The 55,420-nt window shown below is 70.4% G+C and carries 52 protein-coding genes and 1 pseudogene (2 of these 53 cut by a window edge); 27 read left to right on the forward strand and 26 right to left on the reverse strand.

Going from position 1 to position 55,420, the window contains the following annotated elements:
* The 3 genes from D451_RS0113395 to D451_RS0113405 all read left to right on the forward strand — a co-directional run.
* Positions 1-136, forward strand: partial view of a ring-cleaving dioxygenase gene (locus tag D451_RS0113395; protein ID WP_014909071.1) — the final stretch only. 815 nt of this gene lie to the left of the window's left edge; only the last 136 of its 951 coding nucleotides appear in the window; its start codon lies off the left edge, out of view; it ends in the stop codon at positions 134-136.
* Positions 133-765 (forward strand): alpha/beta hydrolase, encoded by a 633-nt coding sequence (locus tag D451_RS0113400; RefSeq protein WP_017534795.1) that lies wholly within the window; start codon positions 133-135, stop codon positions 763-765. The genes D451_RS0113395 and D451_RS0113400 overlap by 4 nt, the downstream gene beginning before the upstream one ends.
* Positions 766-984: 219 nt before the next feature.
* Positions 985-1,752: a TSUP family transporter gene (locus tag D451_RS0113405; protein ID WP_017534796.1), complete on the forward strand. Its 768-nt coding sequence runs from the start codon at positions 985-987 to the stop codon at positions 1,750-1,752.
* 18 nt (positions 1,753-1,770) lie between these two features.
* On the opposite strand, the gene D451_RS0113410 is transcribed toward D451_RS0113405, so the two are convergent.
* Positions 1,771-2,805 (reverse strand): ABC transporter substrate-binding protein, encoded by a 1,035-nt coding sequence (locus D451_RS0113410; protein ID WP_017534797.1) that lies wholly within the window; start codon positions 2,803-2,805, stop codon positions 1,771-1,773.
* Positions 2,806-2,921: 116 nt separating this feature from the next.
* Here D451_RS0113410 and D451_RS0113415 point away from each other — a divergent pair, with 116 nt between their 5' ends.
* The 3 genes from D451_RS0113415 to D451_RS0113425 are packed head-to-tail and all read left to right on the forward strand — an operon-like array spanning position 2,922 to position 5,903.
* Positions 2,922-3,956: a FecCD family ABC transporter permease gene (locus D451_RS0113415; protein ID WP_026125044.1), complete on the forward strand. Its 1,035-nt coding sequence runs from the start codon at positions 2,922-2,924 to the stop codon at positions 3,954-3,956.
* On the forward strand, positions 3,953-5,044 hold the full coding sequence (locus D451_RS0113420; protein ID WP_014912532.1) for a FecCD family ABC transporter permease: 1,092 nt from the start codon (positions 3,953-3,955) through the stop codon (positions 5,042-5,044). The genes D451_RS0113415 and D451_RS0113420 overlap by 4 nt, the downstream gene beginning before the upstream one ends.
* A 46-nt stretch (positions 5,045-5,090) precedes the next feature.
* Entirely contained in the window at positions 5,091-5,903 is an 813-nt protein-coding gene (locus D451_RS0113425) for an ABC transporter ATP-binding protein (RefSeq protein WP_017534798.1), read from the forward strand.
* Between the two features lie 19 nt (positions 5,904-5,922).
* Here D451_RS0113425 and D451_RS0113430 read toward each other — a convergent pair whose 3' ends face one another.
* Positions 5,923-6,801: an alpha/beta fold hydrolase gene (locus D451_RS0113430; RefSeq protein ID WP_017534799.1), complete on the reverse strand. Its 879-nt coding sequence runs from the start codon at positions 6,799-6,801 to the stop codon at positions 5,923-5,925.
* A 121-nt stretch (positions 6,802-6,922) separates the two neighbouring features.
* Between D451_RS0113430 and D451_RS0113435 the strand changes: the two genes are divergently transcribed.
* Positions 6,923-8,908 (forward strand): AfsR/SARP family transcriptional regulator, encoded by a 1,986-nt coding sequence (locus D451_RS0113435; RefSeq protein ID WP_017534800.1) that lies wholly within the window; start codon positions 6,923-6,925, stop codon positions 8,906-8,908.
* Here the strand turns inward: D451_RS0113435 and D451_RS0113440 are convergent.
* The 4 genes from D451_RS0113440 to D451_RS0113455 are packed head-to-tail and all read right to left on the reverse strand — an operon-like array spanning position 8,882 to position 12,585.
* Positions 8,882-9,484 carry a GTP-binding protein gene (locus tag D451_RS0113440; protein WP_014911430.1) on the reverse strand — a complete coding sequence of 201 codons (603 nt, stop codon included), beginning with the start codon at positions 9,482-9,484 and terminating at the stop codon, positions 8,882-8,884. The two genes, D451_RS0113435 and D451_RS0113440, sit on opposite strands and share 27 nt — an antisense overlap.
* Before the next feature lie 10 nt (positions 9,485-9,494).
* Positions 9,495-9,860, reverse strand: a complete 366-nt coding sequence (locus D451_RS26500) for a DUF742 domain-containing protein (RefSeq protein WP_014910541.1) — start codon at positions 9,858-9,860, stop codon at positions 9,495-9,497.
* Positions 9,861-9,862: 2 nt separating this feature from the next.
* Positions 9,863-10,300, reverse strand: coding sequence for a roadblock/LC7 domain-containing protein (locus D451_RS0113450; protein WP_014908907.1), 438 nt, complete (start codon positions 10,298-10,300; stop codon positions 9,863-9,865).
* 5 nt (positions 10,301-10,305) lie between these two features.
* A complete protein-coding gene (locus tag D451_RS0113455; RefSeq protein ID WP_026125047.1) occupies positions 10,306-12,585 on the reverse strand; it encodes a sensor histidine kinase in 2,280 nt (759 codons plus the stop codon).
* 370 nt (positions 12,586-12,955) lie between these two features.
* Between D451_RS0113455 and D451_RS0113460 the strand changes: the two genes are divergently transcribed.
* The 3 genes from D451_RS0113460 (at position 12,956) to D451_RS0113470 (ending at position 14,830) form a co-directional block, all read left to right on the forward strand.
* Positions 12,956-13,261, forward strand: coding sequence for a 4a-hydroxytetrahydrobiopterin dehydratase (locus tag D451_RS0113460; RefSeq protein WP_014911960.1), 306 nt, complete (start codon positions 12,956-12,958; stop codon positions 13,259-13,261).
* Between the two features lie 84 nt (positions 13,262-13,345).
* On the forward strand, positions 13,346-13,999 hold the full coding sequence (locus D451_RS0113465; RefSeq protein ID WP_017534803.1) for a class I SAM-dependent DNA methyltransferase: 654 nt from the start codon (positions 13,346-13,348) through the stop codon (positions 13,997-13,999).
* 87 nt (positions 14,000-14,086) lie between these two features.
* Complete coding sequence (locus D451_RS0113470) at positions 14,087-14,830, forward strand: DUF1963 domain-containing protein (protein WP_081616080.1); 744 nt, start codon at positions 14,087-14,089, stop codon at positions 14,828-14,830.
* 81 nt (positions 14,831-14,911) lie between these two features.
* Here D451_RS0113470 and D451_RS0113475 read toward each other — a convergent pair whose 3' ends face one another.
* Complete coding sequence (locus D451_RS0113475; protein ID WP_026125049.1) at positions 14,912-16,534, reverse strand: AMP-binding protein; 1,623 nt, start codon at positions 16,532-16,534, stop codon at positions 14,912-14,914.
* A 133-nt stretch (positions 16,535-16,667) separates the two neighbouring features.
* Here D451_RS0113475 and D451_RS0113480 point away from each other — a divergent pair, with 133 nt between their 5' ends.
* Entirely contained in the window at positions 16,668-17,672 is a 1,005-nt protein-coding gene (locus D451_RS0113480; protein ID WP_026125050.1) for an acyltransferase domain-containing protein, read from the forward strand.
* 86 nt (positions 17,673-17,758) lie between these two features.
* Positions 17,759-18,325, forward strand: a complete 567-nt coding sequence (locus D451_RS28815) for a hypothetical protein (RefSeq protein WP_161628223.1) — start codon at positions 17,759-17,761, stop codon at positions 18,323-18,325.
* 1,508 nt (positions 18,326-19,833) lie between these two features.
* Here the strand turns inward: D451_RS28815 and D451_RS0113490 are convergent.
* Entirely contained in the window at positions 19,834-20,574 is a 741-nt protein-coding gene (locus tag D451_RS0113490) for a phosphotransferase (RefSeq protein ID WP_017534808.1), read from the reverse strand.
* A 133-nt stretch (positions 20,575-20,707) separates the two neighbouring features.
* Between D451_RS0113490 and D451_RS0113500 the strand changes: the two genes are divergently transcribed.
* The 5 genes from D451_RS0113500 to D451_RS0113520 all read left to right on the forward strand — a co-directional run bounded on the left by D451_RS0113500 (position 20,708) and on the right by D451_RS0113520 (position 26,887).
* Entirely contained in the window at positions 20,708-23,059 is a 2,352-nt protein-coding gene (locus D451_RS0113500) for a phosphoketolase family protein (protein ID WP_017534810.1), read from the forward strand.
* A complete protein-coding gene (locus D451_RS0113505) occupies positions 23,059-24,138 on the forward strand; it encodes an acetate/propionate family kinase (protein ID WP_026125052.1) in 1,080 nt (359 codons plus the stop codon). The genes D451_RS0113500 and D451_RS0113505 overlap by 1 nt, the downstream gene beginning before the upstream one ends.
* A gap of 104 nt (positions 24,139-24,242) precedes the next feature.
* Entirely contained in the window at positions 24,243-25,241 is a 999-nt protein-coding gene (locus D451_RS0113510) for a tyrosine-type recombinase/integrase (RefSeq protein ID WP_017534812.1), read from the forward strand.
* Positions 25,242-25,271: 30 nt separating this feature from the next.
* Complete coding sequence (locus D451_RS0113515) at positions 25,272-26,093, forward strand: exodeoxyribonuclease III (RefSeq protein ID WP_017534813.1); 822 nt, start codon at positions 25,272-25,274, stop codon at positions 26,091-26,093.
* A gap of 11 nt (positions 26,094-26,104) precedes the next feature.
* Positions 26,105-26,887, forward strand: coding sequence for an alpha/beta fold hydrolase (locus D451_RS0113520; protein ID WP_014911848.1), 783 nt, complete (start codon positions 26,105-26,107; stop codon positions 26,885-26,887).
* 75 nt (positions 26,888-26,962) lie between these two features.
* Here the strand turns inward: D451_RS0113520 and D451_RS0113525 are convergent, their stop codons facing one another.
* From D451_RS0113525 to D451_RS28820, 3 genes are all read right to left on the reverse strand, one after another.
* Entirely contained in the window at positions 26,963-27,748 is a 786-nt protein-coding gene (locus D451_RS0113525; protein WP_017534814.1) for a class I SAM-dependent methyltransferase, read from the reverse strand.
* Positions 27,749-27,842: 94 nt separating this feature from the next.
* Complete coding sequence (locus tag D451_RS0113530) at positions 27,843-28,502, reverse strand: response regulator (RefSeq protein ID WP_017534815.1); 660 nt, start codon at positions 28,500-28,502, stop codon at positions 27,843-27,845.
* Complete coding sequence (locus D451_RS28820; protein ID WP_017534816.1) at positions 28,499-29,722, reverse strand: sensor histidine kinase; 1,224 nt, start codon at positions 29,720-29,722, stop codon at positions 28,499-28,501. Before D451_RS28820 ends, D451_RS0113530 begins: the two co-directional genes overlap by 4 nt.
* Positions 29,723-29,972: 250 nt before the next feature.
* Between D451_RS28820 and D451_RS0113540 the strand changes: the two genes are divergently transcribed.
* On the forward strand, positions 29,973-31,376 hold the full coding sequence (locus tag D451_RS0113540; protein ID WP_014913119.1) for an amino acid permease: 1,404 nt from the start codon (positions 29,973-29,975) through the stop codon (positions 31,374-31,376).
* Between the two features lie 171 nt (positions 31,377-31,547).
* Complete coding sequence (locus tag D451_RS0113545) at positions 31,548-32,075, forward strand: hypothetical protein (RefSeq protein WP_014910567.1); 528 nt, start codon at positions 31,548-31,550, stop codon at positions 32,073-32,075.
* 70 nt (positions 32,076-32,145) lie between these two features.
* On the opposite strand, the gene D451_RS0113550 is transcribed toward D451_RS0113545, so the two are convergent.
* The 7 genes from D451_RS0113550 to D451_RS0113580 all read right to left on the reverse strand — a co-directional run bounded on the left by D451_RS0113550 (position 32,146) and on the right by D451_RS0113580 (position 41,776).
* The gene (locus D451_RS0113550) at positions 32,146-33,423 is read right to left on the reverse strand and encodes a hypothetical protein (RefSeq protein ID WP_017534817.1); all 1,278 of its coding nucleotides are present in this window, start codon (positions 33,421-33,423) and stop codon (positions 32,146-32,148) included.
* Between the two features lie 135 nt (positions 33,424-33,558).
* Positions 33,559-34,776 (reverse strand): site-specific integrase, encoded by a 1,218-nt coding sequence (locus D451_RS0113555; RefSeq protein ID WP_017534818.1) that lies wholly within the window; start codon positions 34,774-34,776, stop codon positions 33,559-33,561.
* Positions 34,777-34,829: 53 nt separating this feature from the next.
* Positions 34,830-35,363: a hypothetical protein gene (locus tag D451_RS0113560; RefSeq protein WP_017534819.1), complete on the reverse strand. Its 534-nt coding sequence runs from the start codon at positions 35,361-35,363 to the stop codon at positions 34,830-34,832.
* Between the two features lie 10 nt (positions 35,364-35,373).
* Positions 35,374-35,697 carry a hypothetical protein gene (locus D451_RS0113565; protein WP_014911955.1) on the reverse strand — a complete coding sequence of 108 codons (324 nt, stop codon included), beginning with the start codon at positions 35,695-35,697 and terminating at the stop codon, positions 35,374-35,376.
* Positions 35,698-35,883: 186 nt separating this feature from the next.
* Positions 35,884-39,453 carry a TM0106 family RecB-like putative nuclease gene (locus tag D451_RS0113570; RefSeq protein ID WP_017534820.1) on the reverse strand — a complete coding sequence of 1,190 codons (3,570 nt, stop codon included), beginning with the start codon at positions 39,451-39,453 and terminating at the stop codon, positions 35,884-35,886.
* Between the two features lie 223 nt (positions 39,454-39,676).
* Positions 39,677-40,438 carry a septal ring lytic transglycosylase RlpA family protein gene (locus D451_RS0113575; RefSeq protein ID WP_017534821.1) on the reverse strand — a complete coding sequence of 254 codons (762 nt, stop codon included), beginning with the start codon at positions 40,436-40,438 and terminating at the stop codon, positions 39,677-39,679.
* 228 nt (positions 40,439-40,666) lie between these two features.
* Positions 40,667-41,776: a protein-tyrosine phosphatase family protein gene (locus tag D451_RS0113580; RefSeq protein ID WP_017534822.1), complete on the reverse strand. Its 1,110-nt coding sequence runs from the start codon at positions 41,774-41,776 to the stop codon at positions 40,667-40,669.
* Positions 41,777-41,924: 148 nt separating this feature from the next.
* On the opposite strand from D451_RS0113580, the gene D451_RS0113585 reads away from it, so the two are divergent.
* Positions 41,925-42,836 carry an ADP-ribosylglycohydrolase family protein gene (locus tag D451_RS0113585; RefSeq protein ID WP_017534823.1) on the forward strand — a complete coding sequence of 304 codons (912 nt, stop codon included), beginning with the start codon at positions 41,925-41,927 and terminating at the stop codon, positions 42,834-42,836.
* Positions 42,837-42,864: 28 nt separating this feature from the next.
* Here D451_RS0113585 and D451_RS0113590 read toward each other — a convergent pair whose 3' ends face one another.
* Positions 42,865-43,257, reverse strand: coding sequence for a MerR family transcriptional regulator (locus tag D451_RS0113590; protein ID WP_017534824.1), 393 nt, complete (start codon positions 43,255-43,257; stop codon positions 42,865-42,867).
* A 136-nt stretch (positions 43,258-43,393) separates the two neighbouring features.
* On the opposite strand from D451_RS0113590, the gene D451_RS26510 reads away from it, so the two are divergent.
* The 3 genes from D451_RS26510 (at position 43,394) to D451_RS0113605 (ending at position 46,227) form a co-directional block, all read left to right on the forward strand.
* On the forward strand, positions 43,394-44,332 hold the full coding sequence (locus tag D451_RS26510; protein ID WP_017534825.1) for an NADP-dependent oxidoreductase: 939 nt from the start codon (positions 43,394-43,396) through the stop codon (positions 44,330-44,332).
* A 156-nt stretch (positions 44,333-44,488) separates the two neighbouring features.
* Entirely contained in the window at positions 44,489-44,956 is a 468-nt protein-coding gene (locus tag D451_RS0113600) for a DUF6194 family protein (protein WP_014911193.1), read from the forward strand.
* Positions 44,957-45,096: 140 nt separating this feature from the next.
* The gene (locus D451_RS0113605; RefSeq protein ID WP_017534827.1) at positions 45,097-46,227 is read left to right on the forward strand and encodes a hypothetical protein; all 1,131 of its coding nucleotides are present in this window, start codon (positions 45,097-45,099) and stop codon (positions 46,225-46,227) included.
* Between the two features lie 85 nt (positions 46,228-46,312).
* Here the strand turns inward: D451_RS0113605 and D451_RS0113610 are convergent, their stop codons facing one another.
* Positions 46,313-47,914 carry an OmpA family protein gene (locus D451_RS0113610; protein WP_017534828.1) on the reverse strand — a complete coding sequence of 534 codons (1,602 nt, stop codon included), beginning with the start codon at positions 47,912-47,914 and terminating at the stop codon, positions 46,313-46,315.
* Positions 47,915-48,177: 263 nt separating this feature from the next.
* Here D451_RS0113610 and D451_RS0113615 point away from each other — a divergent pair, with 263 nt between their 5' ends.
* Positions 48,178-49,167 (forward strand): GNAT family N-acetyltransferase, encoded by a 990-nt coding sequence (locus D451_RS0113615; RefSeq protein ID WP_026125053.1) that lies wholly within the window; start codon positions 48,178-48,180, stop codon positions 49,165-49,167.
* 55 nt (positions 49,168-49,222) lie between these two features.
* Here the strand turns inward: D451_RS0113615 and D451_RS0113620 are convergent, their stop codons facing one another.
* Positions 49,223-49,744, reverse strand: a complete 522-nt coding sequence (locus tag D451_RS0113620) for a GNAT family N-acetyltransferase (protein WP_014910710.1) — start codon at positions 49,742-49,744, stop codon at positions 49,223-49,225.
* A 275-nt stretch (positions 49,745-50,019) separates the two neighbouring features.
* Here D451_RS0113620 and D451_RS0113625 point away from each other — a divergent pair, with 275 nt between their 5' ends.
* The gene (locus D451_RS0113625) at positions 50,020-50,445 is read left to right on the forward strand and encodes a hypothetical protein (RefSeq protein ID WP_014910580.1); all 426 of its coding nucleotides are present in this window, start codon (positions 50,020-50,022) and stop codon (positions 50,443-50,445) included.
* Positions 50,446-50,503: 58 nt separating this feature from the next.
* The gene (locus tag D451_RS0113630) at positions 50,504-51,313 is read left to right on the forward strand and encodes a thioesterase family protein (protein WP_017534830.1); all 810 of its coding nucleotides are present in this window, start codon (positions 50,504-50,506) and stop codon (positions 51,311-51,313) included.
* A 67-nt stretch (positions 51,314-51,380) separates the two neighbouring features.
* Here D451_RS0113630 and D451_RS0113635 read toward each other — a convergent pair whose 3' ends face one another.
* From D451_RS0113635 to D451_RS0113645, 3 genes and pseudogenes are all read right to left on the reverse strand, one after another.
* Positions 51,381-52,127, reverse strand: coding sequence for an SAM-dependent methyltransferase (locus D451_RS0113635; protein ID WP_017534831.1), 747 nt, complete (start codon positions 52,125-52,127; stop codon positions 51,381-51,383).
* Positions 52,128-52,194: 67 nt separating this feature from the next.
* Positions 52,195-52,940: pseudogene (locus D451_RS26515) on the reverse strand (metallophosphoesterase).
* A gap of 105 nt (positions 52,941-53,045) precedes the next feature.
* Positions 53,046-53,996, reverse strand: coding sequence for an NAD(P)-dependent alcohol dehydrogenase (locus D451_RS0113645; protein WP_026125054.1), 951 nt, complete (start codon positions 53,994-53,996; stop codon positions 53,046-53,048).
* A 114-nt stretch (positions 53,997-54,110) separates the two neighbouring features.
* On the opposite strand from D451_RS0113645, the gene D451_RS0113650 reads away from it, so the two are divergent.
* Positions 54,111-54,719 (forward strand): TetR/AcrR family transcriptional regulator, encoded by a 609-nt coding sequence (locus D451_RS0113650; protein ID WP_241463329.1) that lies wholly within the window; start codon positions 54,111-54,113, stop codon positions 54,717-54,719.
* Positions 54,720-54,772: 53 nt separating this feature from the next.
* Here D451_RS0113650 and D451_RS0113655 read toward each other — a convergent pair whose 3' ends face one another.
* The gene (locus D451_RS0113655) at positions 54,773-55,201 is read right to left on the reverse strand and encodes a hypothetical protein (RefSeq protein ID WP_017534834.1); all 429 of its coding nucleotides are present in this window, start codon (positions 55,199-55,201) and stop codon (positions 54,773-54,775) included.
* A gap of 123 nt (positions 55,202-55,324) precedes the next feature.
* A protein-coding gene (locus tag D451_RS0113660; protein WP_026125055.1) for a metal ABC transporter permease crosses the window boundary here: on the reverse strand, positions 55,325-55,420 show its 3' portion. It continues 783 nt past the right edge of the window; 96 of the gene's 879 nt are visible here — the last part of the coding sequence; the start codon falls outside the window, past its right edge — the gene reads right to left on this strand; it ends in the stop codon at positions 55,325-55,327.

Here is a 55,420-nt window from a genome sequence, read left to right on the forward strand (position 1 = left end):
CGCCACCGACGGCCCCGGGTTCGACTACGACGAGCCGCTGCTGGAGCTGGGGCGTTCGCTCAAGCTGCCGCCGTGGCTGGAGCCCGACCACGAGCGGATCGCCGCGAACCTGCCGAACGTGCGGGTGGGCGGATGAGCGCGGTGGAGGACTTCGTCCACGTCTTCGAACCGGCGACCCGTCCGGACGCGCCGACTCTGCTGCTGCTCCACGGCACGGGCGCCGACGAGTACGACCTGTTGCCCTTGGGGCGGGCTCTGGCGCCCGGCGCGGCCCTGCTCTCGCCGCGCGGCAGGGTCGACGAGAACGGGATGAACCGTTGGTTCCGTCGGCTGCGTGAGGGCGTCTTCGACGTCGAGGACCTGATCGCGCGCACCGCCGAGCTGGCCGGGTTCGTCGAGGCCGCCGTCAGGGCCTATGACCTGGACCCGAAGCGGATCGTGGTGAGCGGTTTCTCCAACGGGGCCAACACGGGCGCGGGGCTGCTCCTGCTCCACCCGGGGCTGGTCGCGGGGGCGGTGCTGCTCGCGGCCGGGGCCCCGTTGCAGGGTCGTGAGCCCGACCCGGTCGATCTGTCGGGGACCCGGGTGTTCCTGGGCAATGGGACGGCCGATCCGATCACCACGGTGGACCAGGGGAGGCTGCTGGCCGAGCAGTTGCGGGGCAGAGGGGCCTCGGTGCGTCGGGAGGAGCATCCCGGGGGACACCAGGTGCCGGCCCCGGTTCTGGACCGGGCGAGGGAGTGGTTCGCGGGCTCGGACTTCTGAGCCCCTTCGAGACCGCGGTGGTGTCCCGTGCCCCCGGGCGCCACCGCCTTCTTTCGAATCGGTACGAATCTACAATATCAAGGTGAAGCTCTTGTAAGGGGATCAAAGTACCGGTCCCCTGACAAAACGGGCATTCGATGGTCGATACGTTGGCTCGCGTCCCTTTCCCCACCTCGGAGAAGAGCCCATGATCCCCTCTATCGATGGACCGTTCCGGTAATGGCCCCCGAGATCCTCGGCCTGCTGCTGACGGCCGCCGTCGCCGCCGGTTGGGTCGACGCCGTCGTCGGGGGAGGGGGCCTGCTCCTGCTGCCCGCCCTGATGGTCGCCGCCCCCACGACCCCCCTGGCCACCCTGCTGGGCACCAACAAGCTCGGCGCCGTCTTCGGCACCGCCTCCGCCGCCATCGCCTACGCGCGCAAGGTGCGCGTGGACCGGAGCGTGGTCCTTCCCACGGCCGGACTGGCGTTGCTCGGCTCCGGCCTGGGCGCCGCCCTGGCCACCGCCCTCACCGCCGACGTGCTCAAACCCATCATCATGGTCGTCCTGGCCGGGGTGGCCCTGATGGTGGTCCTGCGCCCCTCCATGGGGGCCTCTCCCGATCCGCGTCCCCGTAGTCGCAACCGTCTCCTGGCGACGCTGGCGCTGGCCGGGGTGGCGATCTCCTTCTACGACGGCGTGGTGGGGCCCGGAACCGGGGTGTTCCTCATCATCGCCTTCACCGCGGTGCTGGGCATGGACTTCCTCCAGGCCTCGGCCTCGGCCAAGATCGTGAACGTGTGCACCAACCTCGGGGCGCTGACGGTCTTCGCGTTCGGCGGTCATGTCGATTGGCTGTTGGGTCTGGGGCTGGCGGTGTGCACCACGCTGGGGGCGCAGATCGGCGCCCGCATGGCCCTGCGGCGGGGCGCGGGGTTCATCCGCGCCGTGCTGTTGGTGGTGGTGCTGGCGCTGCTGGTCCGGATGGGCTGGGACGTCTTCGCCTGAGGTCCGCGCCGTGGCCGCTCATACGGCCGGTTCGGTCCGGCCGGTCAGGGCGTCGGTGACGTCCTGGATCACACGGAGCGCGGCGTGGTGATTGGCCGCGCCCCACACGTCCTGGTCGACCCGGTACAGGTTCCGCTCTCGGACCGCCTCCAGGTGGGACCAGACCCCGTCGGAGAAGGTGTCGGGGGCGTCCGGGAAGCCGGAGCCGACCAGGACGAACACCGCGTCGCCGTCGCCTCGTTCGAGGTGTTCGTAGCCCAGGGGGACGAAGTCGGTGTCGCCCTCGCCCTCCAGTTGTGCGTCGGGGCGGGCGAAGCCGAGGTCGTCGACGACCTGTCCGGCGAAGGAGTCGGGGGTCTCCAGGCGGATCTCGGTCTCGCTCTGGAGGCGGATCAGGGAGAGTTCGGTCTCCTCGGGGACCACCCCGGCCTCCCGGAGTTCGGCGCGGGCCCGCTCGAGGGCGGTGTCGTAGGCCTCGACGGTCTCCTCGGCGGCGTCGGCGGCGTTCAGGATCTCGGCGACCTCCTCCAGGTGTCGGCGCCAGGAGCCGGTGCCCTCCCATTCCAGGAGGACGGTGGGGGCGATGACCTCCAGGGGGTCGAGGAGGGCGGTCTGGGCGCCGACCGGGGTGCTCACGCCGATGATCAGGTCCGGGTCGCTCGTGGCGAGCGCCTCGATGTCGACGTCGTCCTCGGCGGGGGAGGAGGTGACGGGTCGTAGGTCGGCGCCGTCGATGTGGTCGGGTAGGAAGGGGGTCAGGCCCTGGTCGGGGGAGCCGGGTGAGGCCATGGTGGCGACGGGTTCGTGGCCCAGCGCGGTGGCGGCGGCCAGGGTGGGGCGCCATAGGACGGCGACGCGTTCGGGCGCGGTGGGGATGGTCACGGTGCCGTTGGCGGCCTGGACGGTGCGGGTCGGGCCTTCGGGGGCGGCGGTGGGTGTTCCGTCGGTGGCGCAGCCGGTCAGGGTGAGTGCTCCCGCCAGGGTGAACACGGTGGCGGCCCGGAGCGGGCCGAGGGGGTGGGGCATCGTGTCGGGACCCTTCCGTGCGAACATGATGTAGGTAAGGCTAACCTGGCTCGGTGGTGTTCGTCGGGTAGATGGCCGAAAAGCATGATCCGTCCCCCATCGTCACCACCCATAACCGTCCTCGCACAACGAACGGGAAAGCCGTGGTCCTGCGCGCTCCCACACCGACACGCCCCACACGAACCAGACGTGCCCTACGCCCCGTGGGCCTGCTCCTCGCCCTGGGGGCCCTGCTCGTCTGCGCTCTGCTGAGCATCACCGTGGGAGCCAAACCGATCCCCGTGGCCGAGGTCTGGGCCGCCCTGACCGCCCACGACGGCGGCTACGACCACAACGTCATCCTCACCCTGCGCGTCCCCCGCACCATCATCGGGATCTTCGTCGGTGCCGCCCTGGGGCTGGCCGGCGCCCTCATGCAGGCGCTCACCCGCAACCCGCTGGCCGAACCCGGCATCCTGGGCGTCAACTCCGGGGCGGCCGCCGCCGTGGTCATCGCGGTGTTCCTCTTCGGCATGGGCGGGGCCGGTCTGGTCTGGCCCGCGTTCATCGGCGCGGCGGTGGCGGCCGTGGCCGTCTACGCGTTGGGTTCGCGCGGCCGCTCCGCCGCCACCCCGGTCCGTCTGGCCCTGGCCGGAACGGCGATGGCCGCGGTCCTGCAAGGGCTCGTCCACGGCGTGATCGTCCTCAACGACTTCGTCTTCGACCGCATCCGCTTCTGGCAGGTGGGCTCGTTGACCGGACGCGACCTGGACGTGTTCTGGCAGGTGATGCCCTTCCTGGTCCTGGGCATCGTCCTCACCCTGGCCCTGGGCCCCTCGCTCAACACGATCGCCCTGGGCGACGACCTGGCGGCCACCCTGGGCGCCCGCATCCCCTTGATCAGGACCGCCACCGCCGTGGCCGTCATCCTGCTGTGCGGGGCGGCAACCGCCGCGGCCGGGCCGATCTGGTTCGTGGGGCTGATCATCCCGCACGTGGCCCGGATCATCACCGGCCCCGACCAACGCTGGCTGCTGCCCTACTCCGCCGTCCTGGGGGCCGTCCTGCTCACCGCCGCCGACACGGTCGGACGCGTGGTCCTGCCGGGCGCGGAGTTGGAGGTCGGCATCATCACCGCTCTGGTCGGGGCGCCGCTGTTCATCGCCCTGGTCCGCACGAAGAGGATGGCCCAGCTGTGAACGAGACCCTGACCTCCGCACGTCCCGACACGGCCGCGCCGTTCCGGCCTCGTGACACCCTGGCCTGGCGCAGCCCCAAGGGGCGGCTGTCGTTCCTGATGCGGCCGCGCACCCTCGTGGTCTGTCTGGCCCTGGTCGCGGTCACCTTCGTCACCCTGGTGGTGTCGGTGTCGGTGGGCGACTACGAGATCCCCCTGCCGGTGGTGCCCGGCGCCCTGATCGGTCAGGGTGAACGTCTGGACGTGTTCTTCGTCCAAGGGGTGCGCCTGCCCCGCGCGTTGACCGCGATCGGTGTGGGCGCGGCCCTGGGCATCGCCGGAGCCGTCTTCCAGAGCCTGTCGCGTAACGCCCTGGGCAGCCCCGACATCATCGGGTTCACCTCGGGGGCGGCGACCGGGGCGGTCTTCGCCATCCTGGTGGTGGGCGCGAGCCGGGTGGTGGTCTCTCTGGGGGCGATCGCCGGGGGGTTGGTGACCGCCGCGGTCGTCTATCTGTTGGCGATGCGCAACGGGGTCCAGGGCTACCGGTTGGTGCTGGTCGGTATCGGTGTCTCGGCGATGTTGGCGTCGGTGCGCGACTACATGATGACCCGCGCCGATCTGACCGACGCCCTGGGCGCTCAGATCTGGATGATCGGCAGCCTCAACAACCGGGGTTGGGGCGAGGCGGCCGCGGTGTGGATCGGTGTGGCGTTGTTGGCGCCGGTCCTGTTGGCGTTGGGTCGGCGGATGCGGTTCATGGAGTTGGGCGAGGACACCGCCCGCGGGTTGGGCGTGCCCACCCGTTCCACGCAGGTGATCGCGCTGGCCGTGGCCAGCGCCCTGACGGGGGCCGCCATCGCCGTGGCCGGTCCGATCGGTTTCGTGGCCCTGGCCGCGCCCCAGTTGGCGCGTCGTCTTACCCGTACCGGCGGTACCACTCTGGTGGGTTCGGCGCTGATGGGCGCCACTCTGCTGGTGGTGGCCGATCTGGTGGCGTTGCGCGCTCTGGCGCCCACGCAGTTGCCGGTGGGTGTGGTGACCGCCGTGATCGGCGGCGGCTACCTCATCTGGTTGTTGTACACCGAGTGGCGTGGTGGACGCGCCTGAGACGTCCGGTGTTCCCGCCCCTTCGATCCGCATCCGAAAGAGAACGATGACCCAAGACGCCCGTCTCAGCGGCCGTGACCTGACACTCGCCTACGACCAGCGTGTGATCTCCCGGGATCTGGCCGTCACCATCCCCGACAACTCCTTCACCGTGATCGTGGGCCCCAACGCCTGCGGTAAGTCGACGCTGTTGCGCGCCCTGTCGCGCACCCTCAAACCGGCCGAGGGCAGTGTGCTGTTGGACGGTCAGGTCATCGGTTCCTATCCGGCCAAGGAGGTGGCGCGCCGGTTGGGGTTGTTGCCGCAGACCTCCATCGCCCCGGACGGGATCGGTGTGGCCGATCTGGTGGCGCGCGGTCGTTTCCCGCATCAGAGTTTCCTGCGCCAGTGGTCGGCCCAGGACGAGGCGGTGGTGGCCGAGGCGATGGAGTCGACGGGGGTGTCGGCGTTGGCCGACCGGTCGGTGGACGAGTTGTCGGGCGGTCAACGTCAGCGGGTGTGGTTGGCGATGGTGTTGGCCCAGCAGACGCCGTTGCTGTTGTTGGACGAGCCCACCACCTATCTGGACATCGCCCACCAGATGGACATGCTCGATCTGTGCGCCGATCTGCACGCCGAGCGCGGTCACACCCTGGTGGCGGTGTTGCACGATCTCAACCACGCCTGCCGTTACGCCACCCATCTGATCGTGATGAAGGACGGGACGATCGTGGCCGAGGGCGAGCCGGCCACGATCGTCACCGCCGATCTGGTGGAGAAGGTGTTCGGGTTGCCGGTGCGGGTCATCGAGGACCCGGAGACGGCCACCCCGATGATCGTGCCGGTGGACCGGCGCGGGGTGCGCCGGGTCCACGACTGACCGTCGGGGCGGGCGGGGTTCAGCGGCGCAGCAGGTCCCGGAGTTCCTTCACGATCAGGGCCGGGTCCTCCTCGGCCATGAAGTGGCCGCTGTCGACGGTGGCGTGCCGCAGGTCTCGGGCCCAGGGCCGCCACAGGGCGGTGGCGTCGTAGCCCAGGGCGGCGCCCCAGTCCTGTTGGAGGACGGTCACCGGCATCGACAGTCGGTGTCCGGCCTCCTGGTCGGCCAGGTCGTGTTCGAGGTCGATGCCGGCCGAGGCCCGGTAGTCGGCGACGATGGAGGGCACGTTGCGGCGGCAGGCGTCCAGGTAGGCCCGGCGTACGGGGGCCGGGATCGCCTCGGGGTCGCGGCCCCACAGGTCCAGGAAGTGGCCGAAGAAGGTGTCGGGCGCGGCCTGGATCATGCGTTCGGGCAGGTCCGGTTCCTGGGCCATCAGGTACAGGTGGAAGCCGACCGCGCCTTGGACGCCGCGCAGCGCCTCCCACATCTGGGGGACGGGCAGCACGTCCAGGATCCCCAGGTGGGTGATGGTCTCGGGGTGGTCGAGGCCGGCGCGGATCGCCACCAGCGCGCCCCGGTCGTGTCCGACCAGGGCGAAGCGCTCGTGGCCCAGGGCGTGGGCCAGAGCCACGACGTCTGTGGCCATGGTGCGCTTGGAGTAGGTGTGGGGTCCGGTGGCCTCGGGGGCGTCGCTGTCCCCGTAGCCGCGCAGGTCGGGGCAGATCACGGTGTGGTCCGCGGTCAGGTCGGCGGCCACGTGACGCCACATCAGGTGGGTCTGGGGGAAGCCGTGCAGCAGGACGAGGGCGGGTCCGTGGCCGCCGACGGCCACGTTCAGCTCCACGCCCTCGGCGACGCTCACGCGTCGTGTGGTGGTGCCGGGGATGACGGTGTCCATGATGGAACCCCTCTGGTCGTTCGAATGGGTGTGCGATCAGTGTGTCGAGCGTCGATGAGCGTTCGATGAGCAAGCGGTACGGTGACCGTGTCCGCCACCGGGGGAGGGAGAGGGGGAGCCCGTGACGGTGCGCTTCGGTGTCCTGGGGCCGCTACGGGCCTGGGACGAGCGGGGGCGGAGCCTGCCGTTGAAGGGGCCGCGCCACCGCGCGGTCCTGGCCCGTCTTCTGGTGGCCCACGGTCGTCTGGTCCCCTTGGACACGCTCATCGAGGACCTGTGGGAGGAGGAGGGCTCTCCGGCGGGGGCGGCGAGCGCGGTACGCACCTTCGTGGCGGCCCTGCGCCGTGCCCTGGAGCCCGAACGGGCGCCTCGTGCCCCCGCGCGTCTGCTCGTGACCGAGGGCCCCGGCTACGCCCTGCGCGCCGATCCGGAGGCGGTCGACGCCCTGGTGTTCGAACGCACCGTCACCGGTGTCCAGGGCCCGCCCGACGAGGGCGCCCTGGAGCGGGCCCTGGACGCCTGGCGTGGCCCCGCCTACGCCGACGTCGCCCACACCGGTTGGGCCCGCGCCGAACGGGCCCGGCTGGAGGAGTCGCGTTCGGGTGCGGTGGAGGAGTTGGCCCGGCTGCGTCTGGCCCGGGGCGCCACCGGCCGGGTGATCGCCGACCTGGACGCCCACGTCACCGATCACCCCTGGCGGGAGGAGGCCTGGCACCTGTTGGCCTCGGCCCTGTACCGCGCCGACCGTCAGGCCGAGGCTCTGGCCGTCCTACGACGTGCCCGTACCCTGCTCGCCGACCGGCTGGGCCTGGATCCGGGACGGGCGTTGGGCCGGTTGGAGCAGGACATCCTCCAACAGAGCGAACACCACGACCCCCGTCTCTCCTCCACCGGGACGGCGCCGGTCGAGGACGAACGCGTCGACCGGCTCTGGCACAGCACGGCCCGCGCCTATGAGAAGGGGCCCGGTACGCGGGCACGTCTGGAATCGACGGTGGGGCTGCTGCGCTCCCTGGCGTTGACCGGCGCCGACGGGCTGCGCGCCGCCCGCGATCGACGCTCCCAGACCATCGACGCCGCCCTGGCCTCCGGTGACGTCGACCTGACCGCGCGGATCATCGGCGCCTACGACGTGCCCGCCGTCTGGACCGGTTCGGACGATCCCGAGCAGGCCGCCCGGGTGGTCCGCGCAGCCGAACACGCCCTGGCCGAGGCGGGCTCGGCCGTCCACCCCACCGTGCGGGCGCGTCTGCTGGCCACCGTGGCCCTGGAGTCCCGGGGAAGCCGTGGTGAACGTCCGGCGCGGGCCGCCGCCGAGGCCGAACGGATCGCCCGCGACCTCGCCGACCCGGCGCTGACGGTCTTCGCGCTCAACGCCCGCTGGATGCAGACCTTCTCCCGTCCGGGGCTGTCGCGGCGGCGCGGCCGGATCGGGACGGAACTGGTGGAGCTGTCCGAACGCCACGGCCTGGACTCCTTCGAGATCCTGGGCCACCTGATCGGCGTCCAGACCCACGCCGCCCACGCCGACGTCGAAGGGGCCGACCATCACGCCCACCGGGCCGATGCGCTGGCCCGACGCCACGAACGCCCGCTGGTGGGGGTCTTCACCGACTGGTATCGGGCCCTGCGGCTGGATCTGACCGGCCAGGACCCCGAACGTGTCGCCCGCGCCTACCGGGCCGCCGCCGAACGCACCAAGGGGGCGGGCATGCCCGGCCTGGAACGCGGCCTGGCCCCCTTGGCCCTGCTGTGTCTACGTGTGCGCCATGGTCTGCCCTGGCGGCGAGAGGCGGGGAGGGTCGACGACTGGGGGCCGCACCTGCCCTGGGTCCATCCGCTCCTGCTCACCTCCGAACAGCCGGAACGGGCCTCCTCGGTTCTGGACCGGACCCCCGACCCCGCCCCGGGGCTGCTCATGGAGGCCCACTGGGGACTGCTCGCCCACGCCGCCCTGACCCTGGGGGAACGGCCGACACTGCTGCGTGCCCGCACGGCGCTGGAGGCGGCCCGCGGCGAACACGCCGGGGCCGCCTCGGGCCTGTTCACCCTCGGACCCGTCGACGACCTGCTCGACCGCCTACAGCGGGCCCTGGGCGCCGGCTAGCTCCAGCCGCAGCACCAACTCCACCAGTTCCACCAGCACGCCCTTGACCGACTCCCGGTCCCGGGCGTCGCACAACGACAATGGCACCTCCTCGGCCAGGTCCAACGCCACACGCACGTCCTCGGCGCGATGGGTGCGCTGACCGTCGAAACAGTTCACCGCCACCACGAACGGCAACCGACGCGACTCGAAGAAGTCGATGGAATCGAAGGAGTCCGCCAACCGTCGGGTGTCGGCGATCACGATCGCGCCCAGAGCGCCCTGGGAGAGCTCCTCCCACATGTAGGAGAACCTGCGCTGCCCCGGGGTCCCGAACAGGTACACCACGGTCGAGGCGTCCAACGTGATCCGCCCGAAGTCCAGGGCCACGGTCGTGGTGGTCTTGTCCTCCACCCCGGCCAGATCGTCCACGCCCACACTCCGCGAGGTCATGATCTCCTCGGTGTGCAACGACTCGACCTCGCTCAACGTCGAGACCAGGGTGGTCTTGCCCGCCCCGAACCCGCCGGCGACCACGATCTTCAAGGTGTCGGGAACCGGCGGGTCCCCCTCCACCACCGTCCAGGGACCTGCCATCGTCCACCCCTCACAGTCGTCGGATTCCATCGAGTACCGAACGCAGGGTGTCCGCGTCCGGTCGCCGGTGCTCCCAGGGCGAGGTGTGCGCCACCACCCGCCCCTGGTCCAGCAGGTCCGACAGCAGGACCCGCAACACCCCCAGAGGGAGCCCGGCACGCGAGGCCACCTCGGCCACCGACACCGGACGCGCGCACACCGACAGGATCAGCTCCAGCTCGGGGTCCAGATCCGCCGAACCCATCGAGGGGACCGCCACCACCTGGGAGGTCACCGTCAGATCGCCGCGCGAGGGGCGGGTACGCCCACCGGTGAGCGAATAGGGGCGGATCAGGTTCGATTCCACCGACCGGTCGTCCTCCTCGTAGGCGGACACGTTCACGCCTCGCCCACGCGGCCGCGTGGCAGCGCCGACAGATGCGGCCCCACCTGACGCACCAGACGGTTCACCTCGAACGCCGCCTGTCCCATGTCGCAGTCGGCGTCGGTGATCAACGCCAACTGTGTGCCCTGACCGGCGGAGAGCACGAAGAAGAACGCGCTGTCCATCTCCACCACGCTCTGGCGGACCTCCTCGGCCCCCAGCTCCGAGCGCGCGCCTCGCGCCAGGCTGGCGAACCCGGCCGCGATGGCGGCCAGGCGTTCGGCGCCGTCCCGGTCCAGTTCGGGGGAGCGGGACAGTACCAGGCCGTCCGCGGACGACAACAGGGCGTTGCGGGCACCGGCGACCCGGGCCACCAGGTCGCCCATCAGCCAGTCCAGTCTCCGGATCGCCGAACCCGCGTCCGGGTTCTGCGCGGCGGTGTTCACCGACATCGAGATCACCTCTCCGTGTTCTGCTCGTGTTGATCGTGTGTCTGTTCGACGGGGTCGGCGCCTTCGCGGTCCGATAGGGCGCGGGCCCGTTCGGTACCGGTCTGGAAGGCGCCCATCATCGTGCGGATCTGGTCCAGGGATCGGCGGGGGACGGTAGCGGTGTCGGAGGCGGGCGGGGGGTCGGCGACGACGCGGCGGCGTCGTCGGGGCAGACCCATGTGGGTGTCGGGCCCCTCCTCCAAGGGGGGTAGGGCCTGTGGTTCGGGGACCTCGTCCTCGACCCGGACGGGGGCCGGGGCGGGGGCGACGTCGCGGTCGGAGGGCGGAGCGGGCGCGGCCCCCAGGTGGCCCACCCGCATCGGCCCGGTGGTGTGGGCGGGTTCGACCACCGTGTCGGCGGGGATCTCCACCATGGCCACGGTGCCCCTTCCGGGGGTGGAGTCCACACGCACCCGGAAGCCGTGGCGGGCGGCGATCACGGCCACCACGTACAACCCCAGTTGGGAGTCGTCCCGCACCCGGGCCAGATCGAACCGGGGCGGGTCGGCCAGCAGCGTGTTGGCCGCCTCCGCGCGCTCCCCGGTCATGCCCAGCCCCTGGTCGCGGACCAGGATCCGGTACCTTCCACGCTCGTCGACGTCGCCCTCCACGATCACCGGGGTGTCGGGAGGGGAGAAGGAGGTCGCGTTCTCCAACAGTTCGGCCAACAGCCGCACCAGATCGGCGCCGGCGCCGCCGCGCAGGGCCACCGGGGGCAGGGCGCGCGCCTGGACACGCGTGTAGTCCTCGATCTCACCGGCCGAGGCCCGCACCGCCTCGTGCAGGCCCACGGGGGCGGCGCCGTGCCGGGTGGGCCGGTCGCCGCTCAGCAGCATCAGGTTCTCGGCGTTACGCCGCATCTGGGTGCTCAGGTGGTCGATGCGGAACAGCGCCTCCAATACCTGGGGGTCGGTCTCCTCGCGTTCGACCCGGTCCAGGAGGGAGAGCTGGCGGTGCACCAACGACTGGGTGCGTCGGGCGAGGTTGCGGAACATGTACCGCACCCCGGCGCGTACCCGGGCCTCCTCCACCGCCGCGGTCACGGCGGCGCGGCGGGCGTCGTCGAAGGCCGACGCGACCTGGCCGATCTCGTCGTGGTGGGTCGCGTTCAACGGGGGGACCTCGGCGTCCACGTCGACCTCCTGGCCGGCGCGGAGTCGGGCGGTGACCCGGGGGAGACGGTCGCGGGCGTGTTCCAGGGTCCGGGTGCGCAGTTCCTGAAGGCGCGCTCCCAGGCGTTGGGTGCCGACCACCGCCACACCGACGGAGGCCAGGGCCACCAGCAGGGTCGGCACGGTGATGATCAGGGCACGGTCGCGCAGGTCGGCGGCGTGTCGGTGCCCCAACGCGACCACGTGGTCGCGGCGTTCCCGTTCGACCTCGCTCATGCGCCGGTCCAGGGCCTCGGCCGCGCCCTGCCAGGTCTGGGCGTTGACGGGCACTCCGGAGCCGTGTTCTCGGCCGGGGGTGGCGATGACGGTGTCCTGGAGGAGTTCGACGGTCTCCATCTGGGCGGAGCCGTCCAGGCGTACGAAGTCGCGTCCGGCCTCTTCTCCGGCTTCGGCGTCGACCCGGGACCAGGTGTGGCGTTGGGCGCCCACGGCCGCGGCGAATTCGGCGTGGGCCTGGGCGGTGAACTCGTTGGTGGCCACGGCGTGGGCCAGGATCGTGTCCTGCCGGTTGAGGAGTTCGCGGGTGCGGGTGAGGGAGGTCAGGGAGCGCAGGTGGGGGGAGAGGGTGGCGTCGGCGCGTTCGACCAGGGTGCCCCATACGCGTAGGCCGGTTTCGATGAGTTCGGTGTAGGGGCCGGCTGCCAGGGTGAGGGTGTCGGCGTCGTGGGGGAGGGCGTCGACCTCGGCTCGGTGGTTCTCCAGCGAGGTCAGGTGGTTCTGGAAGGCGGTGGCCTGACGGGGCAGGGTGGCGCCTTCCTGGGCGTTCAGGGAGCGGTCCAGGGTGAGGACGGCCTGGTCGGTGGCGGCGCGGGCCTCGTCGAGTCGGCCGTGGGTGCTGCTGGTGGGGGAGTTGAGGGCGGCCAGGGTGGCGCGGCGTTCGCTTTGGAGCCGGTCGATGACGTCGGTGGTGGGGGAGCCGACCTCCTCGATGAGGGTCGCGGTGGTGCGCAGGTCGCCGATGTCGCCGGCGAGGGTGGTGGTGAGCAGTGCCCACAGGGCCAGCAGGGCGGTGCTGGGGATGAGCACCAGGGTGATCATGCGGGCGCGAAGCGATCGGCGCTTCTCGTGGGGCATGGGCTCGCTCTTCGAGGGGAGGCGGGGGGTCCGCCGAGGGGGTGGGGCGGGGGTGGGACCGAGCTAACCGCCGTGGTGGGGGTTTTGGCAAGACCGAGTGGGGGCCGGGGTGCGGGGTGGGACGGAGGTTCCAGGCATCCCGAAAGCTCCTAAAATAGGACATGTATAGAATCTACGTCGTACAGGCGGCGGTGCTTTTATTCCAAAAGCGCACCTCAAAACATAAGGAGCGGCTCCGCCGCACCGACCACACCAGGGTCCGCTCGGGGGAGCGGCCGGGTGAGGGACGGCCTCCGACCGGGTAGGTATCGGCCGGAACCGGCCAATCGCGGATTGGCACCACAAGCGGCACCGACAAGGGGGCGGAAACATGCTCCGGCTCAGCGAAGAGCAGATCCGGGACGGTCTGGAACGGCTCACCGACTGGGAATGGGACCCCGACGCGGTCCTGATCCACCGCACCGTACGCCTGGCCGACTTCCCGACCGCCATCTCCTTGGTCCAAGAGGTGGCCCAGGCGGCCGAACAGGCCGACCACCACCCCGACATCGACATCCGCTACGACACGGTCCGGCTCACCCTGAGCACGCACTCCGAAGGCGCCGTGACCGACCAGGACATGGCCCTGGCCGCGCGAGTGGACGAACTGGTCGAGGTCGTCACCGGCCAGGGCTGAACACGACAGGGGCCACGGCGGATCCGACGGCTCTCACCGGGGGCGATCACGGACCCGGCGCGGGCGGGTCTAGGGTCGTGGTCCATGGCGGTACACGAGACGGGCGCGGCCCGTTCCTATGGCATGATCTCCGAGCTCTACGCGGACTTCGCGGCGGGGGCCTTCGAGTCCGACCCGTTGGGGCGGTCGATGATCGACGTTCTGGCGAAGTCGGTGGCGGCCTCCGGGGGTGGGCCGGTGTTGGACGCCGGTTGCGGTCCGGGTCATGTGACGGCGTATCTGCGCGGTTCGGGCGTGGAGGCCTTCGGGGTGGATCTGTCGGAGGGGCTGGTGGAGCTGGCCCGGACTCGGCATGGGGGGATTCGCTTCGAGGTGGGCGATATCGGGGCCCTGGAGGTCGAGGGGGGCTCGTTGGCGGGGGTGGTGTCGAACTATTCGATCATCCATTCTCCGCCGGAGCGGTTGGCGGTGATCATGGCGGAGTTCGCGCGGGTGTTGGCTCCGGAGGGGTATCTGATGGTGGCCTTCCAGAGTCATGAGGATCCGGGTGCGGGGGTGGAGACCTTCGATCATCAGGTGGCGATGGCGTATCGGTACGGGGTGGATCACGTGCTGGCCGAGGCCGCCGCTGTGGGGTTGGTGGAGCAGGCGCGTCTGGTGATGGCTCCGGGGTTGGATGCTCGGCGTGGGTTCTCGCAGGCGCATCTGTTGTTGCGGAAGGCCGGGGCGGGCCTCTAGAGGGCTGTTCTGGGGCGGGTCCGGTGTGTGCCGGGCCCGCTCTTCGTGTGCGGGCGGGTGTCGTGGGGATACGACAGCATGTCCGGCATGGATGATTTCGAGGCTTATCGTGCGGCGGCTCGTGCGGGTGGTGTTCCCGATGAGGCGGTGGAGCTGGCTCTGGAGTTGGCGCGTCCCCAGGTGGAGTTGAGTTCCTCGCCGGGGCCGGACGCGGTCCTGGCCGGACGTTATGGCGGGTGGCCGTCTCTTCCGGCGGAGGTGGAGTGGGAGGGCTATCCGGACTTCGTGGCGTCGGTGGACTGCGCCGCTCTGCCGCGGGTGTTCGATTTCCCGTTTCCGGCGGAGGGGAGTCTGTTGTTCTTCGCCGATCGGCGTGACACGGAGGGGCCCGAGTCGGAGCGGGGCTCGGGGTTCGTGGTGTACGTGGGCGCGGACGCGGTGGTGGAGGAGCGGGTGCCCGAGGACGGGGAGGCGGTGTACGGCGAGCCGGTGTCTTTGTTCGCCCGGTCGTTGTGGAGTCTGCCGATGGCGTGTGATGACGTGGTGGCGGCGGACGAGCGTGTGCGCGGGGTCTATGGGCGGTATCGGTTGGATCAGTGGGATGAGAGGAGGGGTGTGGCGCAGGTGGAGCTTCTGTTGGGGGGTTACGCGTATTCGCCGCAGGATCCTCCTTCGACGGAGGGCGGGGAGTGGGTGTTGTTGGCGCAGGGCCAGTACGGGTTCCGGGATGAGCCGGATTTCGTGGGGTGTCCGTTCTGGTCGGTGCGGCGTGGGGATCTGGAGGTGGGGGATTTCTCGTCGGCGTGGATGGTGATGTGGTCGTACCACTGAGGTGGTGTGTACACGTTGGAGGGACCCCCGGGGGTGTGGCCCGGGGGTTTCGTGGTGTCGGGGGGTCTAGGGGGACACGTTCTAGGGGAGTCGGGCTCTGCGCATCTTGCCGGAGGCGGTGCGGGGGAGTTCGTCGACGAAGTCGATGGTGTGGGGTGCGGCGTGGGGTGCCAGGTGGGTGCTGACCCAGTCGCGGAGTTCGTCGGCCAGGTGGGGGTCGCCGGTGTGGTCGGGTGCCAGGACGACGCGGGCGCCGACGAGGTGTCCGGCGATGGGGTCGGGGATGGCGTAGACGCCGCATTCGTCGACGGCGGGGTGTGAGGTGAGGATGGTCTCGACCTCGGTGGGGCCGATGCGGTAGCTGCGGGTGATGATGGCGCCGTCGTCGCGGGTGGAGAAGTGGAGGTTGCCTTGGCGGTCCATGATGCCGGTGTCGCCGGTGAGGTGGTGGGTGTGGTCGGGTGTGCGGCGGATGTCGAGGGTGTCGTCGTAGCCGTGGTAGCCCTCGAACCAGTCGAGGGGGCTGGTGGTGTGGTCGATGGCGATGCGGCCGTAGACGCCCAGGGGTGCGGGTTGGTCGTCGATGGGGTCGAGGACGTGGATGTTCCAGCCGGGGAGGGCGGGGCCGATGGCGCCGGGGGGTAGGGGGGCGTCGGCTTGGGGGAGTTCGGGGTTGTTGGGGATGCCGGCGCACCAGCCGAGTTCGGTCTGTCCGTAGTGGTCGCGGATGGGGATGCCGAAGAGGTCGGTGGCCCAGTCGATGACGTCGGGGGCGAGGGGTTCTCCGGCGCTGGCGAGGCGTTGGACGACGATCTCGGGTGGGAGGGTCTTGGTGGCGGCGCGGATGGTGCGGTAGGTGGTGGGGTCGGAGGCGAAGTTGGTGACCTGGTACATGCCCAGGACGTCGAGGGTGAGTTCGGGGTCGAAGAAGCCGGCTTGGAGGGCGAGGGAGGTGTGGCCGGCGAGGAGGGGTGAGATGAGGCCGTGGTAGAGGCCGTAGGCGGTGCCGGGGTCGGCGGTGTTCCAGTAGGTGTCGTCGTCGGTGACGCCGAGACCGTAGTGGTGGTAGGCGTGCATGGCGGCCAGGGCGCGGACGGGGACGCGTGCGCCGCGGGGTGGGCCGATGAGGTTGGAGACGTAGACGAGGGCGAGGGTGGTGTCGCCGGTGGTGGGGGGTGTGGGGGGTGGTGTGTGGTCGCTGGTGGTGAGGGTGTGGAGGGTGTGGTCGCCGTCGCGGAGTGGGTGGGTTCCGGTGGTGGCGGTGTGCCAGGTGGGTGGGGTGGTCTGGTGGGGGCCGGGGTCGAGTTTGGTGCGGTAGTCGTCTTGGGCGATGACGAGGGTGGTGCCTGAGTCGGTGAGGCGTTGGTGGATGGCGGAGGGGGCCAGGGAGGTGAGGAGGGGGACGAGGGTGGCGCCGAGTCTCCAGGTGGCCAGGGCGGTGATGGTGAGGTCGATGCCTTTGGGGATGAGGGTGGCGATGCGGTCGCCGGGTCGGATGCCGAGGTGGTGGAGGCCTGCGGCGAGGGTGGTGGATTTTTGGTGGAGTTGTCCGTAGGTGAGGGTGGTGGGTTCGAGGGTGGGGCCGATCTGGGTGGTGGCGGTGGTGTGGGGGTCGTGGCGGTCGCAGAGGAGGTGGGCCACCGACGTGGTGGGGGTGTGGTAGGTGGCGATCCAGTCGCGTAGGAGTTGCGCCGGGTCGGACATCGGTGGTGTTCCTCGTTTTCGGTGGTGGTGGTCGTGGGGGGCGCTTTCCACACTATGCCCTTCTGTGGGACGGGTCTCACTTGTGGTGGGTGGGCTCTTCCGTCGGGTGTGGGGTGGGGGCCAGGATGTGGGGATGGATAGTGCTCGTGTGGTGGAACGTTTCGGTTTGGATGAGGGTGCGCGGTCGTGGTTGGAGGCGGCGGAGGGGTTGCCGGAGTCGGGGTTGAGGGTGCCGTCGGGTGTGGAGGCGGCGCGGGTGTTGGACATGTTCGTGTTGGAGGGGCGCGATCGTGTCGAGGTGGAGGGGTTGTGGCCGGGTGAGGGTTGTCCGGTGGAGTTGTGGTGGTTGGTGGAGTTGATGTGTCGGCGGTTGTGCGCTGATGCCGATCTGCCGGTGGGTGTGTGGCGTGGGTGGCCTTCGTTGGTGGAGGTGGAGGATGCGCGGGCGCGGGTGGCGTCGTTGTTCGCGTTCGCGGCGTGGGTGCCGGTGCAGTTGGCGCGGCATGGGGCGTTGGGTGTGGATCGGTCGGTGACGGTGGCGACGTTGGCCGATGTGGGTGTGCAGGTGCGGCGGTCGCGGTGGTTGTTCGGGCGGTTGTCGTTGGAGACGGCGGCGTGGGTGGCGGCGCAGTTTCGGGGGCGGTTGTTCTGGGTGGGTGGTTTGCAGTTGGAGCCCGCGGTGTTGGGTTCTCAGGGGGTGGTGGAGTGGTATTCGCCGGAGGAGGCTTCGGGGTTGGGTCCGGGGTTGGGTGTGGGGGATCCGGTGTTGAGGTTGCATATTCCGACGGGTGGGTTGGATCCGTCGGTGGTGGATGAGGCGTTGGGGCGGGCGCGGGGGTTCGCTCGGGATCATTTGGGGATCGATCCGGTGGTGGCGACGTGTACGTCGTGGTTGTTGGATCCGTTCTGGGCGGAGGTGTTGGGGGAGGGGTCGAATATCGTGCGGTTCCAGCGGCGGTTCAGGTTGGTGGGTGAGGGGGTTCCGGGGGAGTCGGATGTGTTCCGGTTCGTGTTCGGGTCTCCTCGGGTGGATGTGGGGGCCGTGTCGGCTGGGACGCGGTTGGAGCGGGCGGCGTTGGAGCGGTTGGGGTCGGGTGCGGGTTTGAGGGTGTGTACGGGGTGGTTGCGGTTGCCGTGAGGGGCCGGTCCGTGTGTTTCGGTGGCCCTCTGGGTGTGTTCTTCGTGGACGTGTCCGGGGGGCTTCGTCGTGTCCGGGTGGGGAGGGTGAACTCGGGGGTGGTGGGGGGCATCGCACGGGGTGAGATGCCCTTTTCGTGTTCTGCGGAGGTTCCCCCGATGAGTGATGTCCTCGACCGGTCCGATCCGGCTCTTTCGGTGCCGGGGCGGGTGTGGTTCCTGTTCCTCTACCCCTTGTTGGTGGGGGTGGTGATGATGGTGTCGGGTTTCTTCGCGTTTTTGGGGTTGTTGTACGAGGACACTTCCTTTGCGGCGTTGTTCTTGTTGGTGATGGCGGTGCTCATCGGTGGTGGTTCGGCGGCGCGGTCGTGGGTCGCGCGTCGTCGTGGGGTGGTGGTGCGCCCTTGGGAGGGGGCGGTGGTGTCGGCGGTGGCGTTGTCCGCGGCGACGGTGGGTGTGTGTTTTCAGGCTGTGGCGGGTGTGGCCTGGTCGTGGTCGATGCCGGTGTTGTGGTGTGTGGGGTTGTCGGTGGTGGGGGAGACGGTGTGGGCTCGGTTCGCGGGGCGGTCGTGGTGGTGGTTGTCGTTGGTGGCGGTTCTGGTGGTGGCCGCTGTGGTGGTGGGGGCGGTGTGGTGGGCCGATGCGGTCGGGTAGGGCCGTCGTCGTGTTGAGGTGTGGTTCTGGTGGTGGGGCCGGCGGGTGCGGGGCTCGCACTGGAGGGGCCCACCGATGCGTTGGAGGGAGGCGGGGGTCCGGGGTCGACCGGGTGGAGCCTGTGGGTCGGGGGCGTGTGGAGGAGAGTCGGGGTGCCGCGTCTGTTCGGTGCGGGCGTGGGGGAGTCGGGACGAGCGGTGGTCGCTGATTGTTCTCGCGTCATCGCTCTTTGTTTTCGTCGGGTGTGTGGAGTCCGGGTGGTGTCCGGAGGGGCCCTGGGCGGCGTGGGGCTCCTCGGTCGGTGTGGGTCGGGGGTGTGGAGTGGTGGGGGTCATTGGGGGTGAAGGGTCGGAAAAGGCGGCCGTTGGGGGCGTGTCGGTGGTGGCGGAGGGCCTTCCACACCTTCTACTTGACATAATGTGCATTATCGGCGATTCGGAAACGCCTGCGGGGAAGGGGTTTTCGTGTTCTGCGGGCCTTGTGCGGGCCATCCAGGGCCTTCGAGCGGCTCCTCGAGGGCTATCGGGGGCGCTCGGTGGACGGCCGGTGTGCTCCGGGTTCGCTCGCGTCGGTCGGATCGACGCACGGTTCGTCCACAGGGAGATCGCACGGGCCGGCGCCGGTCGGCCGCGGCGCGGTAGCGTCGATACGGGGGCGCTGTGAGCGTTCGGTGGCCGGGCGTGATGCCCCCGAAGTCGAGCCTGGTCCCTGAGCGGACTCTGGGGCAAGGTCGGATCTTCGGCCTGTGGGCGGCGAGTGCATGGCGTGAACGCGTACACCCGCTCTGACGTGGGTTTTCGTCGGTGGGGTCGTCGTGTCGGCGGTGGTGCGTCGACGAGGGTCCTCTGGTGTCCGGTGGGCTCTGTGGGGCGCTCTGGGAACGCGCTCCTGGGCGAAGGGCTCGAGCGGGTCGGCCTCGGTGGGTGTCTTCCCGGCGGCCGGGTTTCGCCGGGGCGTTCTCGTCTCGGTGGCTCTCCCTGTGCGCCCCGAGTCCACCCCGGCGTTCGCCATGGTGTCCGTGAGGCGCCCGACCTGCGTTTTCGTGCCCGGGTCTGGGGTGGGTGTGCTCTCCAGGGCGCGGCTCGGGTGGGTCGAGGGTGGTGTTCGGTGTCGAGGGGCCTGTGCGGGTGTTCTCGGTGGGCGCGGTCCCCTCTCGGTGGCCCGGTATCTCCATGTTTCATGCATAAACTGTGTTATGCAGCATTTTGCACTCCTTGAGCGACACGTGACCGATATGGCGCGCACGTCCCTTTTCTTTCACTCTTGACCCCCACCCCTCTCCGCTCTCGCGCCGGCCCGCCCCGGCCTCGCATCGAACGTGTGTGCCCATGGTCGCGATCGCGCCCATTGGGGTCGTGTACATCTGTACGAATCCACCCCTCCCCCGTCCTTCATCCCCCAGGGCTCCCCGCGCCGGCGCCACCCACCAGGGAAAAGGGGAGAAATCGCAGGTCACCAGGGGTGTCGAAGATGTTCCCTCGCCCCCTCTCCCCTATCGGGCGGGTGCCTCACACCCCCAGAACGGCGCGCACGTCGGCTCGTTCGAACGTGCGTACACACCAGAGGAAGTGGCCGTCCTCCCCCGTGTCGGAGTAGGCGTTGGCGCTGATCAGGGCGTAGGCGGCCCGGTACAGCAGCGCTCGTTCGCGTTCGGGGCCCGAGGTGCCGGTCCAGCGGGTGAGCAGGGCGTCGTCGTGTTCTCGGGCGTGGGGTCCGTACATGTCGTGGAAGCCGGCCGCGGTGGCGGTGTCGAAGAGGGGGTCCGCGGCGGTGGTGAGGAAGCCCCAGTCGAGTACGGCGGTGGGGGTGTCCTGGTCGGTGGCCAGGATGTTGGGCGGGCACAGGTCGCCGTGGACGATGCGGGGCGGTTCGGTGGGCAGGTGTGACAGGCGTCGTCGTAGGGCGTCGTGGAGGGTGTCCAGGTCGGGTAGGGCGGCGCGCAGTGGGTGTGCGAAGCGGGTGGTGCGGCGGTCGATGAGGGCGGTCAGGGCTTGGGGCCAGGTGGTGTGGTCTCGCCAGAGGGGGTGGGGTTCGTCGAGGGCGGTCAGGGCTTTGGTGGCGGGGCCCGCGGTGGTGTGGGCCAGGGCGTTCAGGACGTGGGTGGTGGCGTCCTGGACCTGGGTGCGGGTGAGGGTTCCTTGTCGGTGGAGGGTGTCCAGGGGTGTGCCGGGCAGGTGGGGTTCGAGGGTGATGGTGGTGTCGTGGTGGTGGGGTCGGTGGTCATGGGGGCAGGTTAGCGGCAGCGACACGGGTTCGTGTGGTGTCCGGGGGTTCGGGGGTGGGCGGTTACGGTGGCGTGGATCGGGTGTACGCGTCGGCCTCGGGTGGGGTGGGCGGGGTCCGGTCCTCCCCCACCGTGAACACCTCGTCCTGGGAGGGTCGATGGTCGTGGAGCATGAGGACGATCTGGCGGGGCTGGACGCCTATTGGCGGGCGGCGAACTATCTGTCGGTCGGGCAGATCTATCTGTTGGACAATCCGTTGTTGCGGGAGCCGTTGGCTCCTGAGCACATCAAGCCGCGGTTGTTGGGGCATTGGGGTACGACGCCGGGGTTGAACTTCTGTTATGCGCATCTGAACCGGGTGATCCGGCGGCGTGATCTGAACATGATCTATGTGATGGGTCCGGGTCATGGTGGGCCGGCGGCGGTGGCCAACGCGTGGTTGGAGGGCACCTATAGCGAGGTGTACCGGGAGGTGACGTGGGACGAGGAGGGGATGCGGCGGTTGTTCCGTCGGTTCTCGTTTCCCGGTGGGATCCCTTCGCATGTGGCGCCGGAGACGCCGGGGTCGATTCATGAGGGTGGGGAGCTGGGGTATTCGTTGGCGCACGCGTTCGGGGCGGTGTTGGACAACCCCGATCTGGTGGTGGCGTGTGTGGTGGGTGATGGTGAGGCCGAGACGGGGCCGTTGGCGGCGTCGTGGCATTCGAACAAGTTCTTGGATCCGGTGGGCGATGGGGCGGTGTTGCCGATCCTGCATTTGAACGGGTACAAGATCGCCAATCCGACGGTGTTGGCGCGGATCGGTGAGGAGGAGCTGCTCAAGCAGTTGGAGGGGTTCGGGTATCGGCCGTTGGTGGTGTCGGGGTCGGATCCGGAGGTGATGCATCGGCGGATGGCGTCGGTGTTGGACGAGGCGTTGGAGGAGATCGCGCGGATTCAGCGGGAGGCGCGTGAGGGTGGTGTGGGGGGTCGGCCGGTGTGGCCGATGGTGGTGTTGCGTTCTCCCAAGGGGTGGACGGGTCCGGTGGAGGTGGACGGGCTGGCGGTGGAGGGGACGTGGCGGTCCCATCAGGTGCCGTTGGCGGGGGTGAGGTCGGATCCGGAGCATCTGCGGCTGTTGGAGGGGTGGATGCGCTCCTATGGTCCTGAGGGGTTGTTCGATGCTCAGGGTGCTCCGGTGGAGGGGTTGCGGGTGTTGGCGCCGCGGGGTGGGCGGCGGATGAGTGCGAATCCGCATGCCAATGGCGGGTTGTTGTTGCGGCCGTTGGCGTTGCCGGATTTTCGAGACTACGCGGTGGAGTTCGAGGGGCATGGGGCGCGGTCGAGTGAGGCCACGCGTGTGCTGGGCGGGTTTCTACGGGATGTGGTGCGGGCCAATCCGGATCGTTTTCGGATCGTGGGGCCGGATGAGACGGCGTCGAATCGGTTGTCGGCGGTGTACGAGGCGACGGACAAGGTGTGGCGGGGTCGGTTGGAGCCGGGTGATGAGCATCTGGGGCCTCGTGGTCGGGTGATGGAGGTGTTGAGTGAGCATCTGTGTCAGGGCTGGTTGGAGGGGTATCTGCTGACGGGTCGGCATGGGTTGTTCGACTGCTATGAGGCGTTCGTGCACATTGTGGATTCGATGTTCAATCAGCATGCGAAGTGGTTGAAGGTGACTCGGGGGTTGGAGTGGCGGGCTCCGATCGCGTCGTTGAACTATCTGTTGTCGTCGCATGTGTGGCGGCAGGATCACAATGGGTTCACGCATCAGGATCCGGGGTTCTTGGATGTGGTGTTGAACAAGCCGGCGGAGTTGGTGCGGGTGTATCTGCCGCCGGACGCGAACACGTTGTTGTCGGTGGCCGATCATTGTCTGCGTTCGCGTGACTATGTGAACGTGGTGGTGGCGGGTAAGCAGCCGGCGTTGGACTATCTGCCGATGGATGAGGCGGTGGCGCACTGTACGCGGGGTATCGGGATCTGGGAGTGGGCCGGTACCGATGATGGTGTGGAGCCGGATGTGGTGTTGGCGTGCGCGGGTGATGTGCCGACGTTGGAGACGTTGGCGGCGGTGGATCTGTTGCGGTGTCATTTCCCGGAGTTGCGGGTGCGGGTGGTGAACGTGGTGGATCTGATGCGGTTGTTGCCGGCGGGTGAGCATCCGCATGGGTTGCCCGAGGCCGAGTACGAGGCGTTGTTCACGACGCGGCGTCCGGTGATCTTCGCTTTTCACGGGTATCCGTGGCTGGTGCATCGGTTGACGTATCGGCGTCGGGGTCACGAGAACCTGCATGTGCGGGGGTTCAAGGAGCGGGGTACCACGACGACGCCGTTCGACATGGTGATGTTGAACGATCTGGATCGGTTCCATCTGGTGGTCGATGTGATCGATCGGGTTCCGGGGTTGGCGGAGCGGGCGGCGCATGTGCGTCAGCGGATGGTGGACGAGCGGTTGCGGGCGCGGGCCTATACGCGGGAGTTCGGGGAGGATCCGGAGCCGGTGCGGGAGTGGGTGTGGCCGTACTGATGCGGGTTCTGGTGGTGAACGCGGGGTCCAGCAGTGTGAAGTTGAGTGTGGTGGGCTCCGATGGGGTGGTGGAGTGGTCGGAGTCGGTGCCGGTGGAGGCCGGTGTGTGGGATGAGCGTCGGGTGGAGCGGGCGCTGGCCGGTGCGGGGCGTGTGGACGCGGTGGGTCATCGTGTGGTGCACGGGGGTGGGGAGTTCACGGCTCCGGTGAGGTTGGAGGGGTGGGTGGTGGAGCGGTTGCGGGAGTTGGGGTCGTTGGCGCCGTTGCATCAGTCCAAGTCGTTGGCGGGGATCGAGGTGGTGGGGCGGGTGTTGCCGGGGGTGCCGGCGGTGGCGTGTTTCGATACGGCGTTTCACGCGTCGTTGCCGGTGGAGGCGTCGACGTATGCGGTGCCCGAGGAGTGGCGGGCGCGGTGGGGGGTGCGTCGGTTCGGTTTTCATGGGCTTTCGCACGCGTATGCGTCGCGGCGGGTGCGTGAGTGGTCGGGTGCGGAGCGGGTGGTGGTGGCGCATTTGGGGGCGGGTGCGTCGTTGGCGGCGGTGCGGGGTGGGAGGTCGGTGGATACCACGATGGGGTTCACGCCGTTGGAGGGGTTGGTGATGGCGACGCGTTCGGGGAGTGTGGATCCGGGGTTGGTGTTGTGGTTGCAGCAGCACGCGGGGGTGGGGGTGGATCGGATCGCGTGGGCGTTGGAGCACGAGTCGGGGTTGTGGGCGTTGGCGGGGTCGGCGGATATGCGGCGGGTGTTGGAGGCTGAGCGAAGGGGTGAGGCGCGGGCGGTGAGGGCGGTGGGGGTGTATCTGCATCGGTTGCGTGGGGCGGTGGCGTCGATGGTGGCGTCGTTGGGTGGTGTGGACGCGTTGGTGTTCACGGGTGGGGTGGGTGAGGGTTCGTCTCAGGTGCGGGGGCGGTGTGCGGAGGGGTTGGGTTTTCTGGGTGTGGGGGTGGATGAGGTGGCCAACGCGGGGTTGGTGGGTGAGGGTGAGATTTCGGCGGTGGGGGCCGGGGTGAGGTGTTGGGTGGTGGAGGCGCGGGAGGATGTGGAGATCGTGCGGGGGGTGCGTGCGGTGTTGGGGTGAGCGGGCGGTGGTTGTGCGTGTGGGGTTCGGCCTTGGGGTCGGGCCCTTTTCTTTGTGGTGCCCGTGGGGTCGGGGTGGGGTGGGCAGGGGGCAGGATATGGGGTATGAGTGGCGATGCTGTGGTGGTGGAGCTGGCGATCGAGCGGTATCTGGTGGCGCGGCGGGCGGCCAAGCCCTCTCCGCATACGGTGGCGGCCTATCGGCGGGATCTGGTGGGTGTGGCGGGGTGTGCGGCGCGGGTGTTGGGTGTGGATCCGGGTGGGGTGGTGTTGTCGGATCTGACGTCGCGGGTGTTGCGGGAGGCGTTCGCGGATTTCGGTGAGGAGCGGGCGGCGTCGAGTGTGGTGCGGGCCTGGTCGACGTGGAACGGGTTCTTCGGGTTCTGGGTGGCCGAGCAGGTGGTGGCGGGCAATCCGATGTCGGCGGTGCCGCGGCCTCGGGTGCGGCCTTCGACGCCTAAGCCGTTGATGGGTGAGGATACGCCGGAGCGGTTGTTGGAGGCGTTGGCGCGGGGTGCGCGTCGGGCGCGGGATCCGTGGCCGGAGCGGGATCTGGCGGTGTTGGCGTTGGCGTTGTTGACGGGGATGCGGTCGGCGGAGATGTTGTCGTTGCGGGTGGATTCGTTGGGTGGGCGTTCGGGTGAGCGGCGGATTCGGGTGGTGGGTAAGGGCGGCGGTGAGCGGGTGTTGCCGATCGAGGTGCCGTTGGAGGTGTTGTTGGAGGGGTATTTGGAGTCGCGTCGGGTGCGGTTCGGGGTGGTGCGGGGTGGGGATCCGTTGTTGGTGGACAACCGGGGTGAGGGGTTGCGTCGGGGTGGGTTGCAGTATCTGGTGAAGCAGTGTTATCGGCATGCGGGTGTGCATGATCGGGTGGCGCGGGGGACGTTGGTGCACGCTTTGCGGCATACGTTCGCGACGCGGTTGGCCGAGGATGGGGCGTCGGTCACCGAGATCATGCATTTGTTGGGGCATGCGTCGGTGACGTCGTCGCAGGCCTATATCGAGGTGACGGCGCGGGCGCAGCGGGAGGCGGCGGGTTCGAATCGGACCTATGGGGTGTTGCGTCGGTTGGCGGGGTCGGAGTCGCCGGTGGAGGGGGGTTGAGGGGGTGGGGGTGGTGGCTACTCTGTTGGCGTGAGCCAGTCGAGTTTTGTTGTGTCCAGCGTCAATGTCAATGGTCTGCGCGCGGCGTCGCGTAAGGATCCGGGGTTCGTTTCGTGGTTGGCGGCCACGGACGCGGATGTGGTGTGTTTGCAGGAGACGCGTGCGGAGGCGGACCAGTTGCCGGCGCATGTGGTGGCGCCCGAGGGTTGGCGTGTGGTGTTGTGTCCGGCGGCGGCGAAGGGTCGTGCGGGGGTGGCGATCTATGCGCGGCGTGAGCCGGACGCGGTGCGGGTGGGTTTTCCGGGGACGGAGTTCGAGGATGCGGGTCGGTATGTGGAGGCCGATCTGGGTGGGGTGACGGTGGCGAGTCTGTATCTGCCCTCGGGTGAGGTGGGGACCGAGCGTCAGGAGGAGAAGGAGCGTTTCCTGGAGATGTTCCTGCCGTATCTGGTGAAGCGTCGCGCTCAGGTGGAGGGTGCGGGGCGGGAGCTGGTGGTGTGCGGGGATTGGAACATCGCGCACACGGAGGCGGATTTGAAGAACTGGCGTGGTAATCGGAGGAATTCGGGGTTCTTGCCCGAGGAGCGGGCGTGGTTGTCGCGGGTCTTCGATGAGGCCGGTTATGTGGATGTGGTGCGGTCGTTGTATCCGGGGCAGGAGGGGCCGTATTCGTGGTGGTCCTATCGTGGGCGGGCCTTCGATAACGACACGGGGTGGCGGATCGACTATCAGGTGGCCACGCCGGGGTTGGCGGCGCGGGCGGTCGAGGGTGGTGTGGAGCGGTATCGGGATCGTGAGAGTCGTTGGTCCGACCATGCTCCGGTGACGGTGCGTTATCGGGTGGAAGGGTGAGGGGTCGGGGTATGGACGTGCCGATCGTGTTGGTGCACGGGTTGCGGTTGTCGTCGAGTATGTGGCGGCCGCAGGTGGAGTTGTTGCGGGCTCAGGGGCGTACGGTGGTGACGCCGGATCTGCCGGGGCATGGTTCGCGGCGGGGTGAGGAGTTCTCGCTGGGGCGTGCGGTGGACAGTGTGTTGGCGGCGATCGATCAGGTGGGTGGTCGGGCGTTGTTGACGGGGTTGAGTCTGGGCGGGTTCGTGTCGATCGCGGTGGCGGGTGCGGCGCCGGGTCGGGTGGCGGGGTTGGTGGCGGCCAGTTGTACGGCCAAGCCGGCGCAGTCGTTGGCTCAGGTGTATCGGATTCCGGCGGTGTTGATGGATCGGTTGCCGGATCGGGGTGCGGCGGTCAATGAGCGTTTTCATCGGTTGACGTTGCGTGATGGTGCGGCCGAAGCGGTGTTGGACGGCGGGTTGGCGGTGGAGGCGGCGACGTCGGTGATCGATGAGATCTCGAATATGGACGCGATCGCGTCGTTGTCGGCGTATGAGGGTCCGGTGTGGTTGATCAATGGGGCGCGGGATCATTTCCGGATCCATGAGAAGCATTTCTTCGACGCGTGCGCGGATGGCCGGTTGGTGAACGTGCCTCGGGCGGGGCACATGGTGAGTTTGGATCAGCCGGTGAATTTCGCGCGGATCGTGGGTGATGCCGCTGATGTGGTGTCGGTGCGTGAGGGGCGTGCGGCGTTGGAGGCTCAGGCGGAGGCTGAGGCGGGTGGGGCTTCGTTGGAGGCCGATGGGGTGTGACCTCGTGTAGGGGTGTGTGCTCTTTGGGGGTGGTGGGGCCGGTGGGGTCCCGCCACCCCCTTTTTTTGTGTGGTTTCAGGTGCGGGGGGCGGGGTCGGGGTCGCTTGTGTGGCGGGGTCGTGGTGGGGCGATGGTGGCGGCGGGTCGGGGTCGGGCGGGCATGCGGAAGAAGATCATGGGGTTGTGGAGGGATTCGCGGACGGGGGTGTCCAGGCCGAGTTCGGTTTTGAGGTCGTTGAGCATCTGGTGGTGGTGGGGTGCGCGGGCGGCTGAGGCGGTGAAGTAGTCGGTGGTGTTGTTGGTGAGCCATTTGAGGACGACGGCGCCTTCGGTGAAGGGCAGGGCGTAGCGCTGGTGGAAGACGTCGTGGACGCTGATGGGGATGTGGGCGGGCAGGGTGGGCAGGAGGTGGTGGATGTACCAGCGGGCGAACCAGCCGTTGTGGGCGGCGTCGATGAACAGGTAGTCGGTGTGGGCGGGCATGTGGGCGATCTTGGCGCGGACGTCGCCTTTGGTGAAGGTCCAGCGGTCTTGGGCCAGGTGTTCGGGGACGTGGCGGGGGGCGTGGTCGACGATGTCGAAGGAGTGCAGGTGGCCGGTGTCGTTGTCGCGTAGGGCGGACAGGATCCAGGAGGTGGACCAGCCGTAGTAGGTGCCGATCTCGACGACGTTGTGGGGGCGGTGGTGGCGTAGGAGGAGGTAGGTGATCTCGGCTTCGAGGTCGTCGAGTTGGGGGGTCATGGCGGGGTCGGCGTTGGCGTGTTGTTCGCGTTGTTGGTCGCGGACGCGGGCGAGGTCGTCTCGGTGGGTTCGGTACAGGTGGGTGATGAGGTCGAGGTCGATGGCCGGTGGCGTGGTCATGGTGGTCTCCCCCGCGGTGTGTGCGACCGTTCGATTGCCGAACGTAGCATTGTCGTGACTTTGTGTTGGGCGTGTCGTGGGGTGTGTCGTGGGCTCATGTGTGGTGGCGGGGGTGGATGAGTCCGGCGTCGTAGGCGGCGATGACGGCTTGGGTGCGGTCGCGGACGCCGAGTTTGGTGAGGGTGTGGGAGACGTGGGTCTTGATGGTCTGGACGCCCAGGTGGAGGTGGGTGGCGATCTCGGCGTTGGTGAGGCCTTGGGCGATGAGGGTGAGGGTCTGGGCTTCGCGTTCGGTGAGGGTGGCCACGGCGCGGGCGGCGGGGGTGGGTGCGTGGTGGGGGGTTCGGGTGGCGGCGAGGGTGCGCAGTGTGGTGGGGAACAGGAGGGTGTCGCCGCGGTGGACGATGCGGATGGCGGCGAGGATGTCCTCGGGCGGGGTGCGTTTGAGGAGGAAGCCTTGGGCTCCGGCGCGTAGGGCGTCCCAGACGTGGTCGTCGTTGTCGAAGGTGGTGATGACGATGACGCGGGGTGGGCGGGGGGTGCGTTGGAGGGTGTGGGTGGCCTGGATGCCGTCGAGGCCGGGCATGCGCACGTCCATGAGGACGATGTGGGGTCGGGTGCGTTCGACGAGGTCGGGGACGTCGGCTCCGTCGGCGGCCTGGCCGGTGACCTCCATGTCGGGTTCGGCGTCGATGAGGGCGGCCAGGCCGGTGCGGATGAGGTGTTCGTCGTCGATGAGGTTGATCCGGATCATCGGGTGTCTTTCCAGGTCAGGTGGAGTGTGGTGGTCCATTGGTCGTGGTGGGGGCCGTGGGTGAGGGTGGCGCCGATCAGGTGGGCGCGTTCGCGCATGCCGTGGAGTCCGTGTCCTCCGCGGGTGGGGTGGCGTCGTCGGGGTCGGTGGGGTGTGGGCAGGGGGTTGGTGAGTGTGAGGGTGAGTGAGGTGGGGGTGGTTTTGAGGGTGAGGGTGAGGGGTTGGTGGGGTGCGTGGCGTAGGGCGTTGGTGAGGGCTTCTTGGGTGATGCGGTAGGTCTCGCGGGAGAGCAGGGTGGGGATGTGGTCGAGGGGTCCGTCGATGTGGCTGGTCAGGTCGGTTCCGGTGTGGCGGGTGGCCTGGGTCAGGTGGGGTAGGTGGGTCAGGTCGGGGGGTGGGATGCGTGGGGTGGGGGTGTCCTGGCGTAGGAGTCCGAGGGCGTGGTCGAGGTCGGCGGTGGCGGTGCGGGCGGTGTCGGCGATGTGGGTGAGGGCTTGGCGGGCGAAGTCGGGGTCGGTGTCCAGGAGGCGGGCGGCGGTGGCGGCTTGGAGGGTGACCACGGACAGGGCGTGGCCGAGGCCGTCGTGGAGTTCGCGGGCCAGGCGGTTGCGTTCGGCGAGGCGGTGGGCGTGGGCTTGGGCCGCGGCGAGTCGGTCGGTGGGGGTGGGGCCGAGGAGGTGGGGTGCGATTTTGGTGAGGAGTCGGCCGGTGAGGGCGATGGTGTGGATGAGTGCGAGGAGCCAGAGCAGGGCCAGGGGCGGGCCCAGGTAGGGGGGGGTGGGGGGGAGGGGGGGGGCGGTGCCGTGGTCGAGGGGGGCCAGGGTCAGGAGGGCGGCTTCGGTGAGGGCGACCATGGTGGCGACGCAGGCGAGGAGGCCGATGGTGAGGTGGAGGTGGAGCCAGAGGGTGGGGCGTAGGCGGCCGCTGGTGGGGGTGGTGTCGTGGAGGATGCCCAGGGCGTGGGCGAGGTGGTGTTGTCCGGTGCGGGTGGCGGGGATGAGGGCGGTGGCGGTGATGAGGGTGAGGCCGATGGCCAGGGCGAGGGTGAGGGTGAGTCCGGTGGGGGTGGGTGGGGTGGTGGTGTCGGTGATGAGGGAGGCCAGGACGAGGGAGGCCATGAGGTAGGGGGTGGCCAGGGCGCCGCCGATGATGAGGTGGGCCCAGTGTCGGTAGGTGTGCGGGCTGGTCAGGGCGCCCAGGGGTGGGATGGGGGCGGTCATGGTGTGGATGGTGGCATGTTCGGGTGGGGTGTGGGGGTTCGGTGTGGGGTTTAGGGTGGTGTGACCCCCGTGCGGATGTGTTGCGCCGAGTCACGTTTGTTGATTTCTGGTCTGTGGCGCACCCCTTTGTGAAGTGTGACCGATCTTTCGTCCTATGGTGGGGCTCGTGACAGGCAGTGAGACGTCGCCCGGTGAGGCGGCACAGAAGAAGGACGGGTCGGGGCTGGCGCATGGGTTGCGCCGCCGGCACATGACGTTGATCGCGATCGGCGGTTCGGTGGGTGCCGGGCTGTTCGTGGGGTCGGGCGCGGTGATCCAGACCGCGGGGCCGGCGGCGGTGTTGTCCTACGCGTTGGCGGGCGCCCTGGTGTTCTTGACCCTGCGGGCCTTGGGCGAGATGGTCGTGTCGGTTCCGGCCGGTGGGAGTTTCTCCGACTACGCGCGGTTGGCGTTCGGGCCCAGGGCGGGTTTCGCCATCGGGTGGGTCTATTGGTGGATGTACGCGGTGTTGGTGGCGGCCGAGTCGGTGGCCGGGGCCACGATCCTGGCCCAGTGGGTGGATCTGCCCGGTTGGGTTTTGGCGTTGACGGTTCTGTTGGCGATGACGGTGGCCAATCTGATCTCGGTGCGGGTCTTCGCGGAGACGGAGTCGTTGTTCTCGCTGATCAAGGTCGCCACGATCGTGGCGTTCTTGCTGGTGGGCGGCTTGTACGCGTTGGGTCTGTGGAGTGGTTCGCAAGGGTCGACGGTGTCGAACCTGTGGGATCTGGGCGGGTTCGCCCCCAATGGCTGGGTCGCGGTGTTGGGTGCCACGGTGGTGGTGTTGTTCGCCTTCGGTGGGGTGGAGATCATCACGATCGCGGCGGGTGAGAGTTCCGAGCCCGAGCGGGGGGTGGCCTCGGCGGTCACCAACGTGCTGTGGCGGATCGGGTTGTTCTACGTGGCCTCCATCCTGGTGGTGGTGATGGTGGTGCCGTGGAACTCCTCCGATCTGGATCGGAGTCCGTTCGTGGTGGTCATGGAGACGGTGGGTATCCCGGGCGCGGCGTTGATCATGGAGATCGTGGTGTTGATCGCGGTGTTGAGCGTGTTGAATGCCGCGATGTACACCTCGTCGCGGATGTTGTTCATGCTCACCCGTCAGGGGGACGCTCCGGCGGTGTTGCGGGGCACGAATCGGCGTGGTGTGCCGGTGCGGGCGATCCTGTTGGGCACCGTGGTGGGGTACGCGGCGGTGGTCGCCGACTATGTGGCGCCGGGTCAGGTGTTCCATTTCCTGGTGGCCTCGATCGGCGCGATCCTGTTGGTGTTGTTCTTGACGATCTGCGCTTCGCAGTTGGTGGTGGGTGCGCGGGTGCGTCGTCGGGCGCCGGAGCGGTTGACGTTGCGGATGTGGGCGTTCCCGTATCTGACGTGGGCGACGTTGTTGGGTCTGGTGGGGATCTTCGTGGCGATGGCGACGTTGCCGCAGCATCGTGAGGCGCTGTGGGCGTCGGTGGGTGCCGTGGTGGTGGCGTTGGTGGCCTATGAGGGGCGTCGTCGTTGGGGTCGGAGCGTGCCGAGTCGTCTGGTGTTGGGTGTGCGTGAGCGTGCCACGCCCGAGGAGTTGGAGCGGATCGCGGGTAAGGGGGGCTCCTCCCCCGCCGGTGGGTGATGTGTTCGTGGTGTTCGGTGGCGTCGTGTCCGGTGCGGGTGCGGCGCCACCGGTGTGTGGTATCACCGGCGCGGTACACCCTTTTGTGGTGGTTTGTCTAGGTGATGTCGATGGTGCCGAAGCGAGGTTTTGTCGCTAGGGTGCTGCGCAACCCTTGAGAGGAGCACCCCCGTGCGACATTTCGTCGGCTTCCTGTCGGGCCTGATCCTTGGTCCGGTCCTGTTGTTGTTGACCGGCTGGGCCTTCTCCCACCTGCGCGGTCTGCACGCGGTCGGTACCGCCGTGCTTCAGGGCACCGGTCCGGTCGCCCTGGCCGGTCTGGTGGGCGTGGGATTGTTGGTGGCCCTGGTCGCGGTCCCCCCGCGGCTGACCCCGATGCTGCCCTTCGGTGCCGCCCTGGTCCTGGGCGGTCTGAGCGCCGTGGCCCTGACCCGTATGCATCTGGTGGAGCGTCTGCCGGTGCTGCCCGGGAGCGAGGGCGCCCTGGTGCTGTTGCCCCTGGGCGTGTTCGTGCCCTTGGCGTTGCTGTTGGCGGCGCCGGTGTTCGTGGGCGGGCGTTGGGTCCGTGACGATGACGAGGGGCCCACCAAAGAGGAGTACTTCGACGGCCTCTATGAGGACGATGATGAAGAGGAGCGTTCGGCGCGCGCCGAGCCGGTGCCCGCGCGCTCCGCTGCCCGGCATCGGGCGCGGGACTGACCCGTCGGGGCGGCCCCGTTCTCGGACCGTGAGGTCCGGGGGCGGGGCCGTCTCGTGTGTTCGGGGGGCTTCAGCGCCAGGCGGGTCCCCAGCCGCTGCTCTGGGAGACGCCCTTGGGCAGAGGCGGCAGTGAGGGGCCGGTGTCGGCGGTGGGCGAGGGGGTGGCCCGGGGGCCGTCGGGGGGTGTGGCTTCGGGGTCCGGGGCGGGTTCGGGTCGGTTCGGGTCGGTGGGGGGTTCGAGTGTGGCCGGGGCGGGGGGGGGCGTGGTCGCCTCCTCCTCGTCCTGGTGGGTGGTGGGCGGGTTCTCGGCGGGGGCGACCCGGCTCCACCATCGGTGGGCCTCCTCGGCGCTCAGTTCCGATTCGACCTCCAGCCAGCCGCGGACCTGGGGGTGGCGTCGTCCGGCCTTCCAGGAGCGGGGGTGGGTGGGGGTCTCCAGGATCAGGACGTGTTCGCCGTCGATGGTGGGGATCTCCGCGGGCAGGCCTTCGTTCCATACCCAGGAGCCGTCGTGGGCGACCAGGTTCCACCAGCCGTGTACGAGGTCGGCTTCGGGGTCGACGGGGGCGTGACGGTAGGAGGCGCTCCAGCGCGGGTCGGGGGTGTGCCCGGCCAGACCTTGGCCGTGGGGGCCGATGAGGGCGTCGGCGAGCAGGGTGTGGAGTTGGAGGTTGTCGCCGATGCCGTCGAACAGGACGCGGAAGCCGCGTTCGGAGGCCCGGTCCAGGACCAGGGCGGAGGTGGCCTCGGCCATGCGCAGCAGGGTGCGGATCTGGTCGAATTCGGTGAGCAGGTCGCTGAGCTGGTTGGTGATGGCGACCAGTTCGGCGTGCAGGGAGGGGTCGCGGCGGATGTGGGCGCGGACCTCGGAGTGGGCGAGCATGGTCTTGGCGGCCAGGCCGTGGCGTTGGATGGTCCACCAGCACATGGTGGCGGCTGGGGCGTCGGGGCCCAGGTCGGCGGCCACGCGGGTCTCGGCGTCGGCGGTGACGGCCTCGGGGGCGGGTGGGGTGCCGCCTCCGGTGCGTTCCCAGGCGCGGGCGAAGGCGATGGCGCCCTTGCCCATGGTGCGCAGTAGGTGGAGGATCTCGATTCCGGCGGGTCCGGGGTCGGTGCCGGTCTCGACGAGGGCTCCGGCGATCACGGCCAGGTCGGCGACGATGCCGGGGGCGGCGTGGTCGGTGGCCAGGAGGGGGGCCAGGGCCTCCAGGGCCAGTTCGCGTTCGGCGACGGGGATCTGTGGGGCCAGGAGGTAGACCTTGTGGACGGCCGGTGGGAACTGGTGGGGGTCTGTGGCGACGGAGGCGTCGATCAGTGCTTGGAACGCTGCGCGAAACTCGTCGACCATAGGTCCGTCCCCTTTCTCACGCGACCAACCTAATGCCTCATCAGGGCAGGTTCGCACGTTAACGGGCTATATCGGGTGTTGCGGGTGTGTTTGTTGGTGTTTCGAGATGAGGTCGGTCGGGCCGGTGAAGGGGGGTCACAGGCCCAGTCGGGTGACCGCGTTGTCCTCGAGCGGGTTGGCGGTGCGGATGTAGTCGTGCACCGTGCCCGGGTTGGTCCATCGGCCCTGGCGCATGATCTCGCGGTCCGCGGCCCCGCCCAGGGCGGCCTGGGTGGCGAATCCGGCGCGCAGGGAGTGGCCGCCGAAGTCGTCGGGGTCCAGGCCCGCGCGTTGAGCGTAGCGTTTGACCAGGTCGCCGATGGCGCGAGGGGACATGGAGCGTTCGGCGACGCGTCCGTGTCGGTCCACCGAGGGCAGTAGTGGGCGTCCGGTGCCGTCGGCCGGGGTGAGGCGTTCCAGCCCGGAGCAGGAGTGCGCTCCGGTGGGCGGGGTGGGGGGCGTGTGCTCCAGGTGGTTGCGCAGGGCGTGGGCGCCGTGGTCGCGCAGCAGCTCGATCAGGCGCGTCCAGTCGGTCAGGGCGCAGATCGGGCAGGTGGCGCGGTGGCGGCCGCGCGGGAGGGCGACCTGTTGGTTCTTGCGGCCCTCCTGGTCGGTCTTGGTGGTGTGCAGGGACACCACCAGGGTGGGGGCTCCGTCGACGGGGTCCTTGACCAGGGTCAGGTCGTCGAAGGTCAGGGCGGCCAGTTCGGAGCGGCGTAGCGCTCCGGCGAAGCCGGTCAGCAGCAGGACGGCGTCGCGTCGGCGGGCCACTCCCCCGGGGTGTCCGTCCTGGGGGCGTACCGCGAGCAGGGCCTCCAGGGTCGAGAGCAGGACGGGGGCCTTGCGGCGGGGGCGGGCCTTATGGGTGCGGCGGATTCCGCGCAGGGTCATGCGCACCACTTCGGCGCGGGTGGGCGAGTCCAGGCCGTGGGCGCCGTGGACGGCGGCGATGGCGGCGGCGCGTCGTTCCAGGGTGGAGGGGGCCAGGGGGCGTCCGGTCCCCTCTCCGTTCTGGGCGCATGCGGCCAGGTAGACGGCCACGTCCACGGGGTCGGCCGGTAGCGAGGTGCGGCCTTCGGTCAGGCACCAGGCGCCGAAGGCGGTCCAGTCGGCGCGGTAGGCGCGCAGGGTGGCCGGTGATTGGGCGTTGGCCAGGAAGCGGCCCAGGAGTCGGGCCTGTTCGGTGTCGAAGCGTTCGCGGACCCGTTCCAGGGCGCGGGTGTCGACCAGGACGTTGTGGTCCAGATGACGCAGGCGGCTGCGTACGGGGACCGGGAGCGGGCTGTCGGTGTCGGTGGTGTCCACGGGGTCCATTGTGGCCTGGGGCGGGTCGGGGTGCGTGAAGGCGTGCGGGTGGGTCGGGGCGCTCAGCCGAACAGGTGGGCGATGACGGCGTCCCAGAGTTCGTTGGGCGGGGCGACCAGCAGTAGGAGGGTCACCGACAGGGCCAGGGCCACACCGAAGGCGATGGCGGCCATGCGTCGGCGTAGCGCCAGGGCGCACACCGTGCCCAGGGCGGGGACGCCCCAGGCGAAGACCAGGAGCCAGATGAGGGCGTTGCCGATGGCGCGCATGGTCCGGTCGGTGTGTTCGGCGATCACCTCTTGGGCGGTCTGGGGGTCCTCCAGTCGCGGGTCCATGGGGTCCACGCCGGTGTCCAGGCCGGCGAAGAGCAGCGCGGCCAGGGCCATGGGGGTGCCCAGGGCCCACAGGATCCACAGCAGGACCCACAGCGCGGTCACTCTGCGGTCGGGTGGTGAGGCGATCACCGCCGGGGTGCGTTTGAGCGGCCGCTTGTCGGGTGTGGTGCCCGGGGCCACACGGCCGGCCTCGGTGGGCGCGGGTGTGGTCCGGGCGCGGTCCTGGCGGGTGCGGCGGCTCTTGCGTTTCTTGGGTGACACGCCCGGGAGCCTACCCGGCCGAGCGCAGGAGGTGGATGACCACCACGAACACCACGGGCCACAGGAGTAGGGCCAGGGACCACAGGGCGGCGCGGCGGTCGCCGGCGACGGTGGCCACGGCGGCGGCCAGGAAGGGGATGCCGACGGCGGCGCCGAAGGCGAGGGTGAACCATTCGGCGGCCGAGCCGGCGTGGGAGTCGGCGTCCAATCCCATCAGGTATCCGAAGGGGCCCGCGGCCAGGGCGAACAGGGCCAGGAGGCACAGGACGACGCGGATACCGGTGGGGTGGCGGGTGTTGCGGCCGCCGCCGGGGGCGGAGGGACGTTCAGACACGGGGGCCGTGGGGCCTTTCGACGAATACGGGTGGTGGGCCGGATCGTTGGGGCGCGGCGGGGTGCGCCGCGCGGGTGTCGTGGCGCACACCAGAACGAGGTCCCGTTCGTGGGGCGGGACGGCGTGGTGTGCCACGTAAAACGTACTCCACCGGGCAGGTGTCCGAAACCGTGGAGCGGGGTGTCCTCAAGTGTGGTTCCAGAGGCGGGCGTGGTGGGTCAGTCCGGTGAAGGAGGCCAGGAGGCGGAGTTCGTCCACGGTGCGGGGTGCGGTGGTGAGCAGGTCGGGCGAGTAGACGACCAGGGCCAGGAGTTGGGCGCGGGAGAGGGCGACGTTGAGTCGGTTGCGGTCCAGGACGAAGGAGGGGCCTCGGCTGGTCTCGGCGGCGTTGGAGACGGTCATGGAGCAGATGACGGCGGCGGCCTCCTGGCCTTGGAAGCGGTCGACGGTGCCCACGCGTACGCCTTCGAGGGCGGGGTGGTCCTGGGCGGCGTGGGCCAGGGCCTGGCGCAGGGAGCGTACTTGGAGGTTGTAGGGGGCCACGACGAGGATGTCGGCGCCGGTGAGGGGGCGTGGGTCCTGGTCGGGGTCGAGGGTGAGGTGTTCCTCGGTCAGGCGTAGTGCGGCGGCCACGACCGCCTCGACCTCTTCGGGGCTGTGGGTGGTGCGGCCGGTGTGGTGGACGGGGTGGGCGTACACGCCCGCCTCCAGGTGGTGGAGGCGGCGTCGGGCGGTGGTGGGGTGGGCTTGGAGTCGGCCTTGGTAGGACAGGGTGGAGACGGGGGCGCACACGTTCGGGTGCATGCGTCGGGTCTGGTCGAGGAAGTAGCCCAGGGCGGGGTCGATGATGGCCTGGCCGTCCATGAGGTGTTGCAGGGCCGAGGCGTCGGCGCCGTCGGTGTGCACTCCTTGGACGACCTGGGGCAGTTGGCGGGGGTCGCCGAGCAGGACGAGGTCGTGGGCGGAGGCGGACACGGCCAGGGTGTCGGCGAGGGCGAACTGGCCGGCCTCGTCGATGATCATCACGTCCAGGGGGTCGGCGATGGTGTCGGCGCCGGACATGCCCCAGGCGGTGCCGCCGATGAGGACGGGCTGTCCTTGGGCGGCGCGTTTGGTGCGCCAGTTGGCCAGGACCTGTTGGCTCGAGGGCTGGTACCAGGGGGCGTCGGGGTCCTTCTTGCCGCCGCGGGGGCGTTTGGCGGCCTCGATGGCCAGGCCTTGTTCGTTCGCGGCGCGCAGGGCGGCGCTCATGACGTTCTCGACGGCCTTGTGGCCGGTGGAGCAGACGCCGACGCTGCGGCCCTTGGCGATCAGGTGGGTGATCAGGCGGGCGGCCAGGTAGGTCTTGCCGGCTCCGGGTGGGCCTTGGACGGCGAGGTAGGAGTGGTCGAGGCGGTCCACGGCGGTGATGGCGGCGTCGATGAGGTCGTCGTGGTGGGCGGGGTCGGGCAGGGGGCCCGGGGGGTCCAGGCGGGGCGGGGTGCGGCGTAGGACGTCCAGGCCGGCGTGGCGGGGCCAGTCGGGCAGGGTGTGGGCGGCGGTGTGGGCGACCGTCTCCAGGGCGCCGTCCTTGGGTTTGGGGTCGACCGGGGAGCCGGGCAGGACGGCGATGGGGGCGCTGGAGGTGATCTGTTCGGGTGGGGCGGTCTCGATGAGGGTGAGGGCGTCGGGTTCGGCCTTGAGGACCTTGGCGGGGCGGGTGGTGGCGCTCTGTCCGGGGGCGGCCGGGTGCAGTAGGTGGACGCTCTCGCCGGTGGTGAAGGGGTTGGGGTGGGCGCGGTCCAGGCGCATGGCGACCTCGCGGCGGGCGTTGCGGCGTTTGCCGGTGGGGTGTTCCCACTCCCCCACGTGGGCCTGCCAAGGGACGGCGCAGTTGCCGTCGGTCTCCAGTTCGTGCAGGGGTGCGTTGGAGCGTTGGAAGTGTTCGCGCCAGGGCGGGCTGTTCTCGCGCCGGTAGTAGCCGACCAGGGCGGCCAGGGTGGCGCGGGGGTGGTCGGCGTCGGTGCGCTGTTCGGGTTGTTCGGGCACGCCGTCGAGGAGGGGTTCGGTCAGGGCGGCGTGGCGGGCGTCCCTTTCGGCGCGTTTGCGGGCGCGTTCGGCCTCTTCCTCGGTGATCTCGATCTGGAGGAGGGGGCGTGTGGTGATGCCCTGGTCGGCGCGGTGGCCTTCCAGCCAGTCGCGTAGGCGTGCGGTGGAGTGGCAGTCGTCGCGGTTGTAGGCGGCGATGTCGTCCAGGACGCGGGCGGCGGTGTCGGTGTCGCCGTCCTGGTGGGCGCGCAGGTAGGCGGCGTAGGCGTCGATGCTGGAGGCGGCGGTGGTGACGCCTCCGTCGCGGGCGGTGTCCAGGTAGAGGGGTTCGAGGTACTTGATGGAGTAGGAGCGTTGGGATACGCGCAGGCTCTTGCGGACCACGGTGTACAGGTCGATGAGCCGGTTCTGGCGTAGGAGCCGGTCGACCTCCTCTTCGCGGGTGGCGTAGGCGGAGCTGAGGTGTTTGAGCCGGTCCACCTCGTAGGAGGCGTAGTGGTAGATGTGGGCGCCCTCGTCCGCGTCGATGCGGGCGGTGACGAAGTCGACGAAGTCCTCCAGGGCCTTCTTCTCCTGGGCGCGGTCGTGGGCCCAGAAGGTGTGGAAGGTCTCGTGTCCGTCGGGGTCCTCGGTGGTGGCGCCGAAGAGGTATTCGAGGCCGCGTCCGTCCTGGTGGGAGTGGTAGGGGTAGCCCTCCATGTCGAAGAAGACGTCGCCGGTGGAGGGGGCGGGCAGGGAGGCGAGTCCGTCGGGTGAGAACACTTCGGCGCTGACCCGCCCTTGGGGGTCGTGGGCGGTGCGGGTGGTGTCCTGGCGGACCTGGAGGGCGGCCTGGGCGCGGAGTTGTTCGAAGGAGCGTCGGGGCAGGGTGGTGGGGCGGTCCTGGTCGGGGACGCGGGCCAGGGCGTCGATGGTGGTGATGCCGGCGTCGGTGAGTTTGGCGGCCTGGTCGGTGCGCAGGCCGGCGACCAGGGACAGGTGGCGGGCGGCGACGCGGCCTTGGGAGCACCAGGTGGTGTAGCCGCAGCCGTCGCAGGCGGGTCGGGGTTCGCCCCAGGTGGGGGTGGGCAGGGCGGGTTCGCGTGCCAGGCGTTCCAGGAGGCGGGTGGTGATGGTGGCCAGGATGGGGGTGAATTCGGCGGTGGGCAGGGTGCGGGTGTGCCGGTCGCCGGTGATCAGGTGCATGTGGTGGGGGGTGTGGCCGGACAGGGTGGCGACGGCGTCGGCGTAGGCGGCGAGTTGGACGACGGCGGCGGGTCCGGGGTCGCGGGCGAGTTTGGTGTCCCAGGGTTCGTAGGTGGCGGGCCCGGTGTGGTCGGGTCGGGGTTCGCCGGTGGCGGGGTCCAGATCGGAGCGGATGAGGAAGTCGGCGCGTCCGTGGAAGGCGACCCGGTCGGTGAGGGGGTGGTGGAAGCTGGCCTGGTAGATGACGGGGACGCGGGCTTCCATGGCGCGGGCGGTGGCGTGCGCGGCCTCGGCCAGGGAGTGGTCGTCGGGGGCGGGGTCGTCGATGGTGGTGACGTCGCCGAACAGGTCGGTGAGGCGGTCGAGTTCGTCGGTCTCGTGGGTGTGGCCGTGGTGGGCGACGAGGGGGTCGACGGGTTCGGGGCGGGGGGCTCCGGGCAGGTGTGCGGCCAGGGCGGTCTTGAGGGCGCTGCGGTGGTCGCATTCGAGGGTGTCGACCAGGTCGGTGGGTGAGACGACCCATCCGGTCGTGGTGCGGAACAAGGTCCGGGCTCCCCTGGGGTCGGTTGTGGTGGCGTACGGGGGTCGTGCCACGTGGGGGTGGCGTCGCGGCTCTCACCTGCGGTGGGGGTGGGGCCTTGGGCGGGATTGTACGCGTCGAGGGGCCCGGGGGTGGTGGTTCTGGGCGGGGGTGGCGGGAAACGACGCGCGCCCCGGACCGTGGTGGTCCGGGGCGCGCGTGGTGGAGCGGTGGCAGGGGCGGGTGTCAGCCCACGACCTCCCAGTCGACGGTGCCGACGCCGGCTCCGGTGCCGATGATCTCGTCGAAGGCGGCCGTGGACAGGTCCAGGCAGCGTCCGGAGATGTAGGGTCCGCGGTCGTTGATGCGGACCGTCACCGACTTGCCGTTGGAGGGGTTGGTGACCCGCACCATGGTGTCGAAGGGCAGGGTCTTGTGGGCGGCCGTCATGCCGTAGGTGTCGAAGGTCTCTCCGTTGGCGGTGGTGGCTCCGTGGAAGCCGTCGCCGTAGAAGGAGGCCTGGCAGGTGCCGCCCTCGCCGGTGCCCTGTCCGCCGCCGGAGGAGGCGGAGGTGTCCGAGCCGCCGGTGTCGGTGGACTCGGTGCTCTGGGTCTCGGGTTCGGGGTCGGGCTCTTCCCGGATGGCCGGGCCCGAGGCGCTCTGGCTGGTGGTGGCCTGGGCGCGGGCCTGTTCGGCGCGTTCCAGGAGTTCGGGGTCGCGTTCGGTGTCGCCCTCGGCGGCCACGAGCGGGTCGGGCTGGGCCTGGGGGATGGTCACCGTGCTGGTGGCGTCGCCCGGGTCCGCGCCGGAGACGATGACGGCGGTCGCGGCGCCGCCGCCCACGACCAGGGTCAGTCCGGCGGCCGAGGCCACGATCATCGCGCGTTTGCGGCGCGAGCGTTTTGCGGCGCGGCGGGGGCCCAGGGGTGTCTCGGCCGGGCCTGTGGCGGCGGCGAGGTCGTCCATGGGGTCGTCCACCGGTGGGTTCTGGGGCTCGTGTTTGCCCACAACGCAGTCCTTCGAACGGGAACAGGGCAGGGCGGCCGCCTCCTGGCGCGTGTCCCCTTCGGGGGGTCGAAGGGTGTCGACGCTCCTGGGGGTGCGGGGTCCACGGGTGTGGGCCGGGCACGGGCGGAGCCGGGACCGCCGGCGTTTGGCGTTGCACGGGGTCTGGGCGCAGAGCTTAGGGGTAACGCGAGAGTAACGGTACCGGAAAGAGGGGGTTTGTGGAACTTATCACCCGGTGGGTGTGCGTCGCGGGGGGAGATGGCCGTTGAACAGGGACTTCGCCGGATCGGGGAGTTCTCGGCCGTCGAGTTCGGCCACGGCGCGGGACAGGGAGGGGTTGTCCAGGTGGCCTCCGACGGTGCGGATCATGTCGGCCATGGTGGGCAGGAGTGGGGCTCCGAGGGCGGTGACGGCGTAGCGGGTGGCCACGGCGGGGGTGCGTGAGGCGCCGGCCCAGCAGTGCAGGAGGACGCGTCGGCCTTGGGCGCGCAGGTCGGTGACGGCCGCGGCGGCCTCGTTCAGGGTGAAGTGGAGGTTGGCGTTGGCGGCGGAGGAGTCGTGCAGCCAGAAGCGGAGCCAGTCGTGGTGGGGCAGGTGGGGCGCGTCGTCGGGGTGGGTGCGGCACAGGGAGACGACCGTGTCCACTGCGTGGGGGTTGTTTCTGAGGTATTCCATGTCGCCGAGCAGGACGTGGGGGTCCAGGGGGTGGGGGACGGCGAAGGAGGGGAAGGTGTGTCCGTCCTCGCTGTTCAGGGGTGAGAGCGGCCAGCGCTCTTCGTCGGGGGTGGGACCGGCCAGGCGTAGCGCCTCGGTGGTGGGGGTGTGGGGGTCGGTGTGCGCGCCGATGCCGCGCAGGGCCCGGGCGGGCAGGGCGGAGGCGCCCCAGAGCGCTCCGGCCAGCGCCCCGGTGTAGAGGGCGGTGGGCAGGTCGTGGGCGTGGTGGGCGGCGCGGACGGCCTGGACGAGGTGGTCGCAGGCGAAGGAGCCGCGTGCGGGGTCGTGTGGGGTGGGGGGTGTGCGGGTCAGGGCCTTCCAGGAGGCGCCGCGCGGGTCGTGGTGGGGGGCGTCGTCGAGTTCGGGGAGGTGTTCGGGCGGGGTTCCGGTGCGGGCCAGGGCTCGTAGGGCCCGGACCCAGGCCCGGTCGGTGGGGTCGGTGGGCGGGTGGGGTGTCTCCTCTCTGGTGGTGAGTTCCTCCAGGGCTGCGTGGGTGAGCCGTTTCAGGGCGGGGGGCGGGTGTGGTTTCGCGTGGGGGGCCTCCAGGGCGGCCGCGGCGGGTGCGCCCAGTAGGGCTCCGACTGCGCGGTCGTGGCGGGGGCGTTCGTGGGGGCGTGGGGTCATGGGTGCTCCTGGGTGCGGTGTGGGTCCGAGGGGGTCTCTACCCGCTGGTGGTGAGGAGGGCACACGGGTCGCCTTTTGTGGTCAAGCGTGTACATATCGTGGTGGTGTGCTGTGGACAGGCAGGGTCGGGTCGGTGAGGATGTGGAGGATGGTCACCTTCGATCTTTCTCCTTCGGCGCGTGCCCTGGCCGCTCTGTCGGCTCTGGCTGTGGGGGACGCCTTCGGTTCTCGGCTGGCCGACCCCGACCATGGGGGTTCGATCCCCGATCGGATCCCGCCCTGGGGCCCATGGCGGTGGAGCGACGACACCGAGATGGCGGCGTCGGTCCACGCCGAGGTGGTGCGCGGCCAGGGGGTGGACCCGGACCGGTTGGCCGCCTCCTTCGTGCGTCGTCACGACTCCGGGCGTGGCTATGGGGCCGGGACCGAACGTCTGTTGCGTGAGGCCGCCGGGGGCCGTGAGCTGCGTGAGGCGGCGGCGCGGGCCTTCGACGGCGCCGGTTCGTGGGGCAACGGGGCGGCGATGCGGGTGGCGCCGTTGGGCGCCTACTTCGCCGACGATCTGGATCGGGTGGTGGAGCAGGCGCGGGTGAGCGCGCGTGTCACCCACACCCACCCCGAGGCGGTGGAGGGCGCGGTAGCGGTCGCGGTGGCCGCGGCTCTGATGGCCCGACACGAGTGGTGGGGGCCGGGCCGGTTCCTGGACCGGGTGGCCGAGGCGCTCGAGCCGGGCCCGGTGCGCGAGGGGGTGCGCGACGCGCGTGCGTTGCTGGTCTCCTCCGACCCGTTGGGCGCGGCCGCGGAGTTGGGGTCGGGGGCATCGGCGCGGGCGGTGGACACGGTGCCCTTCGCGTTGTGGGTGGTGGCCCGCTATCGGGGCGGGCTCGAGTCGGCGTTGTGGGCGACGGTGGCGCCGGGCGGGGACATGGACACCACGTGCGCGATCGTGTCGGGGGTGCTGGGGGCGGGTTCCTCGGGCGCTCCGGCCTCGCGTGAGTGGTCCTCTCGGGTGGAGGCGTTGCCGTCCTGGGCCCTGGCCGGTGAGGGCGTGGGGCTCTAGGGTCGGCGGGGGCGCCGGCGGGCGGGGTTCATCGGCGTGGTCGTGGGGCGGGGGCTCGTTCCAGGCGGGAGCAGTCCGCCTCGGGGTCGCGGGTGAGGGCGATCACCAGGTCGAGCCGGTCGCGTACGGCGAGCAGGTCGTCGATGCGCTCGTCGACGCGTTCGCGTTCGTCGACCAGTAGTCCCAGGAGCGCCGGGTCGGGTTCTCCGGAGTCCACGCACGGTAGGACCTCGCGGACCACTCTGCTGGGCAGGCCCGCGGAGTACAGCCGCTGGATCAGTTCGACCCGTGCCACGGCGGTGTCGGGGTAGTGCCGTTGGCCTCCGGGGCCGCGTTCGGCGGGGAGCAGTTCCTGTTCCTCGTAGTAGCGCAGTGCCCGAACGCTCACTCCCGCCTTCTCGGCGACCTCTCCGATGCGCACGGGTCCTCCTTCGTCGGGGTGTCCGGCACGACTTGCACCTGACGTTGACGTCAGGTTCTAGGTTAGCCGGCGTCGGCGTCCGCCGACCATTCCTCCCATCGGCCCGTTCGGGTCGTACGGAAAGGCGGAGAACATCATGCGCGCGGTTCGTTATCACGAGTACGGCGGTGTGGACACCCTCGTGGTCGAGGAGGCGCCGGAGCCCTCTCCGGGCCCCGGCGAGATTCGTGTCCGGGTCGCGGCGGCCGGGGTCAACCCCATCGACTGGAAGGTGCGTTCGGGGGCGTTGCGCGGGCTCTTGCCCGTGGAGCTGCCGGCGATCCCCGGGCGCGACGCCGTGGGTGTGGTCGATCGGATCGGTGCCGGGGTGCGCGGTGTGGGTCCGGGCGAGCGTGTCTTCGGGTTGGGCGGTGTCACCGGAGCGACGGCGGAGCTGGCGGTGTTCTCGGCCTGGGCTCGGGTTCCCGAGGCCTGGACCGACGAGGAGGCCGCGGGGGCGGGGCTGGCGTCGGTGACCGCGCTGGGCGGGTTGAACGCGCTGGGCCCCTTGAAGGGGCGCACCCTGTTGGTGGAGGGGGCGGCCGGAGGTGTGGGCGGCGCGGCCGTGGAGATCGCGCGGGCCTTGGGGGCGACCGTGATCGGGACGGCGAGCGAGCGCAATCACGGTTTCCTCGCCTCGTTGGGGGCCGTTCCCACCAGCTATGGGCCGGGCCTGGCCGAGCGTGTGGCCGCTCTGGCGCCGGAGGGGGTCGACGTCGCGTTGGACACCGCGGCCTCCGGTTCGTTGGCCGATCTCGTCGCGATCGTGGGCGGTCCCGATCGTGTCTCGACGGTGGCCGATCACGCCGGCGCGCGGCGTCTGGGGGTGCGCGTGGCCGACGCGGAGAACGATTCCGCGCTCTTGGCGCGGGCGGGCGAGCTCGGTCGGCGGGGTCTCTATACGCCGCGTGTCGAGAGGGCCTATCCCTTGGAGCGGGTCGGGTGGGCGCACGCCCGTTCCGAGAGCGGACGTGTGCGGGGCAAGGTCGTGGTCCTGGTCCGAGCGGGCCGGGCTCCTTCTCCGACGGGATCGTGACCTCCTGATTTGAGGGTTGGAACGGTGTAGGCGCCTGTTATCAGGGGTTTTCTCCGCTCAGGTCTCATAAAGCAGTTCGATGACACACTTGAAGTACGGGGAGGGGCCGGTCCGTGGGTCGGCCCCTCGTTCTTCGATGTGTCGAAGGGGTGGGACGTGGACCAAGAGGAGATCATCGCGTTCGTGGCGGCGTCGGGGCCGGTACGGGTGGATCGGGCGAGTGAGGAGAGCGGGGCGCCCCCGGTGGCCTGGGGCGACACCTTCTTCACCTACGATCCCGGCGGTCAGGGCGGGGAGCGGGGGTTCGGGCCCTTCGCGACCATCGTGACCAAGGACTATCCGGGGTTCGACACCGCCTCGGATCTGGATCGGCCCGGGGTGTTCCGGGTCAACATGGCGGTGGGGCGGGTCGCGTTCACCGAACGGATGGGCCGCTCCCCCGCCGAGTACTCGGTCGAGGGCGGCGACGTCGACCACGCCGAGATCGACCGGTTGCTGCCGCATCCGGTCTACGCCGCCCAAGGGTGGGTGTCGGTGGTCTCGCCCGGGCCGCGTACCGCCGAGGCGACCCGTGAGCTGTTGCGGCTGGCCTTGGATCGGGCGGTCTCCCGACACCGGGGGTGAGGGGCGCGGACCTCCCCCGCCCGGGAGGGCGCTCTCCCCCATGGGAGGGAGACGAAACCCTCCCTGTGGGGAGGCGGCGGTGCGGGTGCGAGGGCCACAGTGGGCTCCAGGATCCGTTCCGATGGTGAGGGAGCAAGGCCATGACCGTTTCGAATGCCGAGAGAGCACATCCGCCGGGGGTCCTGGCGTCGGCGCCCTGGGCCGCGTTGGCCTGGTCCGCCGTCGCCCTGGGGCTGGGGATCGGGTGGGGCGCGGGCCTGTTGCCGGTGGGTGTGCCCACCGAGGACGGGTTCGGGTCGTTGTTCGTCGCGGCCGGCGCCGGGGCGGCGGTCGCGGCGTCTCTGGTGATGGGCGGGCTGGGGGTGGTGTTGTCCCTGGTCGTCCTGTCCGGTCGGGCCCGGTGGGGGCGTGCGGTGGAGTTCGCCTCCTGGGCCATGGCGGGGGTGGCGTTCCTGGTGTTCGTCGACGGGCAGCTGTTGGCCTGGCTCGGTTACACGATGATCCTTCCCGTGGTGGGTTGGACGGTGCCGGGTCTGGCCGGGGCCTGGTTGGAGGCCACCTTGCGGCCCACCCACCTGACCGTGCTGTTCTTCGCGCTGGGGGTGCTGGTGTGGGGTGTGGCGGCCCTGTATCGGCGGCGTGCGGTGGGCGGGGCGTGTCCGCGCTGTGGACGTGACGGTCATTGGACGCCGCGGGTGGAGGCGCGGGTGCGTGAGCGGGCCCGGCGCACGGGGGTGGTCGCGGTGACGGCGGGGTCGGCGGTCGCCCTGGTCTATCCGGCGCTGCGGCTGCCCTGGCTCTTCGGGATCCCGATGGGGATGGATCCGGAGGTGTTCGAGGAGATGACCCGTACCGGTGAGCACATCGTCGTCGGTGTGGGGTTGGGGTCGGCGGCGCTGGCGGGGGTGGCGCTGATGAGCGGGCTCGTGCTGCGCTGGGGTGTGCGTCTGCCCTGGTGGACCCTGGGTCTGGCGGGGAGTCGGGTTCCGGTGTCGTTGGCGGTGGTGCCCGCCACGGTGGTGTCGCTGGCGCTGCTCGCCATGGGGCGTTCCTGGCTGGTGATGCTGGGAGAGGCCGATCCCACGCGGTGGAGCGACCCGAACACGTTCGCGCTCTTGTCCATGGGCGTGTGGGGTGTGGCCCTGGCGGTGGCGACCGTCGCCTACGCGGTGCGTCGTCGCTCCGAGTGCGGTCGTTGCGGTCGTGGCCTGGCCGAGAGCGGTACGGCCCCGGTCGGGCTCGGCGAGGAGGCGGCCGCGATGGAGCGGTGAGCGGCTTCCGGCGTGAACACGCGCGCCCCGCCCTTCTCGTGGATCGAGGAGGCGGGGCGCGCGTGAGGCGGGTGGTGCGTGGGGGTCAGCGGATCGGGACGCCGGGGATCTCTCCGAAGGCGCCCGCGTACAGGGTCATCTCGTTCACGTCCGCGGCCGGGGCGGGGAAGACCGCCAGGGCCAGGTACTCCTCGCCCGGGCTGAGGGTGTGGATCTGGTCGGCGAAGTCCTCGTACTCGTCCTCGGCGGTGCGGATACGGATGACGTAGCGGATCAGGCCGCTGTCGGGTTCCTCCAGACGGAAACCGCCCATGGTGCCCTCGGCGTACTGGGCGGGGCTGCCGGGCAGCGCCGACTCGTCACCGTCCAGGTCCGCCTCCAGGTCGTTCAGGGTGGAGTTCTGGAAGCCCACCATCTGGAACAGGTAGGCGCCGTCGCGTACCAGCGGGTAGACGTTCAGGTCGATGTCGTCGTCGGAGACGGTGGTGTGGGGCTCCATCTCCTCGAAGTAGGCGGCCGGTCCGGCGACGTGGCGCTGGGCGGAGTCCAGGCCCTCTCCCTCGCTGTCCCGGGCGTCCAGGGGGACCTCGTAGAAGAGTTCGACGCGGCGGTTGCGGGCGCGCGCCTCCTCGTCGTCGTCCCCGCCCTCCTCGGCGAGCAGTTCGTCGCTGCCGCGTCCCTCGGTGGACAGGGAGAATCCGTCACCGAGTTCGGATTCGAGCAGCTCCAGGGCGGCCTGGGCCCGCTCTTGGGACAGGTTCTGGTTGTAGGCGTCGTCGCCGGTGCCGTCGGTGTGGCCGATGACGGTGATCTCGGTGCCCTCGGCCAGGTTCTCCCGCAGGGAGGCGGCGGCCTGGCGGATGGTCTCGGCGGCCTCGTCGGTGGGTTCGGCCTCGTCGACCTCGAACATGTTGTCCGAGTGCAGGGCGATGGTCTCCTGGTCGCCGGCGCGGGTGGTGGAGGAGACGGGGCTGTCCACGAAGCTCTCCATGGACTGCCGGTCCGCGGTCACGTCCAGGCCCGATTCGGGGACGTCGTCGGGGTAGAAGATCTCGTCGGGCAGCTCTTGGCGTTCCCACGTCTCGGGGTCGATGTAGTCGTAGACGTTGGGTTCGGGGGCCTCGGTGAACTCGTCGACGTAGGTGACGGGGACTCCGGGGACGTATCCGAGGCCGGCGCCGGTGAAGGTGAGGGTCTCCACCTCCTCGCTGGGGGCGGGGAAGTAGCGGCGCATGGGGGTGGCCAGCCCCTCGTGGGTGGGCATGAAGGGGTCGCCCTCGACGAAGTAGGTGCCGTAGGGCTCGCCGTTGTTGTCCTCGTTCTCCAGGACCCGCAGGACCTCGCCGGAGAGCGGGTCGACCATGCGGATGGGGGCGCTGGTGCTGGTGACGGCGCCCGGGAGCGGTTCGAGGATGTTGTGGGTGACGTCGATCATCAGGTATTCGCCGTCGGATTCCAGGGCGTTGATGACGACCTCGAAGGCGACGTCGTTGCCGTCTTCGACGAAGAGGCGTCCCTGGCGGGTGAAGGGCAGATCCTGGGCGACGGTCTCCTGGGCCTGGTCGGCGGTCTCCTCGGGGGCGGGGTCGGGGTCGCCGTTGTCGGGGAGCAGGCCGCAGGAGCTCAGACTCAGGGCCAGGGCCAGGGCCAGTGCCGCTGCGGACGTGCCGAGGGCTCGTGAGGGCATGTGCGGGGGCTTTCTCGTGTGTCCGACGCGGGCCGTCGGAGATGGTCACTCGGCTGCTCAGACGCATCGGGTCGGATTCTGGTTTCGGGTGAGGGGGGATGCTTTCGGCCCGTTCGCGCGGTCGGACCGTGGTGTTCGGGGTAGGGCGGTGCTTCGATGAGGGGCGGGTGCGGTGGTGGGGCGCTCGGACTCGTTCGGGATCGGGCGGGCGCGCCCGACGTGAGAGGGGACAAGGGTGGCGCCGTTGTGAAACGGTGAAGGTGATGAGCCCTCATGTGGAGATCTTCGACCCCGTAGCGGCCTCCGAGGCCGATCTGGAGTCCTGGAGCGCGACCTTCTGTCAGGGACGCGAAGAGCTGTCGGGTGGTGCTCCCCTGCCGGAGGAGTTGGCGGCGCGGCTGCGTGCGAATCGAGCGGGGACGGCCTGGAGGTGGGCGGCGCGCGACGACGCCGAGGGGCCGGTGACGGGTGTGGCCGAACTGCGCCGTCAACACCACGATCCCGGGATCGGGTTCATGCGGCTGTTCGTGATCGACGGCGCCCGTCGCCGGGGCGCCGGCCGCGAGTTGCGCGAGGCGGTGATCGAGCGGGCCCGCTTCCTGGGGATGGAGCGGCTGCGCAGCCTCGTCTCGGCGGGTCCTCCCGGGGAGTCCTTCGCCCGGACCGGCCCCTATCCGCGGACCCTGTCGCGGTTGGAGTTGCAGGAGCAGCGTCTGGACGCGGAGACGTTGGGGCGTTGTACGAGTCTGGCGGCCACGCCCGGTCGCGGATATCGGCTCACCCATTGGGAGGGCGAGGCACCGGCGTCCCTACTGTCCTCCTTCGGAGGGGTGATGGCGCACCTGATGGACGCTCCGGGTGTCGCTCTGGCGATGGGGTCGCGGGCCTGGGGGCCCGACCAGGTGAGGGAGTGGGAGCGTTCGATCACCGAGGACGGGTCCCGTCTGGTGGTCGGCGCCGCGTTGGAGAGCACCTCGGGTCGGGTGGTGGCGGCGACGGTGAGCACGGTGACCGGTGGTCGGGTGGCCGACCAGCACGACACCGCGGTGATGCCCGCCCATCGTCGTAAGGGGTTGGCGAGCCGGGTCAAGGCGACCCAGGCGTTGCGTGTGCACGACCTGTTCCCGCACGTGCGGGCGTTGGCGGTGACGATCGACCTGGAGAACACGGCGATGTTGACGGTCAACCGGTCGTTGCGCTATCGGCGGGTGGGCGAGCGTCTGTTGGTGGAGGAGAGCCTGTCCCACCTCTGACCGCGGGGCGGTGTCCCCGCCGCGGACGGCGGCGGGGACACCGCTCGGGAGCGGGTCAGACGCCGAAGGCGTCGGGGTAGCGGATGGTTCCGCGCGGGGTGGGCCGGTCGGGGTCCAGGGACAGGGCCATCATGGCCTCGTCGGGTACCTCGAACGGGGCGCGTACGCCGAACCCGGAGGCGGGTGTGAACCCGAACCGGGGGTAGTAGTCGGCGTGGCCCAGGACCAGGACCAGGTTCTCGCCCATGGCTCGGGCGGCGTCCAGTCCGGCGCGGATGGCGGCGGAACCGGCCCCGGTGCGCTGATGCTCGGGCAGGACCGAGCACGGGGCCAGGGCCAGCGCGGGCTGTTCATCGACGTGGCATCGGGTGAACAGGGCGTGTCCGACCGGGTCGCCGTCGGGGGTCAGGGCGAGGATCGAGAGTCCTTCGATCCAGGCCTCGGGGTCGGCGCGCAGGGCGTCGACGATGTCGGCCTCGGCCTCGGTGTCGAAGGCTGCGGCGGTGAGCGCGCGGATCGGACCGATGTCGGCTGTGGTCTCGGGGCGTGTGGCCCAGGTGCGTGTGGTGTTCGGCAAGGTGTGCGGACCTTCGTCTTCAGGGGTCCCGTGGTGTGTTCAGCCGGGGACCCGGTTTCGGGGAGCGTCGTGGGCGCCGTCGAGGGTGGCGCCGGTTCGCGCGGTCAACCGCTTCACCTTCTCCTGTGTATCGGGGGCGGGTGGCCCCGGCGGGTCAACGTCGGTGGGGCGCGGGATGTTCCCCGTGGCGGGGTTCTCCGTGGGGTGGGGAAACCATGGCGCGGGTCGGAGCGTCCCATCGTCAGGGCCTTTCCAGGGTGGGAGGGGCGGGTTCGATGGATGTGGAGGTCGACGCGGTGGAGCTGTTCGAGGAAGGCGCCAAGGTCCTGACGCAGGAGATGGTCAAGGGCGGTTGGACGGTGGTGCGGGGGTGGCTCGCCCGGGTGTTCGAGGGTGATGAGGCCAAGCGGGGTCGGGCTCTGGCCGAGTTGGAGGAGTCCCGTGAGGAGCTGAGCGAGGATCCGACCCTGGTCTCGGAGGTGGAGGAGGCCTGGAAGGTGCGGCTGCGTCGTCTGCTGCGCGAGGACGCCGGGGCGGCGGAGGAGCTGCGGGCTCTGCTGGACGAGGTGGCGCCGCGTGAGAGTGGCGGGACGACGGTGATCAACACCGCTCGTGACGTGCGGGGGAACGCTATTCTGATCCAGGCCGGCAGCATCGGCAGGGTGGTGGGGCCGGAGCGGGGGTCTTCTTCCTCCACGTGAACCGAATGAGATTCGGTCGGGTGTGGTCAAGCTTTCTACTGGCCGGTAACATCGCCCTATGAGCCTTGACCACCCCACCGAAGGCCACGAGTTCGACCGGGACACCCGCGTCGACAAGCGTGCCGACGGCGAGTTCACCGCCACCTTCACCGACGGCTGGACCACCTTCACCTCGCACCCCAACGGCGGATACGTCCTGGGGACGGCCCTGAACGCCCTGCGACAGACCCTCTCCCAGCCCGACCCGATCGCGGTCTCCGCCTTCTACCTGCGCCCGGCCGCGCCGGGGCCCGCGCTGCTGCGCACCGAGACCGTTCGCGAGGGGCGCCGCACGGCCACCGGCGCCGTCGTGGTCGAGCAGGGCGGCAAGGAGATCCTGCGCGCCACCGCCACCTACGGCGACCTGAGCGCCGAGGGGCGTGAGCTCCACCTGGAGGGCGCCCCCGAGCTCCCCTCCCCCGAGGACTGCCACGTGCCGGCCGAGTTCGCGGACAAGCCCGAGGGCGTGACCATCGCGCACCGGATCGAGTACCGCTACCCGGAGCGTCCGGGCTGGTTGGACGGGAAGAAGGACGGCACGCCCCGGGTCGACTTCTGGATGCGCTTCGCCGACGGCCGCGACGCCGACGTGCACTCCCTGCCCGCCATGGTCGACTTCGCGGTCCCGGCGGTGCTGGAGATCGGCGAGTTCACCACCATCACGGTGGAGTTGAGCACCCACGTCCGGGCCAGACCCGCCCCCGGCTGGCTGGCCTGCCGGGTCTTCACCAAGCACCTCTCCCATGGCCTGCACGAGGAGGACATGGAGATCTGGGACAGCGAGGGCACGCTGGTGGCCCAGGCCCGCCAGCTCGCGATGCTCCTCTGAGAGGGTCTCGCCCGGGGCCGCCCCGTCAGGGGACGGCCCCGCAACGTGTTCCGAGCGTGGTCGAGGGTCAGCGCCGCATCAGGGCGAAGACCCCCCACCCCAGGTATTCGCGCGTGTAACGCGTATAGCGCGCGGGTTCGGTGGTCAACTCCTCCCGCACCTGGGCGGCCATCTCGTCTTCGGGATTCTCGTCGAGCCAGCGGCGCATGGTGAGCCATTGGGCGGCGCTGTAGCGGTCCCAGCTGTCCTGGTCGGCCAGGGTCATCTCCACGACGTCGTAGCCGAGGTCGCCGAACGATTCGATCAGTCCTGGCAGCGACAGGAAGTCGTCCGGGCCGGTGGCGTGGCAGGCCTTGGCGGTCTCCTCGTCCGGCGGGGTCAGCCGCCAGTAGGGTTCACCGATCAGCATCAGGCCTCCGGGGCGCAGACTGCGTTGGAGCAGCTCGACCGTGCCGGCCACACCGCCGCCGATCCAGGTGGCGCCGACGCAGGCGGCCAGGTCGACCGGGGTGTCGGAGACGTGGCCGGCGGCGTCGCCGTGGACGAACTCCACCCGGTCGGCGACGTCGAGTTCGACGGCTCGGGCCCGCGCCTGTTCGGTGAACAGGGTGCTGATGTCCACCCCGGTACCGGTGAAGCCCAGGTCGCGGGCCCAGGTGCACAGCATCTCTCCCGAGCCGCCGGCCAGATCGAGCACCCGTGTTCCGGCGGGTAGGCGGAGCGAACGGCCCAGGGCGGCGAGCTTGTCCGGGGTGAACGGGTTGTGGATGCGGTGTTCGCTTTCGCGGATGGTGAAGATGCGGGGAAGGTCCATGGTGGCCTCCTTGTCGTCGGTTCCGGCGGGCGCGGGGCCGGTCGGTGGTCGGTCGTGGGCGTTCAGGTCAGGGCACGGAGCGAAAGTGCGTGGTCAGGGAGGCGTCCTCGGCCAGGACGTGGAAGGCGATCCCGGGCGGCCGAGTGCGCACGGCGCGCGCCTCCTCGGTCTCCCAGGGCATGCTCAGCGTGGAGGTGACGCCGGGGGCGACCAGGACGGGGCGGCCGGCCAGGGTGGCGGCGGCCCCGGTGTGGGCGTGCCCGGCCAGGACGCCGACGACACGCGGATACTCCTCCAGCAGGGCGACCAGGTCCTCGACATTGTCGAGCGCCAGCCTGTCGGGGAGCGGGTGGTGCAGGCGCACCGGGGGGTGGTGCATGGCCAGGAGGACCGGGATGTCCTCGGGGAGTTCGTCGAGGGTGCGGCGCACGCGCTCCAGGGTCTCGGTCCCCAGGTGTCCGTCGTCGCGCCCGGGGATGGAGGTGTCACAGGCCAGGACGGTGAAGCCGGTACCGCGGTGTTCGGTGTCGACCGGGCCGTCGGAGGGGGCCTGTCCCAGGAGGCCGGAGCGCAGGGCCGCCCGGTCGTCGTGGTTGCCGGGGCAGACCAGGACGGGGAAGGGCAGGTCGAGCAGGGCGGCGGCCTGCTCGTACTCCTCGGGGCGCCATGGTCGGCGATGTCGCCGCTGACCACGAGCAGATCCGGGCTCCGGTGCAGGGACCGCAGGTGGTCGACGGTGCGGGTGGCGCGTCGGGTGGTCTCCTCGGTTCCGTCCAGGTGCAGGTCGCTGATGTGGGCGATCAGAGCGCTCAAGGGTTCGCTTTCTCCCGGGGGTGGGGTCGTGGCGGGAGGGCCCGGTCGACCCGGCGGGGCCGGATCGACCGGGGGTCGGAGGCGTTCGTGGCGCCGAAAGGGGGCTCAGAGGGTCACGACGACCTTGCCTCGGACCCCGCCTCGTTCGAGCCTACGGTGGGCGTGGACGATGTCGTCCACGCCCAGGACCGTGTCGATCACCGGCACGATCGTCCCCTGTTCGACCAGGGAGGTGAGCTCCTCCAGCTCTCGCGGGGTGGGGTCGTTGCTGAACGCGCCCAGACGGGTGCGCCGGTGGAGGTGGCCCGCCACCACCCACAGGGCCGATCGGATCGGTCGGCTCGGGTCCAGCGCGAGCGGGAACAGCGTGCCGCCGGGGACGAGCCGGTCGCGGAGCGCGGGCAGGTGGGTGCCGACCAGGTCGACGATCGCGTCGAAGCGCCCCAGGTCGTGGAGGGGTGTCCGGCGGTGGTCGAGGGCCTCGGAGGCGCCCAGTTCCCTCAGCCGGGAGAGGTGGTCGGCGCCGGCCAGGGCGGTGACGTGCGCGCCCAGGGAGGCGCCGAGTTGCACCGCGACCACGCCCACTCCCCCGGCGGCTCCGCGGATCAGGAGCCGCTGTCCCGGTCGAAGACGGATCCGGCGGGTCAGGGCGTGCAGGGCCGTGGTGCCCGAGGCGGGGAGCGCGGCGGCCTCGTGGGGCGAGAGCGTGCGCGGGGCCGGGGCGACGCGTTCCTGGGGGACGACGATCGTCTCGGCTATGGAGCCGAAGGTGCCGTGCGGCATCACCCCCCACACGTGGTCGCCGACGTTCGCCCGGGTGACGGCCGTCCCCGTGCGTTCGACGGTTCCCACGAAGTCGACGCCCGTCCCGGCGGGGAGGCGTTGGCGTAGGACGTGGCGCAGCCGTCCGGCGCGGATGGGGATCTCACCGCCGCCGACGGCGGCGGCGCTCACCCGTACCCGCACGTCGGTCTCGCCCACCGGGGGCGTGGGGAGTCCGTCGACGACGGTGAGGACCTCGGGTCCTCCGTAGCGGTCGTAGCGAACCGCGCGCATGGTTCCTCCTGGTGCGGGGAAGTCCCCGCCGTGTTCGTGGGTTCTCACCGGTGGTCGCCGGTGTCGATGGGGGTAACCCGTGCCCCGCCGGCGGGCCATCCCGATGGAGGACAAGTGAGACGAGAAGTGGTCGAGGACGCGCGGTTCCGGTCCGATTCCGAGCCTGGGGGGCTTCGGCGGGACGCCCGGCGTAACCGGCTCGGTGTGCTGAGGGCGGCGCGGGAGGTCTTTCGTGAGCGGGGGCTGGAGGCGACGGTGCGGAACGTGGCCCATCGGGCCGGGGTCTCCACCGCCACGGTCCATCGGCGTTTCTCCGGTCGTGACGCGATCGTCGCGGATCTGGCCGAACAGGTCGCCGGGGAGTGGGACGAACGGTGGGAGGCGCTGGCGCGCGGGTTTCCGGCCGAGGTGGCTCTGGAGCGGGCGCTGCGGCTCGTCGCCTCCGAGACGGTCGCCACGCGCGCGTGTTCCCCGGACCATCGGGAGCTCTTTCCCGAGCGTGCGCGGGAGTTGGAGGAGCGGGTCCATCGGGGGCTGTGCCGGCTGCTGGCGGACGCGAGGGAGACGGGAGGGACCTCGGCGGCGGTCGGTGCCGAGGATCTACGTCTGGTCATGATCTCGGTGGCGGCGGTGGTGGCCGTCGAGTCGGACGAGGAGCGGGCCGAGCGGGCGGCCCAGCGGGTGGTGACGCACTTTCTGAGGTCGTTCCGCGGTACGGGCTGACCGGGGGGGCGGTGCGCCCGGGCCGGTCCGGTCGGAGCCGGACCGGCCCGGGGTCAGGGTCGTTCGTCCTCGCCTCGTGCCTGGAGGCGTTCGTGACGCTGGCGGGCGGCCTGGGCGGTGCCCAGTCCGAGGCCGAAGGCGATCTCCTGCCAGGTCATCTCGCGTCCCCTGGCCATGCTGAGAAGGCCCGATTCCATCTGGTCGAACTCCGCGCGGGCCAGGGGTACCAGGGTCAGCGCGGCGGTCAGGTCGGCCTGGTCGACGGCCGGCGCGCCTTCGTCGGGAAGGGCGCTGCCGGCGGCCAGGTCGGCGATGCGGCGGACGGCGTCGTGCGGGGCCATGGGCATGCGCCGTTCCTCCCAGCGGGTGCGGTCGGTGCCGGTGGCGTGGCGTTCGGTGATGCGGAACAGGGCCTCGTAGGCGCGGGCGCGTCGGGCCTGTTCGGGGTCGGGTCGGGTGAAGGGGTCCGGTTCGGTGCTCATGGCGTCAACTATGCGTTGTTCACGGATAGTTGTCAACGGAATATGTTGAACATTTTGTTCAATCGATGACGAGCGGCCCGCCCCGATGGTCGGGGCGGGCCGCGAGGGTGGTCGTTTCGACTCTCAGCCCTCGACACGGGCCGGGCTTCGCCGTGCCCGTCCACGTCGCAGGAGGCCGTGGCGGGGCGAGAACAGGTAGGCCAGGGCGAAGGCGCAGGT

It is taken from the genome of Nocardiopsis alba DSM 43377 (genome assembly GCF_000341225.1).
GTDB lineage: Bacteria > Actinomycetota > Actinomycetes > Streptosporangiales > Streptosporangiaceae > Nocardiopsis > Nocardiopsis alba.

What these genes read in the sequence shown, in the direction of transcription:
- D451_RS0113550 (WP_017534817.1), bottom strand. Translation starts at nt 33,423, where the DNA reads ATGGTCGACGAGTTTCGCGCAGCGTTCCAAGCACTGATCGACGCCTCC.
- D451_RS0113625 (WP_014910580.1), top strand. Translation starts at nt 50,020, where the DNA reads ATGGATGTGGAGGTCGACGCGGTGGAGCTGTTCGAGGAAGGCGCCAAG.
- D451_RS0113505 (WP_026125052.1), top strand. Translation starts at nt 23,059, where the DNA reads ATGCGGGTTCTGGTGGTGAACGCGGGGTCCAGCAGTGTGAAGTTGAGT.
- D451_RS0113655 (WP_017534834.1), bottom strand. Translation starts at nt 55,201, where the DNA reads ATGAGCACCGAACCGGACCCCTTCACCCGACCCGACCCCGAACAGGCC.
- D451_RS0113430 (WP_017534799.1), bottom strand. Translation starts at nt 6,801, where the DNA reads ATGGACACCGTCATCCCCGGCACCACCACACGACGCGTGAGCGTCGCC.
- D451_RS0113500 (WP_017534810.1), top strand. Translation starts at nt 20,708, where the DNA reads ATGGTCGTGGAGCATGAGGACGATCTGGCGGGGCTGGACGCCTATTGG.
- D451_RS0113455 (WP_026125047.1), bottom strand. Translation starts at nt 12,585, where the DNA reads ATGCCCCACGAGAAGCGCCGATCGCTTCGCGCCCGCATGATCACCCTG.
- D451_RS0113450 (WP_014908907.1), bottom strand. Translation starts at nt 10,300, where the DNA reads ATGTCGGTGAACACCGCCGCGCAGAACCCGGACGCGGGTTCGGCGATC.
- D451_RS0113410 (WP_017534797.1), bottom strand. Translation starts at nt 2,805, where the DNA reads ATGTTCGCACGGAAGGGTCCCGACACGATGCCCCACCCCCTCGGCCCG.
- D451_RS0113605 (WP_017534827.1), top strand. Translation starts at nt 45,097, where the DNA reads ATGACCGTTTCGAATGCCGAGAGAGCACATCCGCCGGGGGTCCTGGCG.
- D451_RS0113615 (WP_026125053.1), top strand. Translation starts at nt 48,178, where the DNA reads ATGAGCCCTCATGTGGAGATCTTCGACCCCGTAGCGGCCTCCGAGGCC.
- D451_RS0113520 (WP_014911848.1), top strand. Translation starts at nt 26,105, where the DNA reads ATGGACGTGCCGATCGTGTTGGTGCACGGGTTGCGGTTGTCGTCGAGT.
- D451_RS0113555 (WP_017534818.1), bottom strand. Translation starts at nt 34,776, where the DNA reads ATGGACCCCGTGGACACCACCGACACCGACAGCCCGCTCCCGGTCCCC.
- D451_RS0113480 (WP_026125050.1), top strand. Translation starts at nt 16,668, where the DNA reads ATGGATAGTGCTCGTGTGGTGGAACGTTTCGGTTTGGATGAGGGTGCG.
- D451_RS0113540 (WP_014913119.1), top strand. Translation starts at nt 29,973, where the DNA reads ATGACGTTGATCGCGATCGGCGGTTCGGTGGGTGCCGGGCTGTTCGTG.
- D451_RS0113630 (WP_017534830.1), top strand. Translation starts at nt 50,504, where the DNA reads ATGAGCCTTGACCACCCCACCGAAGGCCACGAGTTCGACCGGGACACC.
- D451_RS0113475 (WP_026125049.1), bottom strand. Translation starts at nt 16,534, where the DNA reads ATGTCCGACCCGGCGCAACTCCTACGCGACTGGATCGCCACCTACCAC.
- D451_RS0113530 (WP_017534815.1), bottom strand. Translation starts at nt 28,502, where the DNA reads ATGATCCGGATCAACCTCATCGACGACGAACACCTCATCCGCACCGGC.
- D451_RS26510 (WP_017534825.1), top strand. Translation starts at nt 43,394, where the DNA reads ATGCGCGCGGTTCGTTATCACGAGTACGGCGGTGTGGACACCCTCGTG.
- D451_RS0113400 (WP_017534795.1), top strand. Translation starts at nt 133, where the DNA reads ATGAGCGCGGTGGAGGACTTCGTCCACGTCTTCGAACCGGCGACCCGT.
- D451_RS0113440 (WP_014911430.1), bottom strand. Translation starts at nt 9,484, where the DNA reads ATGGCAGGTCCCTGGACGGTGGTGGAGGGGGACCCGCCGGTTCCCGAC.
- D451_RS28820 (WP_017534816.1), bottom strand. Translation starts at nt 29,722, where the DNA reads ATGACCGCCCCCATCCCACCCCTGGGCGCCCTGACCAGCCCGCACACC.
- D451_RS0113510 (WP_017534812.1), top strand. Translation starts at nt 24,243, where the DNA reads ATGAGTGGCGATGCTGTGGTGGTGGAGCTGGCGATCGAGCGGTATCTG.
- D451_RS0113585 (WP_017534823.1), top strand. Translation starts at nt 41,925, where the DNA reads ATGGTCACCTTCGATCTTTCTCCTTCGGCGCGTGCCCTGGCCGCTCTG.
- D451_RS0113425 (WP_017534798.1), top strand. Translation starts at nt 5,091, where the DNA reads ATGACCCAAGACGCCCGTCTCAGCGGCCGTGACCTGACACTCGCCTAC.
- D451_RS0113525 (WP_017534814.1), bottom strand. Translation starts at nt 27,748, where the DNA reads ATGACCACGCCACCGGCCATCGACCTCGACCTCATCACCCACCTGTAC.
- D451_RS0113405 (WP_017534796.1), top strand. Translation starts at nt 985, where the DNA reads ATGGCCCCCGAGATCCTCGGCCTGCTGCTGACGGCCGCCGTCGCCGCC.
- D451_RS0113465 (WP_017534803.1), top strand. Translation starts at nt 13,346, where the DNA reads ATGGCGGTACACGAGACGGGCGCGGCCCGTTCCTATGGCATGATCTCC.
- D451_RS0113460 (WP_014911960.1), top strand. Translation starts at nt 12,956, where the DNA reads ATGCTCCGGCTCAGCGAAGAGCAGATCCGGGACGGTCTGGAACGGCTC.
- D451_RS0113610 (WP_017534828.1), bottom strand. Translation starts at nt 47,914, where the DNA reads ATGCCCTCACGAGCCCTCGGCACGTCCGCAGCGGCACTGGCCCTGGCC.
- D451_RS0113580 (WP_017534822.1), bottom strand. Translation starts at nt 41,776, where the DNA reads ATGACCCCACGCCCCCACGAACGCCCCCGCCACGACCGCGCAGTCGGA.
- D451_RS0113645 (WP_026125054.1), bottom strand. Translation starts at nt 53,996, where the DNA reads ATGCGCGCGGTTCGCTACGACCGCTACGGAGGACCCGAGGTCCTCACC.
- D451_RS0113635 (WP_017534831.1), bottom strand. Translation starts at nt 52,127, where the DNA reads ATGGACCTTCCCCGCATCTTCACCATCCGCGAAAGCGAACACCGCATC.
- D451_RS0113470 (WP_081616080.1), top strand. Translation starts at nt 14,087, where the DNA reads ATGGATGATTTCGAGGCTTATCGTGCGGCGGCTCGTGCGGGTGGTGTT.